Below are 57,671 nucleotides of genomic sequence, written 5' to 3' on the forward strand. Positions count from 1 at the left end.
GCAGCAGTTCGCTCTCCGCGCTGACCTTCAGCTACCGCATCGTCATCGCCGACCTGGTGGCGTACCGCGAAGGCATAGCCCAGGCCGAGGGCGTCGACGCCGACGTCGCCGACCAGATCCGCGCGAGCGCCGCCCTCTCCGAGGCGACCGAGCACATGGGGCAGCAGCAGGTCACTGTGCTGCAGGCGCTGGCCGGAGGGGGGTTCACACCCGCCTCGCAGCGGACGTTCGAGGCCACCCGGCTCGGATACACCGAGTCGACGGGCACGATGTTCGACATCGGCCCCCAGGAGTGGCGCACCTGGCTGGAGAAGGGCGTCTACGGCCCCAAGGCTCTGACCGCGCAGCGACTCGAGGACCGGGTGGGACGCAGCGAGGTGAACGCCGATCTGCCGATCTCGCCGGCCAGTTGGCAGGAAGCGACCGCGGACCGTTTGTCGCTGCTGCGCAAGGTGGAGCGGCGGATCGACGGTTCCGTCATCAGGACGGTGAAGGACCAGCGCACCGAACTGATCTGGTGGGCCGTCGCCCAGGCGGTGCTCGTGCTGCTGACGCTGGTCGGCACCGTCTTCGTCGCCTCCCGGCTGGGCCGTGTGATGATCCGCCGCCTGCGCCACCTGCGGGACGCCGCGAACGACATGGCCTACAGGCGGCTGCCCCAGGTCACCGCGGAACTGTCCCAGCCGGGTGCGCTGAGCGGCGCCACTCCCGCCCAGGTCGCCGAGCGGGCCGGGAAGGCGGTGGCCACCACCGGCGAGGACGAGATCGGGGAGGTCGGTGAGGCCTTCAACTCCGTGCACCACGAGGCCGTACGGCTGGCCGCCGAACGGTCCGACGCGCAGGACCAGTTCGCCGAGACGCTGGTGACCGTGGCGCGCCGCGGCGCGCAGCTGACCAGCGTCATGGTCTCCGAGCTGGACGTGATGCAGCGTGACGAGGCCACTCCGGAGCGGATGAAGCTCCTGTTCGCGCTCGACCACCTGGCGAACCGCATGGAGCGCAACACCAACAACCTGCTGGTGCTGGGCGGTTCAGGGCACGGGCGGGCGCGCAGCACCGACGTGCCGCTCTCCACCGTGATCATGGTGGCCGCGCAGCAGATCGAGCAGTTCGGCAGGGTGGAGACGGGCGTCGTCCAGCCCGGCATCGACATCGCCGCCCGCGCCGTGCACGACGTGGCGCACATCCTGGCCGAGCTGCTCGACAACGCGACCCGCTATTCGCCGCCGGAGAAGAGCGTCGGAGTCGCCGCCTGGCGGCTGTGGGACCGGGCCGTGGTGCAGGTCGTCGACGACGGTGTGGGCATCAAGCCCAAGCGGCGCGCCGAGCTCAACTCCGCCCTGTCGGAACCCCGTAACAGGATCGGCGGCGTGCGGTCCATGGGTCTGCACGTGGTGGCGCAACTGGCCGCGCGGCACGGAATCGGGGTCGAGCTGCGTGCTTCGGAGAGCCCCGGCACCATCGTCGAGATCATGCTCCCCGCCGGCGTGCTGGGCGCCGCTCCCCGTCCCGAAGCCCCGCAGTTGCCGCAGGGCGCGGCGGCCGGCCGCAAGGGCGGAGAGGGTTCGGAGTCCGCGGCGTCCGGGCTCTCCGACGGGGACGACGAGATGCCTTCGCTGGAGTCCCCGGCTCCCCGGGCCGACGGACTGCTGCCCGGACGGGGCCGCGGCCGGCCAGAGCCCCTGACGTCCGGCGCCGCGGCGAGCGACGCGCGGCGGAGCGACCACGAGCGCAGCGCCGCAGGCGGCGACGAGAGCCGGGAGACGGCGCGTCAGCACGGCGGTTCCAACGGGTCGTCCCGGCTGGGAAGGATGCAACGACTGGGCGGCCGCGGGGAGTTCGGCGTGCCGTCCACCGCGTCCCGTTCCACGCCGGGCGACCCGGCGCCGAGCCCGCAGGGCACGGCGGAGCACAGCGGGCGTCGCGAGCCGCAACCGGCGCAGACCGCCGGCATCTCCGCCGCGGGACTGCCCGTACGGCGGCGCAAGCAGGCAGAAGAGCAGCAGCCGGTCCGTGCCCGGAGCGAGGAAGGCGACGGCGCGGGCGCCTCGACCGCCGGAGCCGCGTCCAAGTCCCGCACCTCGCCGCCCCGCCGCCGGGACTCGCGCCAGATCTCCGACGTCCTGACCGCCTATTCGCAAGGCATCAACAGGAGCATGAGCCGCCGGGAGCGCTCTGCCCCCTCGGACCCGAGCGGTCCGGGAAACCGGAATGCCGACGACACCCAACGGAATACGTGATGAGCCGATCCATCGATCTGAACTGGCTGCTGGGCGACTTCGCCCGGCGGCTTCCGGAAGTCACCCACGCCGTCGCCGTTTCCGTCGACGGGCTGACCCTCGCCTTCACCGGGATCCCCCGTGACGACGCCGACCGGCTGGCCGCGATCGCCTCCGGCATCGTCAGCCTGCTCTCCGGGGCGGCCGAGCTGACGGGCACGGACCCCGTGGAGCACAGCCTGACCGCGATGGAGGGCGGCTACATGTTCTCCATGGCGGTCTCCGGCGGCGCGTCGCTGCTGGTGTTCACCACGCGGGAGGCGGACATCGGGGAGGTCAGCTTCATGATGTCGGAGCTGATCAACCAGGTCGGTGAAGCGCTGTCGCCGGAGGCCCGCGACGACGAACGCCAGACCGCGCCCAGCTGAACCCGCCGGCCGGTGCGCCGCCTTCCCCCACCCGTATCCATCCATCGGAGCCCTCAATGACGAAAGACGCACGATCGGTGCGCGGCAAGAGAATACGGACAGCCTGCGCGGTGGCCCTCACGCTCGCGGTGACCGCGACCGCGGGGTGCACCGGAGAGAGCGGTGCCGACGACGAGACCGTGACGATCGGCCTCATCTCCTCCCTCTCCGGCGTCTACAAGCCCGTGGGCACGGAGACACGCGACGGGTTCAAGCTGTACCTCGACACGCACGACGGCAAGCTGGGCGGCCGCAAGATCGACCTCAAGATCGCCGACGAGGGCGACGGCCCGCCCACGGCGCTCCCCGCCGCCAAGAAGCTGATCAAGAAGGACCGGGTGGACGTCCTCACCGGTGTCACCGGCGGCGGCTCCGTCAAGGCCATGCTGCCGCTCGTGACGCGGAACAAGATCCCGCTGGTGGGGTCGAACGCCCGTCCCCCCGTCAAGGACGGCGAGTACGTCTGGCACACCAGCTTCATGTCGGACGAGCCGGGCGCGGCCATCGCACAGCACGTCAAGGACGAGGTGGACGGCCCGGTCTACGCGATCGGCCCGGACTACCAGGGCGGCCACGACGAGATGCGCGGCTTCACCACCGCCTTCGAGAAGGTCGGCGGCGAACTCGCCAACCCCGACGGCAAGACGACGTGGACGCCCTTCCCGAAGACCACCAACTTCGCACCGTACTTCGCCAAGATCGCGAGGACGGGCGCCAAAGCGGTCTACTGCTTCTACGCCGGCAAGGCCGCGATCGACTTCGTGAAGCAGTACGCCGAGTCCGACATCGCGGATCTGCCCCTGTACTCCGCCGGGTTCATCACCGAGGGCTCCGTGCTGCCCGCCCAGGGCAAGACGGCCAAGGGCATCTACTCTGTGCTCAACTACTCCGCGGACCTGGACAACGAGGCCAACCGGAAGTTCGTCTCCGACTGGACGGCCAAGCACGACGCGCCGCCCACGAGCTACGCGGAGGCCTCGTACGACGCCGCGGCGACGCTGGACAAGGCGATCGGGGAAGCCGCCAAGAAGGGCGAGGTGAACTCCGAGACGATCAACAAGGCCATCGCCGGGCTCGGCAAGATCGACAGCCCGCGCGGCACGTGGGAGTACAGCGAGAAGACGCACACTCCCGTGCAGCAGTGGTACCTGCGCCAGGTGCGCCCCGACGGCAAGCAGTTGGCGAACGTGGTGGTCAAGGACTTGTCGACGCTCGGTAGTTGACGTGGACGTACTGGACGCGCAGCTCGTTCCGGCGGTCGACGGCGTGGCCTACGGGCTGCTGCTGTTCGTCGTGGCCGCCGGTCTGAGCCTTGCCTTCGGCACGGCCGGGGTGCTCAACCTCTGCCACGGTGCGCTGTACGCCGTCGGCGCCTACACGGGCGCCGAGTTGAGCGACGGCACCTGGGAGGGCATGCTCCTCGGCCTGGCCGCCGGTACGGCCCTCGCGGGGGCGGCCGGCGTGCTGCTGGCGGCGTGCACCGCCCCGCTGGTGCGGCGCGGTCATCTCGCGCAGGCGCTGCTGACGTTCGGTCTCGCCTTGATCGGCGGCGACCTGCTCGTCGAGTACTTCGGTTCCGACGCGATCCCCGTACGGATACCCGGGGCCCTCGACCAGTCGGTGGACCTGCTCGGGCACCGCTACCCGGCCTACCGGCTCGGTTTCATCGCCATGGCGCTGCTGCTCGCGGGCTCCGGCACGTGGGTGCTGACGCGCACCCGCGCGGGGGCCGCCGTGCGCGCCGCGGCCGCCGACTCGCAGATGCTCGCGACCACCGGCCGCAGCCCCCGGGCCGTGCACACCGGGGTGCTCGCCGCCGCCGGGGCGCTGGCCGGGGCGGCCGGGGTGCTGGGCGCGCCGATCATCGGGCCCGGGCCGGACACCGGTGACACGGTGCTGATGCTCTCCCTGGTGGTCGTGGTGCTGGGCGGGCTGAGGTCCCTGTGGGCGATCCTGTTCGCCTCGGTCGCCGTGGGCGAGGTGCAGACGCTCGGTGTCTCCCTGGCCGCGGACTGGGCGCCGTATCTGCTGTTCGCCGCCATGGCCCTGGTGCTGTCCGTACGGGCGCACCGCGGTGCGGTTCCCGAGCCCGCCGGCGAGGACGGCGGCGGCGCCCCGGCGGCCGCCCCGGTCTCACGGCTGCTGCGCGCGCTCGCCCGCGCCCGCCGCCCACGGCCCGGCTCCGCGCGGCGGACGGGCATCGCGGGAGAGCCCGGAAACCCGGAGGTGCGGCGCGGCGGCACCGGCGGAGGAACCGGCCCGAGCCGTACGGCGAGTGCCGCGGTGGCAGCCGGCCGGCTGCTCCCCGGCCCGGTCCGCAGGGCGGGGCCGGCACTCGCGCTCCTCGCGGCTCTCGTCCCGCTGCCGGTGCTGCTGTCCCCGTACGCCCTCTCACTGGTCGGCTACGCGCTGGCGCTGGGGCTGCTCGCGGTCAGCGTCACCGTCCTGACCGGTTACGCGGGCCTCCCCACGCTGGGGCAGGCGGCCCCGTTCGCCGTCGGCGCGTACACCACGGCGCTGCTCGCCGGGGCGGGCTGGACGGTGGGGCCCGTCCAGGTACTCGCCTCCGCGGCGTTCGCGGCGCTGTTCGCGCTGGTCACCTCTCCCGCGGTGGTACGCGCCCGCGGCACGACCGTGCTGATGATCACGCTCGCCATCGGGGAGCTGACCGTCGTCGCCGCCGGTGAACTCAAGTCCGTCACCGGCGGAACGGAGGGGCTCATCGACTTCCCGCCCACCCAGGCGCTGTGGGGCGGCGAGCCGCTTGTCGACGAGAGCCCCGCCTACAACTACAGCCTCGCCGTGGCCGCCTGCGCCATCGCGCTCACGCTGTACTTCCTGCGCTCACCCGCCGGGAAGCTGCTGATCGGCACCCGCGAGGCCGAGGACCGCATGCGTGCCTCCGGCCATCCCGTGACCCGGTACCTCCTGCTCGCCTACGTCGGGGCCGGTGCTCTGGCAGGCGTCGGCGGCTCGCTGCTGACCACCGTGCAGGCGTACGTCTCGCCCGCGGACGTCGGCTTCGAGATCGCGGCGTTCGCGCTGCTGGCGGCGGTCATCGGCGGCACCCGTTCAGTGCTGGGCGCCATGTTCGGCGCCGGGCTCATCGTCTTCATCCGGGACTGGCTCTCCGCGTCGTGGCCCGGCCACGGGCCGCTCCTGCTGGGCGTCCTCTTCGTCCTCACCGTCTACCTGCTTCCGCACGGCCTCGCCGGACTCCGCACGGCCCGCCCGCCGATCCCGGACCGCCGGACCCCCGCACCCGAGGGCACCCCATGACACGCGACCACCCCCGGCCCCGCAGCGCGGCCGGCACGGCGAACCGCTCCGCCCCGCGCCCGGCGGTGGTCCCGTGCTGACGCTCTCCCACCTCACCCGCCGGTACGGCAGCCTCACCGCCGTCGACGACGTGAGCCTGCGGCTGCCCGCGGGAGCCCGGCACGCCGTCATCGGGCCCAACGGCGCCGGCAAGACCACGCTGCTGAACCTCGTCGCCGGCACGGCACGCCCCGACAGCGGGCGAATCCTGCTGACGCCCCCCGGCTGCCCCGGCGAGGGGAACCCGGCGGAGGGCTCCGGCACCGCGAAAGCCGCGCAGGCCGCCGACATCACGCGTACGACGGCCGCCCGCCGCAGCCGGCTGGGCATCGCCCGCAGCTACCAACAGCCGTCCGTCATCGCGGGGTTGAGCGTGCTGGACAATGTGGTCCTGGCCGCCTGGCGGCATCACCGCGAGGGCAGAGCCGCGTGGCGGCGGCCGTCCGCCGGACGGCGCCTGCGGGAGACCGCACTGGCCGGCCTGGAGACCGTCGGCCTGGCCGGGCTCGCGGACCGGCAGGCAGGCGAACTCTCGCACGGGCAGCGCCGCATGCTCGATCTGGCCGCCGCACTCGCCGGAAAGCCGCGCCTGCTCCTGCTGGACGAGCCGGCGGCCGGACTCACCGACCGCGACATCGGCCGCCTCGTCACCCTGCTCCGGGACATCCCCACGGACGTCGCGCTGCTGCTGGTCGAGCACCACATCGAGGTGGTGACCGCGCTGGCGGACACCGTGACCGTCCTCGCCGCGGGCCGCGTACTGGTGAGCGGCGGCACTCGAGACGCACTCGCCCGGCCCGAGGTCCGCGAGATCTACCTGGACGCCGTCCCTGCCTCGGCGGAAACGCCGGCGGGCTGCTCCGCGCCCCCGACCGGTCCGAGAGGATGACCCCGATGCTCGAACTCACCGGTCTCACAGCCGGCTACGACGGCGGGACGGTCCTGCACGAGCTGGATCTGAGCGTGCCGGCCGGAAGCGTGCACGCCGTCGTGGGCCACAACGGCGCCGGCAAGACGACCCTCGTGAACACCGTGGCCGGCTTGCTGCGTCCCGACGCCGGCACCGTGCGGGTCAACGGGCGGGACGTCGGCGGCCGGCCGGCCCATCAGGTGGCGCGCGCGGGCATCGGGCTGGTGCCGCAGGGGCGGCGGGTGTTCGCCGGCCTCACCGTGGGCGAGCACCTGCGGCTCTCGTACCGTCCGCCGCGCCCGGCGAAGGGCGACGGCGGCCGTGCGGCACGCCGGGAGAGGACGTGGACGCCGGAGAGGGTGCTGGAGCTGCTGCCCCGGCTGGGCGAGCGCCGCGGGCACCGGGGCTCCGAACTGTCGGGCGGCGAGCAGCAGATGCTCGCGCTCGCCCGCGCCCTGCTCGGCACCCCCAGGGTGCTGCTGCTGGACGAGCCGACGGAGGGCCTGGCTCCCGTGGTGGCACGCCGGATACGCGAACTGATCGGCACCCTGGCGCAGGAGGGGATCTCCGTGCTGCTGGTCTCGCCGAGCCCCGCGCTGGCCGTCCAGTGCGCCGACACGGTCACCGTCCTGACATCCGGACGCGTCACCGCACGCTTCGAAGGGGGTCCGCTGCGGTCCGACCCCGGCGCGCTGCACGCCGCGCTGGAGCTGTCGCCGCTCCCGTCGGCGGCAGTCGACGGGCCGCCCGCGTCAAAGGCGAGCACGGGCACGGTCGGTACGGGCGAGGACGGCGCGGAGGCGGACGGCGCGCTGAAGGCGAGCGTGCCCGACGCCGGACCGGGCGCGCCATAGCAACCGGCCGGAGAAGGTCGACGAGCACGGCCCGGGCATCGGAGCGCCGTACACCGCGTCAACACACGTCCGCCCTGCACGAGTCGGAGCCAGGGGCCCGCTGTCGTGCCGGTCAGTCGCGGCGCAGCGCCTGGCCGCCGAAGCCCCCGGACGCCGGGCCCCGGTTCTGCCCGTCCCACCAGGCGTGGAAGTCCGGCTCCCGCATGGCCTGCCAGTCCGGCGTGCGTACGACCTGCTCCTCGCCCATCCGCCGCGCGAGGCCGACCATCTGCGTACCGACAGTGCTACGGCCTTCGTCGTACGCCGTCAGGATCTCCTGCCAGCTTCCCCCGGAACGCCACGCGCTCTCCAGCGCGGCGGCGTCCTGCAGCGCCTTCACACTGCCCGCGCCGATGTGCGGCCGGGCGACCGTCGCCGCGTCTCCCGCGAGCATCAGCCGCCCGCGGACGTAACTCGGCACCTCGAGGTCGTAGATGGGCTGGATGAACGTGCGGTCCTCCGGGCTGCGCAGCACGCAGTCCGCCCAGTACGGCGGGAAGTGCTCGGCCACGAGACCGCGCAGGTAGGAGGTCAGTCCGGCGGCCACCTTGCCGGGCGGCAGCGAGGTCGGGGTACGCAGCTCCGCGTCGAGGCCCGAACCGGCGGGCGGGCGTGTGTAGAGCACCCAGTTCATGCGGTGCCCCTCTTTGCGGTCCGGGATCAGGTACATCATGCAGTGACCGCCCGGGAAGACGACGGTGCGCGCCTCCTCGTGACCGCCCTCGGGCAGGTCCGCGGGCGCCTCGGACGTGCCGCGCCAGCCCAGGTAGCCTGCGTATGCGGGGGCGAGCCGGGGGAACATCGCCCGCCGGACGACGGAGCGGTAGCCGTCGGCGCCGATCACCAGGTCGAAGTCCTCCGCGGTGCCGTCCGCGAGGCGCACCGAGGCCCCGCCGGCTTCGGTCGACACCTCCGCGACGTCGGTCTCCGGGCGGAAGTCCGTCCCGTCCGGGACGCGCTGCCTCAACTCGCTCCAGAGGGAACCCCAGTTGTAGGCGCGGAAGGGGAAGGGCTGCCGGGCCATGGTCCGGCCCAGGTCCGACCCGCCGTCGCGTACGGTCCACAGCCGCCGGGACAGGGGCACCCAGGGCATGCTCCGCGTCATGTAACCGGCGGCTTCGAGCTCGGCGAAGCGGTCGTCGTGCACGCCGATCCCGACGCCGCGGTCGCGCAACTCGCCGCCCGCGCGCTCGAATACGGTCACCTTCCGGGCGCCGCCCCGGTACGCGGCCAGCGCCATGGCGCATCCGGCGATGCTGCCGCCGACGACGGCGACCCTGCCTCCACCCATTGCGATGTGCCCCCTCACCAACTCGCAGACAGGTGAAGGAGGTTCGCACACAGCGGGGCGCGCGGCGAAGGCGGGGGTACGGCCTCTCCTCCCTTACGGGACGCCGTGGCCGGCTACTTGACTGGACCCTGGAGTGAAGTCCGTTACCGGGCAGTCGCGTTGGGCCGAAGTCAGGACGTCACCTGCGGGGCCAGGACGGTCACTCCTCGTCGTGCCGGAAGGCGTCGTTGATCAGGCTGTCGATGTCGGAGCCGTCGCCCATGTCGATGCAGCCGGGGATCAGACGCGAGACGATCTCCCCGAGGGTCGACTCCTTCACTGTGTCGCCGAAGTCCGCGTCGGGGTCCCCCCAGGCGCGTCCGGCGATCCCCAAATCCACGCAGTTGAGCATGCGGGCGAACTGCGCGAACGACAGGTCGGTCCGGAGCCGCTGCCCCCGTGCCGCCAGTACCTCCTTGTACAGCCGCGCCCACTCCGACTCCGCGAGGCGGTAAGCGCTCTGGAGCGCCTCCTTGATCACGGGGTCCGCGTCCGCGTACACCGCGGCGTAGAGGTACAGCCGGTGCAGGTCCGAATTGAACGCCGCCTGCTGCACCAGGAGCGCCGTCCTGCGGATGGCGGCCGCGAAGTTCCTGGCGGTCTTGAGGTGTTCGACGACTCTCTCGTCCCTGGCGATGTGCAGGGACCAGTGGGCCCGGTACAGCGCGAAGCTGAGCAGGTCGGCGAGGAAGTCCCTGTGTCTGCTCCACCTCACGGTGAACGTCCGGGGCGTCACCTCTTTCTCGGGCTTGCAGCGCCTGTTGACGGCCTCGGCCACTCTCTCGTACGAGACCATGTTGCCGACCCTGCAGACGCTCGAACCAGGAGCGTCGCCCACCTGCACCAGCGGCTCGGAGAACATGCGCTCCAGCTGGTGCAGCCCTCCGACGATGCACAGGCGGGTCGTCTCGCTCTCGACCTTCCTGCGCCGGGCCTCCTCGTTCTTCCCGATCACCCGGTGAACGATCGGCCACAAGGCACCGAACTCCTTGTCACAGTCAGACATGGCGTCACTTTCACCGCCTGCGGCGCCACCGGCAAGGTCGGCTGCGCTACGTAACAAAACGTCAGATCTACTTGCTCGTCTGCGAGTTGTGCGCTACCGGACAACACATGGAGATACTGATGAGTCTCTCAGACCGCGGTACGTGACACCAGTGCGGTCCGCACGCCACGAGGGCCTACTGGACCTTCGACGAGCTCCTCCGCAAGGCGGTACTGCTCTTCCTGTCCGAAGGGCGGCCGATCAGCATCGTGCCCGTATCCCGACGATCTGTTTTCACGGTCCCACTCGGCAAAGGACTCAAGGGCCGGCCGATATCTCGAAGGCCGGATATGTCGCCGGCTCGACGCGCCCACGCCTGGCCGGAAATAGGGAGGGGTGGCGGGATTCCCATGAGGACCGCGGTCACAGGACCCGAGAACGCCTGCTATCCGGGCGCCTGGGGCTTTCGGATTTTCTTCCCGCGACGGAATACGGCAGCGCCGCCGCGTGGTCCTGACGTCACTCTACGGTGATCCTCGGGTTCGTTATCCGGTCGCAACTCTTCCACCAGCGACAACATCCGCGCGTAATGCAAGGATGCAGCGCAACTCGCCCTTTCGGGTGCGGCCTGCCGAACGTTCCCCCAGGAGGCTCGAAGTTGTCTGCGCGTACCCCGTTCCGTCCGGTCGCAGTTGCTGTCCCCTTCGCCCTGGCGTGCGGCCTGCTGGCCGGCTGCACCAGCACGAAGTCGTCCGGCGCGGGAGGCTCGGAGATCCAGCTGGTCGCGCAGGGCAAGCTGACGGTGTGTACGCATCTGCCGTACGAGCCCTTCCAGTTCAAGAAGTCCGGCAAGGTCGTCGGCTTCGACGTCGACATGATGGACCTGGTGGCCGACGAGCTCGAGGTCGACCAGAAGATCGTGGACACGCCCTGGGAGGGCATCCAGTCCGGCGAGGACCTCAACGCCAACAAGTGCGACGCGGCCGCCGCCGGCATGACCATCAACGACGTGCGCAAGAAGAACCTGGACTTCTCCGCCCCGTACTTCGACGCCACTCAGGCCCTGATCGCCAAGAAGGGCGCCAAGTACTCGTCGCTGAAGGACCTCAAGGGCAAGAAGCTCGGCGTCCAGGCCTCCACCACCGGTGAGGAGTACGCCAAGGAGAAGGCTCCGAAGGGCGTCGAACTCGTCCAGTTCGAGGATGTCGGCCTGCTGCTCACCGCCGTCAAGTCGGGACAGGTGACCGCGGGCATCAACGACAACGGCGTGCTCTACGACTACGTCAAGACGAACCCGGACACGGACGTCACCGCCGAGTTCGACACCGGCGAGCAGTACGGCTTCGGCGTTCGCAAGGGGAACTCCGCCCTGCGCAAGCAGATCAACGAGGTGCTGAAGAAGGCCGAGTCCGACGGCACCTACGACAAGATCTACAAGAAGTGGTTCGGCGAGGCGCCCGAGAAGTAGGTCCCGGTCCGGTCGCAGGCCGGAAGTGCCGGCGAGCAGGCAGCAGTTGAGGAGCGCACACCACATGTCCATGTCCCGCCGGCAGCGGAAGCGGGCCTTTCGGGCCGTCCAGTACGGCGTGCTGGCTCTCGTCGTAGTCGGCATGGTCTTCGGCGCCGACTGGGGTGAGATACGCAGGGCCTTCTTCGACCTCGACGTCGCGCAGGCCCAGTTCCCCGGCATCATCACCACCGCCCTGGTCAACACCGTCGTCTACACCCTCCTCGGGTTCGGCTTCGGCCTTGCGCTGGGCCTGATCCTGGCGCTGATGCGGCTGTCCTCGGTGCCGCCCTACCGGTGGCTGGCGACCTGTTACATCGAGTTCTTCCGCGGCGTGCCGGCGCTGCTGGTGTTCATCGCGCTCGGCTTCGGCGTCCCGATCGCCTTCCAGGTCGTCATCAACCAGTACGTCACCGTGATGCTCGCCCTCGGCCTCGTCGGCGCCGCCTACATGGCGGAGACGATCAGGGCAGGCATCCAGGCCGTGCCCAAGGGCCAGGTCGAGGCGGCCCGTTCGCTGGGGATGTCGCAGGGCCGGGCCATGCGCTCGATAGTCATCCCGCAGGCGTTCCGTATCGTCCTGCCGCCGCTGACCAACGAGTTGATCCTGCTGACGAAGGACTCCTCGCTGGTCTACCTGCTCGGCCTGTCCCTCGGCCAGTACGAGCTGGCCAAGTTCGGCCGTGACGCGCTGAACGAGAACCGCAGCCTGACCCCGATCCTCGTCGCCGGGCTGTGCTACCTGATCATCACCCTCCCGCTCGGCCACCTGGTCCGGCGGCTCGAGGCCCGTACCGCGAAAGCCAGGTGACCGAAGGTGACCGCGCACAACGGAGAAGCGGCCGTCCGCAAGGTGAAGGCGGCCGGCCAGGACGAACCGGCCGGCGACGAGGCCGCGATACGGGTCGAGGGGCTGCACAAGTCCTTCGGCAAGCTCGAAGTGCTCAAGGGCGTCGACTTCACGGTGCGCCGCGGCGAGGTCGTGTGCGTCATCGGGCCGTCCGGCTCGGGCAAGTCGACGCTGCTCCGGTGCGTGAACCTCCTGGAGGAGCCGACGGCGGGGAGCGTCTCCCTGTCCGGCACCGAACTGACCGACCCCGACGTGGACATCGACCGGGTCCGGCGCCGCATCGGCATCGTCTTCCAGAGCTTCAACCTCTTCCCGCACCTGTCCGTGCTGGCCAACCTGACCATCGCCCAACGGCGCGTTCTCGGACGCAGCAAGGACGAGGCGGAGCGGATCGCACGGGCCAACCTGCGGCGGGTCGGCGTAGCCGAGAAGGAGTCGGTCTATCCGGCCCAGCTCTCCGGCGGCCAGCAGCAGCGTGTGGCCATCGCCCGCGCCCTGTCCATGGACCCGGAGCTGATGCTCTTCGACGAGCCGACGTCCGCACTCGACCCCGAACTCGTCGGGGACGTCCTCGCCGTGATGCGACGCCTCGCGGACGAAGGCATGACGATGATGGTCGTCACCCACGAGATGAGCTTCGCCCGCGAAGTCGCGGACCGCGTGGTCTTCATGGACGGCGGCGTCATCGTCGAGGAGGGGCCCCCGAACCGGGTGATCGGCGACCCGCAGCACCAGCGCACCCGCACCTTCCTCCGCCGGGTGCTCGACCCGGCCGCCGCCGAGGTCGCCGAGGACGGCGCACCGCTGGCCTGACTGTGCCGCGCACCGCGGGCGGAGCAACAGGAGGTGCGAGTCGAACGGCACATTGCGTTCGGGCCTTGTCTAGGGGTACGACGGCAACATGGTGCCCGGGCCGGCACAGCCATCGGATCGTGCCGGCGCCGCAGCAGGCATCGTTCACTGACGAGCGGGTATGCGGCGTCGGACTCGACCCAGGCCTTACGCGGAGGCCCGCACGCTCTCCGCACCGGCCGGTACGGTGGTGTCTCCACGTCGTCGACCAGCGCACGCACAAAGGAGAATCGGTCTATGCCACAGGGCGAAGCGGCGGTCAGGAACCCGGAAAAGGGCTACGTAGCGCTGCTCGGCTGGAGCATCAATGCGGTGGAAGCTCTCGACCGGTTCGACCGGCGATACATCGTCGTGGCGCCGGAGTGGGCCGAGGAGTACTGCATCGAGCACGACATCCCTTACGTGCCGTGGAACTTCGAACGGCTCAACGACCGCTCCATGGAGATCGCCGAGACCCTGAAGCAGAAGGGGGTCGACGTCGCGATACCGCTGTTCGAAGAGACGGTGGAATGGGCGGGCGCGATCAACTCCGTCCTGCTGGACAACCCGCGTCTGTACGGTCAGGCAATGCTGCTGCGCGACAAGGCCCTGATGAAACGCCGCGCGCAGCTCGGCGGCATCCGGGTCGGGATATTCGAGGAAGCCCACGACCGGGACGACGTGATCCGCTTCCTGAAGCGCGTCAACCAGACACTCCTCAAGCTGGACGGCGACCCGAACGATCCGATTCACCTCAAGGCGTTCGACAAGGCGGGATGCCTCGGACACCGCGTCATCCGCACCCCGGACGAGGTCGACTCGATTCCGGAAGAGGAGTTCCCGTTCCTCATGGAGTCGCACCTCGACGGCTGGGAGTTCGCGGTCGAGGCGTGGATACACAACGGGAAGATCAAATTCCTCAACATCTCCGAATACGTCACGCTGGGATATTCGGTCTTCGTGCCGGCGACCCCGGAACTCGAGCGTTACCGTCCGCAGATCACGGCGCAGATCGAGAAGCTCATCAAGACCTTCGAGATCGACTTCGGCTTCGTGCATCCCGAGTACTTCGTCACCAGTGACGGCGAGATGTACTTCGGCGAGGTCGCCTACCGGCCGCCGGGCTTCAAGGTGTTCGAGCTGCTGGAGCGGGCGTACGGATTCAACGCCTACCAGGGGCTCGTGCTGGCCTTCGACCCCAAGACGACCGAGGAGGAGATCGACGCCTTCTTTCCGCGCGAGGTCGTCGACGCGTCCGGGGTCGCCGGCTGCTTCGGGGTCTACCCCCGCCGCCGCGTCGTCCGCGAACTGCAGATCCCCCAGGAGACCGAGGACGACGACTACTACGAGTCGCACGACCTCTCGTCGCCGCTCGAGGAGACCGTCACCAAGAGGACCGCGTTCGGCACCCACTGGGGTCTGGTGTACTTCTTCGGCGACGACGCGTACCGGATGCGCGACCTGCTGAAGAAGCAGGAAGAGCTCGACTTCTACGTCTGATCGGGCTCTGTGGACGCAGGAGACCTGACCAAGGGAAACCCAGTGAAACCGACCGTCGATGCCAGCGGTGAGGCCACGACGCTGGACAAGCGCGTGACCTCACTCGACGACGCTGTCCAGGCCATGGCCGAGACCCGCGACTTCGGCAAGCACACGAAGCTGCGGCGGGTCCTGGAAGCATTGCGGCGGGTGCTCATGCAGCCCGGCGGCGCCGCGGCTGTCCAGGCCAGAGCGCAGTCCCTGGAGGAAGCGGGGCTGTTCCAGGGGACGGACTGGGCCTCACCGGAGATCCTCATCCCGTCGCTGGTCGGCCCGAGCCTGCACAGCGGAGACGTGGACACCGTCGTCATGGAGGCGACCAGCGAGCTGCGGATGCTCGCCGTCGCCCGCGGCGACTTCGCACACCCGACGTTGCCCGCCGAGGACGCCCGCCAGTTCCTGTCCCAGGTGCTGGCGGCGAACATGGAGCTGATGTTCACCCCGCCCAGCGAGGCGGAACGAACCCAGCAGGGACGTGCCGCACAGCTCGTCCGGGACATGTTCCGCCACCTCGCCGAGGAGATCGGCTACGACAGCATCCTGGACAACCTGGTCGACGAGATCTGGCGGATCCTGCGCCAGCGTCCGGTCCAGGTCGAGTCGGTGCAGTCCCTGATCACGCGGATCGCGGTCTACCGCGACGACCCGGACGTGGATCTGGGCGTGTCGTCTGGGCACGGCATCGACCGGCTCATCACGAGCCTGTTCGGAACCACCGAGGCGTGCCGGGAGGACCCGGGCATCGACGTCTTCCGCTCCCGGCTCGAGGCGATGGACACCGGCGGCCTGCAGTCCGAGGCGACGGGGTTCGCGCGGGCGATGCACGACACCGGCCTGGTGTCGCCGTACCACGCGGAACTGCTGCGGTACCTCCTGCGCGAGAGCGACTACCTCATCGGTGAGGCGCTCGGGCTGTCCGACACCGGCCGGAACTGCCTGATGCGCTACAGCCAACTGGTGCACCGGCTGATCGACGTGGCCGTGCACCCGCAGACCGCCCAGTGCATCTACGGGCTGGCGCTGCTGCTCGACCGCGGCATCCTCTACGAGCCGCCGATCGTGCCCGCGCTGTGGCGCCAGCTGGGGCTCGAACTCTCGCCGGTCGCGCAGGAGAGGCTGACGGCGGTCTTCGGCGACGTGCCGAATCCACAGGCGCGGCTGGTCGCGGGAGTGCTCTCGGTGCTGGGGCAGCCGCTCGGCGTCGGTCAGGGCGACAACCCCACCTGCCAGTCTGCCCGCGCGCTGTCGATGTGGTCGTACAACGACCCGGACTACCTGCTGCAAGTGGTGGTCTGGGCGGCCCGCGACAACGAGATCCTCATGCACTTCGAGGGTCAGCCGATCTCGTCGAAGGACAGTGAGGCCGGAGTCGCGAGCACACTGCCGACCGACCTGGACCCGGTGTCGCTGCTGGTGGTGCCACATCTGGACCGCATCTACGCCGAGATGGGGCGGCGCTGCGCCGGACGGCCGGGTGACCCGCACCGGTGGGTCAACCCCGAGTTCCACGGCTGGTGGGCGGCCCGCGGATTCCACATCAACGTCGACGTCGAGACCGGCAACCTGGTCGACCTCGACGAGTTCCTGCGGCAGTTCCACGCCAGCTACCACCCGTCCTACAACGGCGAGCAGCCGGTCATCCATCCGCAGCCGGCCGGCGTCGCCGTCACCGACAGCGCGGCCCGCTACGTCGGCTGGCACGCGATCACGATCCTGCGGGTCGCGCCCGATCCGCAGGACGTCATGCGGGTGTACTTCTACAACCCCAACAACGACAGCGGCCAGGACTGGGGCGACGGCGTCGTCGTCTCCACCGCGGGCAACGGCGAGCGGTTCGGCGAGGCATCACTGCCGTTCGACCAGTTCGCCTCCCGGCTCTACATCTTCCACACCGACCCGCTCGAGGGCGGCGAACCCGAGCGGGTGCCCGCCGGGGACATCGCGCGGATCATCGGCTACATCGAGCGCAGCTGGGGCGACGACCGGCTGCCCGCGGGAAAGCTGCAAGCCCTCAGAAGACCCACGAGCCTGTGAGTCTGCTTCGCCCCGGGTCCGCCGCTCCCAGGTGATCGTCCACGAGTGACAGCACCTGACCTCCCACCGTCGGGTCCGAGGCCGGGCGCGCTCTCTGTGCGCCGAGGTCGGACACACGCAGGGGCCTGCGGAAGACGCCGAACGCGCCTTCCGCGGGCCACCGTTGCCCGCCCTCCCGAAGGCCAAGTCGACCGGCCCCGGCCCTTGGACGTCGAAGTACAGCTGCCTACGTGCCCCGGCCTGCACAGATGCAGGACTTAAGGGTCGGTGCACAACCGGTGCACATCACGGCGCCTCCGGCTTCCTGCGCTGAACGTCGTCATCCCGTCCTGCGCCGGTCCACGAACGTGCGCAACTTGCCGCTGGCCGCTGTCCGTTCGAACGCGGCGCTGTCGGTGATCTCGACCGTGCACGTGAGGAGGTCCTCCTCCTCGACCGCGGAGCGCAGGTCAGGAACCTCCGCCAGGAAGGCGGCACGAGCGGAGTCCGCCGACGGGGCATAGCGTTCGTCGAGCCGGACGGTGAGCCGTTCCCGCGCGGCCTCCGAGGTGAGGACGATCTGGAGTTCGCCGCGGTAGCCGAGGCACGTCTCGGCCGCTTCGACGAAGCGCCGGTAGTGGTAAGAGTTCGTGCCGACGCGTGCCACATCGCCATGACGGCCGAGGAGTTCGATCCGCGGGGCGCGGTTGCCACAGGGACACACACCGTCGAGCGCCCGGCCGATGTCGCCGATCTGATAGCGCTCGAGCCGCTGCCCGGACCGGGCCCGGCTGGTGAAGACCAGTCGCCCCGGTTCACCGGCCCGTACCGGCCTGTCCTCGTCAAGGTCGAGGATCTCCAGGGTGTGCAGGTCGGTCAGCACGTGATGGACGGAGCCTTCGGCGTGCTCGCACTGGCAGGCCAACGGCCCGAGATCGGTGCTGCCGTACGCGGCCGACCGGATCACCTCGACGCCGAAGTCCACGGTGAGGACACGGCGTTGCTCGGCGGTGAAGTGCTCGCCCCCGTAGTACACCTTCCGGACTCCGCCGTAGGCGCGCAGGGTCTCGCCCTGGGCGTGGAAGAGCTGCCAGAGGTAGGAGGGCATACCGAAGAGGGTGTCGGCCCTGTATGCCACGAGGGCTTCCGCGACTGCGGCGAGGTCGGTGCCCGCGGACAGCGGGATCTGCGTGGCGTTCAGCCGCTCCAGTATGGAGAAGAAGCTGATGAAACCGCCGTACATGCTGCCGCTGTAGAAGAGGTTGGCGGCGCGGTCGCGTGCCGGGTCGAACCCGGAGTCGAGCAGGCCGTTCGCGGCGGCGCGCATCTGGGTGTCGTAGTCGGCGTTGGTGAAGACCGAGAGCGCGGGCGCGCCTGTGCTGCCGCCGCTGCGGAAGTACAGGTGGGCGTGTTCGGGGGCCAGGCTGCGCAACTGCTCCTGGACGCCTGCCTTGTCGAGCAGCGGGCCGGTGGGCGGGGCCGGCTGTACGGCAGGCGCCACGAGGTCGTCCAGGCAGGAGGTGGCGGTGAAACGCTCGTCGGCCTGCACGGCGACCCGCCTGCTGTACCGCTGCAACGCGTAGACGCCGTCGTGGGGTTCGCCGTCGTAGGCGTCGAGCATGGAACCGACGGGGGTCACTCGCGTGACTCCGGCGCTGACGGCTGAGCGGCTGAGCTCCGCGACGTCCGCGCGGGTGCCGGCGATCGCCGCGGTCTGGAGGTAGCGCCGCATGGGGCGCAGGGTGGCGGTCATGTCGCGGCGCGGCAGCGGCTTCACCCACACGCTGCGGTGGAGCGGTGAGGCGGTCATCGCGGGACGGGTGTCGGCGAGGACGCGCCAGGAGCCGTCCTCGGCGGCGACGACCCGGGTCAGGCCGAGGTGCTGTTCGAGCCGGGCGACGAGTTCGGTGTTGGTGACCTCGGCGTGCTCGGCGACGTCGAGCCGTGTGGGAGGCAACTTGTCGGAGACTTCGGCCAGTCGGGCGGCGAAGCTGTCCGCGAAGGCGAAGACCTCTTCCCGGTCGTCGGTGTCTAGGTAGACGACCTGAGGGCTGGAGCAGGCCTGCTGGTCGAGGCGGCAGACGTCCGCGGCGAGCGCGGACTGGACGACGGGGTCGCTCCAGGCATCGCGGGTCAGGTACGCGAAAGAGATCTTGTGGCCCCACTCGACCAGCCGGCAGCCGGGCGGCGTGAGCGCGGCGACGCCGGCCACGGCGTCCTCGCCGCCCCAGACGGCGACCGCGTCGGCCGCGGCGCACAGGGGCTCCAGCCATGTGCGGCGGCTGGAGGGGAAGCTCAGGGCGATGACCCGGCGGGCGAGAATGCCGGTCTCGTCGGCGGCGGCGAGTTCGGCGAGCAGACGCGGGGCGAGCGGCGTGTCGGAGCTGCTCGTCTTCAGGACGTTGAGATTGCCGGTCAGAAGTCCCTCGACCACGCTCAGCGGAGCCACGCCCGCGGCGTTGCCCGGTGCGATGTGCACGACGAGACCGACGGGCGCCCACGCCTCGTAGACGGTCTCCCGGGCATCGGGCCGGGTGAACCGCTCCGGGTGCAGTCCGCCGAGTTCGCGGCGGAGCTTGCGCTCCAGGGCCGGGCGGCTGAGGGCGTGGGCCAACTCCGCGAGCAGGGAGGCCGCTTCCTCCAGTTCCGTGCCGCCCTCGGTGAGGCAGTCCGTCAGCCGGGCGTGCACCGGGTCGCCGGGGGTGCGCAGCGCCACGGAGAGCCGGTCGCAGGCGCACAGCACGACGTCGGTGGGCAGCTGCTCCGCCATCGTGCGCTCGGTGAGGGCAGGCAGGTCGGAGAGCAGCTCGGCGGCCTTCGCGTCGTCGATGAACGCGCCCTGCCACAGGTGGAGTCCGCTGGTCGCTCCGTGGGTCGGTGCGCTGGTCATGCCATTCCCTTCAGAAGTTCGGCGGCGGCCACCGCACAGCTGCGGTTGCGGCTCACTCCGGCCCGGCCGTGGACGGTGAACCACGGGGTCGGCTGGGCGCAGCCGCATTCCTCGCCGGGGTGCAGCGAAGCGAGGTCGCCCATGAGCACGCTCTGCGCGGGGACAGAGGTGATGTACGGGGAGACGAGGTGGAGGTAGCCGCGCTCACCGTGGGGAAGCGGTTCGAGGGTGGCGGTGTCGCGTACGGCGGCACGGGACCACACGGGAACGTGCAGCCGGTGCCGTTCGCACTCGACGTAGGGCACGCAGTGCTCGACGGACCCGAAGGTGTCGCGGATCCGCTCGGAGGGGATGCCCAGGTGCTCGGTGACCTCCGCGTAGAAGTCGTCCTTGCCGATCTGGCGGTCGGCGTGGCCCTTCCATCCACCGCCGAGCACGACGAGCGAGCCGGGCGGCAGCTGCACCGGAGGGACCCCCAGGGAACGCATCCGCTCCAGGGTGAAGTGGAGGAATGCCGGGAAACCGAAGATCCGTACCGGTAGCCCCTCGTCGGCGTACCGCTGGAGCGCCTCGATACAGCCGCGTACGTCGAACTCGTGTCCCGTGCCGGTGTGGCGCAGGGCGTGAGTGGTGTCCTGGGCCGGTGCGAAGTCGCACAGGTAGTTGTCGGTGAAGGACGTGCCGAGCTTCAGCGTGGGTGCGGGCTCGTAGCTGTAGAGCAGGTAGTTGACGGGTCGGTCCGGGGTGATCCACCCGTAGTGGTCGAAGACGCGGGCCACCATGCGCTGGGCGGAGCGGATGGTCCACTCGTCGAAGAACATCTGCGATTTCTGACCGGTGGTGCCGGAGGAAGTGAGGTGGAGAAAGACCTCGTCACGGGGTATGGAGAGCAGTTCATGGCGCTTGAAGAGGTTGGCGTGCACCAGCGGCGCGCGGACGTCCGGGCCCACGCTGGGAGCCGGCGTCTCGGGCTCGGTCGTCAGCAACGACTTGTAGAACGGGGAGCGTTCGGCATGCCATGAGTTGCTCTCGGCCATCGCGGCAGCGAAGAGGGCGTCGGTCTCGGGGCCCTGCTCGTAAGGTGCCGCAAGGTCGCACAGTTGCTGGACGTGCCGCAGCGATGCCGGATCGGGGACCTCGGCGGGAAGCAGATGGCGGTTCATGAGACAACCTCGTGAAGGGGAAGGTACGTCGCGGTCCAGGCCTTCAGGTACGCGCTCAGGTACGGCTGCACCAGCGAACTGACGGCGGTGGCGCGGAAGTCGATCTGGCGGTTGGTCCGGGAGAGCACGACGTAGTCGTGGAAGCGGTCGCCGACGCGGCGCATCGCGGGATAGAGCGCGCTGGGAACGAATCCCGCGGCCAGGAAGGCGCTGAGCCCAGCGGTGTCGGAGAGCGGGAGCAGCGTCTCGACGTAGTCCGCGCCGGTACGCGTGACCGCGGTCATCAGTGGTTCCAGCGCGTGCGCCATGGCGGCGGGGTAGGGGTGCACCGCGATGAGCGAGCAGCTTCCGGTGACCGGGTCCAGATCCGCGTACGCCTCGAACTCGCCGTCCGCCGGGGTGAGGATCGCGTTCGGCGAGTGCAGCGGGAAGAAGCGTCCCGCCGGGTCGGGGAACTGTTCGAGGAAGCGGCGGTTGACGAAGTGGCGGGCGGTGACGATCTCCATGGCCGCGGTGGAGGGGGCCACCGGTCCGGAGAGCAGGCCGGTGCCCGGCGCCTCGATGGGACGGACGTTCGCGTAGCTGATGCCGGAGGTCTCCTCCGCGGCGGTGAGGAGCGGAGCCAGCGGGGCCGGCACACACGGCACGTGCTCGCGGCGGTTCAGTACGTCGTCCGCGAAGAGAGCGAAGAGGGCGAGGCTTTCGCAGCCCGCCACCTCGACGGCGTTGGCCATCAGCCCCAGCGGGCGGAACCCGTTGCGCACCACGACGTGCTGGGGGCCTTCGGTCACCACCCGCACCGTCGCGTAGATCGAGTCGAGTGAACCGGTGGCCAGGGCATCGGCGCAGACCGCGGCGGTCAGACGGCCGGCCAGTCCCCCCTCGCGGTGGACGGGGTGGACGGCGAGCCCGACGATCTTGCCGATCCGGTTCCCGGGTTCGGTCTGAACGACGACAGAGCCGGCCAGTTCCCCGGCGCCGGACTTGCGCGCGACCAGCCAGTGGGAGTGCGGATCGGTGATGAGCCGTCGCATCTCGGCTGGGTCGCTGCCGAGCGGCACCGGGTATCCGTGGCCGTAGACATCGAAGTACAACTGCCGCAGTTCCGCGACGTCCTGAAGGACTGCGGGGGTGATCGTGACGGTCATCGTGCTCCTCCTTCTGCGGTGGCGGTGGCGGTGGCGGTCGTCGCGTCCGACGGAACGTGCCCGGGGTCCTGCCCGGACGGCGACTCCTCGGAGCCCGCTGCACCCGGGGGCTGCGCGACGGCTGTTGCCGTCGCCCCGGTATCGGGTGAGTACGTCCGTTCGTCGGCGGCGTTCCCGCGGGCGCCCGTCCACCACAGGGCGATGGCCACAGGCACCAGGCCGATCGCCTGGACAAGGCAGAGCGTGCGCGGCGAGATCTGGTCGCCCAGGACGCCGAACAGCAGTGAGGCGAGCGGGAACGTGGCTCCGAGCAGCGACTGCATCACCGCGAAGAACCCCGGCTTGTCGGCGGGCGGTACGAGCCGCTGGAAGAAGGCCACGAACCGCACACCGACGGCGCCCACGCACCATCCCGCGACGACCATGGCCGCCGCGTAGGCGGTCCGGTCCGCGAGGATGCCCGGCAGGGCGAACGAGGCCGCCATCAATCCCAGGCAGACGGCGCCGACCGAGGTCGGACGCCCCGGCAGCCGGCCACCGGTGAACGACCCGGCGAGGGTGCCGATGCCGAGCGACGCCTCCAGCAGCGCCACGGTCGCGCCGTCCGCACGCAGCACGGAAGCGGTGTAGAGCGGCATGACGACGAAGACAGCAGTGGTGAAGACGTTCGCCGCGGCGAAGCAGAGCAGCACCCGCCGGATGAACGGCATTTCGGCGAGGATCCGCCGCAGCGTACGACGTGGGGCGGCATGCTGCTCGCTGCCCGGTGCCGGCTTCTCGGCGAGCTGTGCCGCCGCTCCCCCGTCCCGCGTCCCCTCGGCTCCCGTCCCACGCGGAGCCGTTCCGGGGAAGCGTGTGACTCCGATCAGCCCGGCGGCCAGCAGGTACGCGCCGGCGCATCCGGCGACGATGCCCGGCAGCCCCCAGGCGTCGACCACGAGCGGGCCGAGGAGGCCGCCGGCCAGCCCCGCGAGGGATTGCGTGGACAGCTCGAAGCCGGTCGCCGCCTCGATGTCGGCATCGTCGACGAGTTCGGGTACGGACGTGGTCAGACAGGGGTCGAACAGGGCCTGGCAGCCCGAGATGAGCAGAGCCGCGCCGTAGGCGACGCCCATCGGCAGCGGAGTCGTGAACGCCCACGCCGCGGTGCAGGCGGCGACCAGACCGGCCGCGGCGGCCGCTACGGCCAGGACCGACCGGTACGGGTTGCGGGCGATGACGGCGGCCACCACGGGGGCCAGGGCGACCGCGGGGAGCGTGCTCACGGCGAGGAACGCTCCGGAGGCGAGGCCCGGTTCGGACTCGGCGGCGTACTGCACGAGCCACCAGACGATGCCGACCTGGAACATCCGGGCCGATGCCTGCGTGAGGACCTGGGCGATCCATACGGCGCCGAAGGCGGGGTTGCGCAGGACGACGGGCAGCCGCCCGCGGGGCCCCTTCGCCGCACTCATTCGTGCGGTCTCTCGTCGATGGCGCGAATCAGCTTCCCGGAGCGGGAGTTGACCGCGAGGTCGGCGTGCCGCACCCACTCCACGGCCATCGGGTGGATGTGCCCGGCGGCGACCGCTGCCGCGTACATCGGGCGGGCCGCCTGGAACGCCTTGTCCACGGCCGCGGTGAGTTCGGGCAGGTCCTCGTCCCGGAGGTCGGAGCCGAGGCGCAGCACCAGCCCGTCGCGCTCCTCCCAGCGGCGCACCACCAGTTGCAGACCGCTGATGCTGCCCGCGGGGTCGGCCGATCGCACCAGGTCGTGCACGTCCTGGGTGTGCAGCGCCACCGGGCCTACGCGGAGTCCTTCTTCTGCGCGTCCGAGAATGCGGAAGTGCCCGGCGGTGGTATCGGTCCACTCGGCGCGGTCGCCGACGGGGTAACGCAGGACCGGCATCAGGCGCCGGCGCAGGTCGGTGACGACGACGCGGCCGGGGACGCCTGTGACAGTGACGGGTTCTCCGCTCTCCTCGTCGAGGATCTCCACCACGGTGTGCGGGGTGAAGGCACGGTGCAGCCGCGGGTCGCCGCCCGGTACGGCGGCTCCCACGAGACCGGCGTCTACCGCGGCGTAACCGATGGAGGCGACACGGGCGTTGGGAAAGGCCGTCGCCAACAGGCGCTGCTGATCGCTGAAGATGCTCTCGCCGCCGAAGAGAAGGGTCGTCACGTGGGGCAGTCGGCGCCCCTCAGCCTGCAAGTACTCGGCGAGGGAGCAGAAAGTCGTCGGCGTTCCGGCGATCACCTCGACGTCGAACTGCTCGAGTGTGCTCACAGTCGAGGCCAGGGGCGCGGCGCCGCCGATCGGAAGGCGGACGTTGGCGACCGGGGCCCGGTGCAGCGCATCCAGAATGAAGCTGAAGCTGGCGTAGAGATCGCCCGTGTAGAAGAGGTCGGCGACCCGCTGACCGGGCCGCAGCCCGGCATCGACCAGCCCGGCTCCGAAAGCAGTGGTGAATTCGTTCCATTCCTCTCGGGTGTAGAAGGAGAACTTCGGCGCACCGGTGGTCCCGCCGCTCTTGAAAACCACCGCCTCGTCGAGCGGACCGGTCAGCAGCGTGTTCCCGCGAGGGGTGTTGGCCTGCCAGAACTCGGTCTGAGGTATGACCGGGAGTTCCGTCAGCTCCTCCACTCGGTCGGGAAGTCCCGAGTAGAGCCCTGCGTAGAAGGACGAATTGCGGCGGACGAAGCGCACGAGTTCCGCCATTGATTGAACGGGCATGGTCTCCTGCTTTGTGGCATGCGAAAGAGGACGGTGTCCCGGAAGAGCGGACACCGTTGAAATACGGCCTGGTGCAGTTCAGCTGCTGGTCGTGCAGTGCGGCGTTTCTACGACCGGCCCGGTAGTCTCACGGGCGGGCGGAATTCCATCCAGAAGGCCCTGTATAGAAGCCTCGCTTCTGTACCGGCCAACTCTGGCTTACTGCTTACTACTTGCGGCTTGCGCCGACACCTGACGTTAACACTCTTCCCACACCTCGATTACACCCTGCAGGGTGCTGCGACGGTGAGTTACCTCTCATGCCGGGGGAACTGCCAGGACAGCGGCAGGTACCTCCCGGCAACTCTCCGCCGGCGCTGTCGGAGCGGCCCCCGCACGGAGTCGCAGCGTTGTCCGCGTACATGCGCAACACGCGCGGTCGCGTGCCTACTACTCCTGCGGCGTCGGGGTCTGCGACAAGCCCTCGAAGCCACTGCCCGTTGCAACCGCCACGACCCACGGCAACCAGGCTGACGACGTGAAGCCGGGAGGCGAACTGGTCGAACGGCAGTGATGCCTCACCGAACCGCTCTCCGTTGCCCGCGGTGGAGACGACGACGCCGTCGCCCCAGTCCTGGCCGCTGTCGTTGTTCGGATTGAAGACATACACCCGCATGACGTCCTGCGGGTCCGGCGCGGTCCGCAGGATCGTGATCGCGTGCCAGCCGACGTAGCGGGCCGCGCTGCCGGTGACGGCGACGCCGGCCGGCTGAGGATGGATGACCGGCTGCTCGCCGTCGCAGGACGGGTGGTAGCCGGCATGGAACTGCCGCAGGAACTCGTCGAGGTCCGTCAGGTTGCCGGTCTCGACGTCGGCGTTGAGGTCGCCCGGCCCGCGGCTTAGATCGTGCGAGTACTCGGAGTTCCTGAGCGGCAGGGCACTGGCCCCAAGGATTGGGGCTTCAGGCCCAAGCCTTCGCTTGCGGTTCCCAGATTCGTTGCGTGGCGGTGCCGGTGAGGAGCGGGTCGGCGAGGTTTGCGACGAGGGCGACCAACTCCGCGAGGTTCTCGGGATGGTCTTCGGCTGAGGGACCCTGACGACGTAGCCAGGCGGTGTACGGAGCTTGACGACGCGTCGGCAGGTCGGTGATGGCGCTGCTGAGTGGGCGTAGCCGGATGGCTCGATGTTCGGCGGTCGCGGTGAGGGCATCGATGAGTTCACTGCCGTCGAGACGGTGCCGGGTGATCAACTGGTAGAGGTCTGCGTAATCGCGGTCCCGGGTGTTGAGATCTCCGAGAGCGACGGCGGTGGACAGCTTCTCTGCGATGACGGTCGCGATCGGGTAGCCGTAGAGCGGGAAGGGCGTTCCTACCAGGGTCTGCGGGTAATCGATCAACTTCGGCTCGGGAGTCACCGGATCGCCGAAGCTGACGTCGAGTTGGAGCTTGAGTCGCGCCCGGCTGAGACTCGCGGCCATGGTCAGGCGGAGTCCGTGGTATTCCTCGTCCTGACGGATGGGCACGGTGGACAGGCTTGTGGAGTCGAAGACGACCCCGTCGTCGGCCTCGGTGGCGGCGATGGCCGCGATGCGGCGGGTGATCTCGGCTTCGTCACCGGAAAACGAACGGCCGAGGATGTCGATGTCGCGTGTCATGCGACGGGCGCCGAACTGGGCGAGCAGTAGGCCGTCCTTGAGCACGAAGTGCCGGCCGCCTCGGGGTGATTGCTCAACCGGAACAGAAAGCGTTCCAGGACGTATTCGAGCATCAACTGGTCGCTTGGGCGTCCGGTGCGGCGGGCAGGTTGCGTAGGTCGTTGTAGATACGCCCGGCGGTTGTGTCGCGGGTGGGGTTGGGCATCAGGCGAGCACCGCTTCGATAGCCGGGCGGATGGTGGACAGGGCACCGAGTGTCTGAGCGGCTTCCTGAATGTCGGCGACGCCGCCCTGGCCGTGCCGGCGCAGGTAGCGGTTGAAGGCGCTGAGCGCGAGGGGCCTGCCTGCGGCCCCGCCGAGGCGCATGGCATCCACGACGGAACGGGCGGGGCTGTAAACGGGGATGGTCTCGCCGGGAGCGGCTTCCAACCGGTCGATCGCGTAGCCGAAGGCATCCGCGGCATATTGGGACGTCCGGGTCGCGGGATAGGCGATCACCGGGCGGTGTGTGCCCCGTGGTACCGCGATGTGCACCTCGTACGGGATGTCGTCGATCAGTTCGTGCAGCGCCAGTGCGGACTCCCCGCATACGACCGCGTGCGGTGCCCGCGTGCAGACTGCGAGGACGTCGACGTGGGCTGTCGGTGCCGCGTCGGCCCGGCGGTAGACACCTCTGGAGATCTCCTCGATTTCCTCGGCGGAGGCCAAGGTGGCCAGATCTCGTGAGGGGAGCCCAGTGGCGCGGGCCTGGCGCGCGGTGAAGGTCGGAGGCAAGCCCGCCAGGCGTTGCATGAGGCGGTCGGTAAGCTCGGGCATGTTTCAAATCCCACCCAGACCCACCTGGGATGGGGAGAATTCGATACACGCGACCGCGGTGCTGATACGAAAGCGTCGGTGCAGGTCAGCGAGTCGCTGACCTGCACCGACGACACAAGCCCAGAACTGCGTTTTCGCAGTTCAGAGGCCCTCCTTTAGATGTCGAAGTACAGCTCGAACTCGTGCGGGTGGGGCCGCAGCTGCATCGGGGCGATCTCGTTCTCGCGCTTGTACTCGATCCACGTCTCGATCAGGTCGGACGTGAAGACGCCGCCCGCCTGCAGGTACTCGTTGTCCGCCTCCAGAGCGTCGAGCACCGCCGGGAGGGAGGTGGGGACCTGCGCGACGTCCGCGTGCTCCTCCGGGGCGAGCTCGTAGAGGTCCTTGTCGATCGGCTCGGCCGGCTCGATCTTGTTCTTGACGCCGTCGAGGCCCGCCATCAGCAGCGCCGAGAAGGCCAGGTACGGGTTCGAGGACGGGTCCGGCGCCCGGAACTCGACGCGCTTGGCCTTCGGGTTGGACCCCGTGATCGGGATGCGCATGGCGGCCGAGCGGTTGCGCTGCGAGTAGACGAGGTTGACCGGCGCCTCGAAGCCCGGGACCAGGCGGTGGTAGGAGTTCACCGTCGGGTTGGTGAACGCCAGCAGCGACGGGGCGTGCTTGAGGATGCCGCCGATGTAGTAGCGGGCGGTGTCCGACAGGCCCGCGTAGCCCTGCTCGTCGTAGAACAGCGGGTTGCCGCCGCTCCACAGGGACTGGTGGACGTGCATGCCGGAGCCGTTGTCACCGAAGATCGGCTTGGGCATGAAGGTCGCGGTCTTGCCGTTGCGCCACGCGGTGTTCTTCACGATGTACTTGAAGAGCATCAGGTCGTCGGCGGCGGCGAGCAGCGTGTTGAACTTGTAGTTGATCTCGGCCTGTCCGGCGGTGCCCACCTCGTGGTGCTGGCGCTCGACCTCGAGTCCGGCCTTGCCCAGCTCCAGGGAGATCTCGGCGCGCAGGTCGGCGAAGTGGTCGACGGGCGGTGCGGGGAAGTAGCCGCCCTTGTAGCGGACCTTGTAGCCGCGGTTGCCGCCGATCTCGACGGCGCCGGTGTTCCAGGCGCCCGCTTCGGAGTCGATGTGGTAGTAGCCGGCGTTGGCCTTGGTCTCGAAGCGCACGTCGTCGAAGACGTAGAACTCCGCTTCGGGGCCGAAGAAGGCGGTGTCGGCGATGCCGGAGGAGGCGAGGTACGCCTCGGCCTTCTTCGCCACGTTCCGCGGGTCGCGGCTGTACTGCTCACCGGTGATCGGGTCGTGGATGAAGAAGTTGATGTTGAGGTGCTTCTCGTCCCGGAACGGGTCCAGACGGGCGGTGGAGAGGTCGGGGACCAGCGCCATGTCCGACTCGTGGATGGCCTGGAAGCCGCGGATCGACGAGCCGTCGAACATCAGGTTCTCGGCCGGGTCGAACGTGGCGGCCGGCACCGTGAAGTGCTGCATGATGCCGGGCAGGTCGCAGAAGCGGACGTCGACGAACTTGACGTCGTTCTCCTCGATGTACTGCTTGGCCTCGGCGGCGTTCTGGAACATCCAACTCCTCCTAGTCCCGCCGTGGAGGGACGGGAATTGCTCGGGACGCAGGCCAGTGCGGTGGCGCGCGCTGACGGCGAGCCTAGGCAGGGGCGATTTCTCAAGCGTGACCCGACTGTTTCACCGATGTTAACCAGTGAACTCCCGCCCCCTGCCGACCTGCAAACCAGGCCGCTCCCCCTGCGCGCTACCGTGGTCGGGTGGACAACAGGGAAGCTATCGGCTCGTGGCTCTCGGGCCCCCGCGCCGCGGCGGAGAGCATGGGCGCGGACTTCGGCCACCGAGGCGAGCGCCTGGGCCTGCCGCAGGACGGCCCGGGCTCCATCGCCTCTTTCGGACGGCGCCTGGGCGCGCTCTTCATCGACTGGGCCATCGCCGCACTGATCGGTTACGGGCTGCTCTCGAACGGTGAGCTGCGCGCCGCGAACAACTGGGCCCTGGCGGTGTTCCTCGTGATGAGCCTGCTGACCGTGGGGACGGTGGGCTGCACTCCCGGCAAGCGCCTCCTCGGGCTGCGCGTCGTCGCGCTCGACGGCCTGGCAAGGCTGCCCCTGTGGCAGGTGGCCGTGCGTACGGTGCTGCTCGGCCTCGCCGTCCCCGCGCTGGTGTGGGACCGCGACGGGCGCGGCCTGCACGACAGGCTTTCGGGAGCGGTGCAGATCAGGATCTGACCTGACGGACGCGACCTCACCGGGCGCCCCGGACGTGAAGCGAAAACACCTCGCGGCCTGCTGCGGCTCGTCGGGAACACGCAAGAGGGCCGGTGCGGGAGGCTCTGCTCCCGCACCGGCCCTCTCGCGTGTCTGCGGCGTCGCCGGCGGCTCAGCGCCCGCCCTGGCCCCGCGGCATCCGCATCCCCTTGGGCATCGGGCCCTTCGGGATCGGCATGTTGCTCATCAGGTCGCCCATCGCCCGCAGCCGGTCGTTGACCTGCGTGACCTGGCTGCCCTGCAGTACGCGCGGCAGCTTCAGCAGCGTGGTGCGCAGCTTCTTCAGCGGAACCTGGCCCTCGTCGTCCCCGACGACGAAGTCGTGCACCGGTACGTCCGCGACGACGCGGGCCATCTTCTTCTTCTCCGACGACAGCAGCGACCGCAGCCGGTTCGGGTTGCCCTCGCCCACCAGGACGATGCCGGCACGGCCCACGGCCCGGTGCACGACGTCCTGGCTGCGGTTCATCGCCACGGCCGGCGTGACGGTCCAGCCGCGGCCGATGTTCTCCAGCACGGCCGCCGCGGCGCCGGGCTGGCCCTCCATCTGGCCGAAGGCGGCCCGCTCGGCACGGCGCCCGAAGACGATCGCCATGGCGAGCAGCGCCAGGACGGCGCCCAGGATGCCTGCGTAGACGGGGTGCCCGATCAGAAAACCGATGGCGAGGAGTACACCCACGGTGACAAGCCCCACGCCGGCCAGGATCCAGCCGATCTTCCGGTCCGCACGCCGGGTCATCTTGTACGTCAGGGCGATCTGTTTGAGCCGCCCGGGGTTCTCGGAGTCTTCCTTCGCCATGCGGGGAAGTTTACGTGGCGGCCGGCCTGCTGGTGGCCGCGGCCTCCAGTACCCGCTGGGCCTCGGTACGTTCCGCAGCTCGGCGGCGGTCCTCGAGCACCGCTGTCCAGGCGTTGCGCAGGGCGGTCTCCCGGCCCCTGCCGAGCAGCAGGCTCTCGAAGCTCTCCAGCGCACGCAGCGTGGTCTGCAAGACGGTCCCCTCCGTGGTCGCGTGGCTCGCGTGAACGGTGTGTGCAGCCATCGTCACCGTTAGGTGTTACCAGCGGATGACCAGGGGGTCAAAGGCTTCGGAAGCCGGTGCGGCCAACGTCACGTCGAGGAGCAGGACGGGGCGGGACGGGGCAGGGCGGCGGGCGTCCGGATGCCGGAGCAGCGGCGGGCGGGGCGGGGACGCCGAGCCCCGCCCCGCCCGCCGACCGGTGGCTCACGCCGCCTTGGCGTCGCGGGCCTCCACTGCCTGCTTGTAGAGACGGCCGGCCCGGTACGAGGAGCGGACCAGCGGACCGGACATGACGCCGGCGAAGCCGATCTCCTCGGCCTCCTGCTGCAGCTCGACGAACTCGTGCGGCTTCACCCAGCGCTCCACGGGGTGGTGCCGTGCGGACGGCCGCAGGTACTGCGTGATGGTGATCAGCTCGCAGCCGGCCCCGTGCAGGTCGCGCAGGGCCTCGCTGACCTCCTCGCGCGTCTCGCCCATGCCCAGGATGAGGTTGGACTTGGTGACCAGGCCGTCCTCGCGGGCACGGGTGATCACCTCCAGCGAGCGCTCGTAGCGGAACGCGGGGCGGATGCGCTTGAAGATGCGCGGCACGGTCTCGACGTTGTGCGCCAGGACCTCGGGCCGGGAGGAGAAGACCTCGGCCAGCTGCTCCGGCACCGCGTTGAAGTCCGGGATCAGCAGCTCGACGCCGGTGTCGGGCATCGCCTCGTGGATCTGGCGGACGGTCTCGGCGTAGAGCCACGCGCCGCCGTCGTCCAGGTCGTCACGGGCGACGCCCGTGATCGTCGCGTACCGCAGTTCCATCTGCTGGACGGACTCGGCGACGCGGCGGGGTTCGTCGCGGTCGAGCTCCGCGGGCTTCCCGGTGTCGATCTGGCAGAAGTCGCAGCGCCGCGTGCACTGTTCACCGCCGATGAGGAAGGTGGCCTCGCGGTCCTCCCAGCATTCGAAGATGTTCGGGCAGCCGGCCTCCTGGCAGACGGTGTGCAGCCCTTCACGCTTCACCAGGTCCTGCAGCGCGTTGTACTCGGGGCCCATCTTGGCCCGGGTCTTGATCCATTCGGGCTTGCGCTCGATGGGGGTCTGGCTGTTGCGGACTTCAAGGCGGAGCATTTTGCGACCGTCGGGTGCGACAGCGGACACGTCCGGCTCCCTACGTACTTTCGATTCCTCGGCGAATATCAGGGTACGCCCACCGCTCCCGATGCCATCACCCCCCGGTGGCCTCACAGAGACAGGGCGGCGACGCGGCGGGGGCGTGCGGCCTTCAGACCGCGCGGGGCAACGGCTTCTGCGTCTCCAGCACCTCGCGCAGATGCTTCTCGGCCACGGGCAGCACCTCGGCGACGGTCACGGGCCGGCCCAGCTCGTTCGAGAGGGAGGTGACGCCCGCGTCGCGGATGCCGCACGGCACGATCCGGTCGAACCAGGTGTTGTCGGGATCGCAGTTGAGGGCGAAGCCGTGCATGGTGACGCCTCTGGCGACGCGCACCCCGATGGCGCCGAGCTTGCGGTCCTCCCCGCGCTGCCCGGCGTTGGAGGGTGCGTACTCGGGGCCGCTGAGCCGGGCGTCGAACTCCTCGTCCTCGAGTCTCGGGTCGAAGTCGAGCGAGAGCCCTCCCAGGGCGGCCCGCTTCTCGACGGGATCGCCCAGTACCCAGGCTCCGCTGCGGCCCTCGATGCGCGTGCTCTCCAGCCCGAAGTCCGCGCAGGTGCGGATCATGGCCTCTTCGAGGCGGCGGACGTGCTCGATCACGTCGACGGGCTGCGGCAGCTCCACGATCGGATAGCCGATGAGCTGGCCCGGACCGTGCCAGGTGATCTTCCCGCCGCGGTCGACGTCGATGACGGGCGTGCCGTCGATCGGCCGCTCCGAGGGCTCGGTGCGGCGCCCGGCCGTGAAGACGGGCTGGTGCTCCAGCAGCAGGCAGGTGTCGGGGATGGCGCCGGCGACACGGTCGGCGTGCACCCGGCGCTGCTCCTGCCACGCCTCCTGGTACTCGACGGCGTCGGCGCCGAATCCCAGACGGACAAAGCGCAGCTCGCTCACGGCTCCTCCAAAGTCGCGCCGTACGGACGCGCCCGGCGCGGTCCGGGGGCGGCGTCGCCGGACCGGGCGCGGGCCGGCCGGCACGGACGTGTCCGCCCGAGCCGCCCAGAGGCAACTGTACGACCGAAGGCCACGGCTACGGCAGCCGCTCACCTTCTCACACGTACGGATGAAAGCGCGGCAAAGCGGGCGAGTCGTCACAGGTGGGCGGTTAAGTTCGCGCCGTTCCGAGGGCGCTACGGCGCCCTGCTGCAAGCCGCTGGGCAGGAGACCGTAAAGCTGATGACGATGGAACGATCTGGGGACTCCGCCACCCAGTCATCCCCGCAGCGCATTCCCAATCGCCAGCTCGCCGCGCTCATCGCCGAGGCCGGCTTCTCGAACGCCGGACTGGCCCGCCGTGTGGACCAGTTGGGCCTCGAACACGGTCTGGACCTGCGCTACGACAAGACTTCGGTGACGCGGTGGCTGCGCGGTCAGCAGCCGCGGGGTACGACGCCCGCGCTGATCGCGGAGGTCTTCACCCGGCGCCTCGGCCGTCGGCTGACCGCGCAGGACCTCGGCCTGGACGCCTGCGCCCCGGTGTACGCGGGGCTGGAGTTCGCCTCGACGCCGCTGGAGGCCGTCGACATCGTCAGCGGCCTGTGGCGCAAGGACTCCGGCAGCCACGCCGAGCTCCGGAAGATCGCCTTCACGCCGGCGGGGCTGGTCGTCCCCAGCAGGGACTGGCTGATCGGCCGCGCGGACGAACGCGTGGCCCGCGGCGGGGACCCTGAGCCCGGCCACGGTCACGTCGGCGAGGGCGGCCCGGGCGCGCAGGGGGCGGCTGGCCGCGGAGGTCCCCCCGGCGGGGGTCTCGGGCTGCGGCCCGGGGCGGTACGCGCGGGCGGTACGGGGAGCAGGGGCGTCCCCGGGGTGCCTGCGCGGGTACCGCCGCAGATGCGCGGTACGGCTCCGGCGCCGGGAGCCCAGGGCCTCCATGCGGCAGGCGCGGCGCGGGTCTCCGGGCAGGCTGTGCGTACGGAGCGGCCCGACCGCACGGAGAGGGGCCCGGGCCAGCGCGTCACCGTCGGGGACGTCAACGCGCTGCGCTCCGTGGGCGAGCTCTTCCGCGCCCTGGACCACGCGTACGGCGGAGGCCACGCCCGGCAGGCGCTGGTGCGGTACCTGGAGCACGAGGTCGAGCCCATGCTGCGGGGCGTCTACGGGGAGCAGCTGGGGCGGCGGCTGTTCGGTGCCGCCGCGGACCTGACGCGGCTCGCGGGATGGACGTCCTACGACATCGCGGCACACGGGCTGGCGCAGCGCTACTTCGTGCAGGCGCTGCGGCTGTCGCAGGCAGCGGGCGACCGGGCCTACGGCAGCTACGTGCTGGTGACGATGAGCAGGCAGGCCGTCTACCTCGGGCACGGCCGGGAGGCGGTGCAGCTGGCGCGCGTCGCGCAGCAGGGCGCGGGGGCGGCGGCGCCGCCCGTCGTGCAGGCGCTGCTGCACGCGGCGGAGGCGCGCGGGCACGGCGTGCTCGGGGAGGTGCGGGCGTGCACGTCGTCCCTGTCCCGTGCCGAGAGGGCGCTGGAGGCGGCGAAGTCGGGCGAGGACGTGCCTCCGTGGGCGCGTCTCTTCGACGAGGCGCAGCTCGCCGACGAGACGGGGCACTGCCACCGCGACCTGCAGCAGTACCGGGCCGCCGCGCTCCACGCGGAGCGCTCGCTGCAACTGCGGGGCGCGGGCTTCGCCCGCAGCCGCCTGCTGTGCCGGGTGGTGCTGGCGACGGCGCGGCTCGGGCTGGGCGAGGTGGAGCAGGCGTGCGCCCTCGCGGCGGAGTCGGCGCAGCAGGCGGCCGAGATGCGTTCGGTGCGGGCGCAAGAGTACGTACGGGACTTCGAGCGGCGGCTGGAGCCGTACCGGGACGCCGCACCGGTGCGGGGCTACCGCGAGCGGGTCGCGGCCCTGGGCTGACGGCGGTGGCCCGTGCCCGCGCGCCCGTCGGCCCGCGTCACCGGCAGGGCGTGTGCGACGTGTGCGGCGGCGAGCTGTACCAGCGCGACGACGACCGCGAGGAGACCGGCCGCGGACGGTGCCACGCCCTGCTGCGTTCGCGCTGCGCGCCCGGGCGCCCGACCGTACCGGGCCGGGGGCAGGCTGCGTTCCGGCCGACGCACCCTAGGGCCTGTCTGAACAAATCCCGCCTGGCTCGCGCCGCCTGGCACGCACGTCTGCTGCGTTGTCGGACCGACCGAGCAGCCCACTACGAGGACGGACCTCCGCCTTGCACCCGCACGCACCAGACGACGCGAGCCCCGCCCTCCGGGCGAACGGCGCCATTTGTCAGACAGCCCCTAGTCGCCGGTGCGGCCGTCGACGTGCTCCCGTACGAGGTCGGCGTGGCCGTTGTGACGGGCGTACTCCTCGATCATGTAGAGGAACAGCCAGCGCAGGTCGGCGAGTTCACCGCCGGGCCGCTGGAAGGTGTCGTCAGGAGAGCGTCCTCCGGTGACGGCGCGGGCCGCCTCCATCTCACGGTGGAGGACCGCGAAGTCGCCCTCGGCGCTCTCCGGGGCGCCGTCCTCGAAGTCGCCCTCCAGGTTGTCCTGGGTGAAGAAGACCCACGGGAGGTCCTTCTCGCCGCCGAAGTGGTTGCGGAACCACCAGCGTTCGACGTCCGCGAGGTGCCGGGCCAGGCCCAGCAGGGAGAGCGTTGAGCGGCCCACGGGCCGCATCGCGAGCTGCTCCCCCGTCAGGCCGCCGCACTTGTAGAGGAAGGTGGCCCGCTGGAAGTCGAGCGAGGCGGCCAGCGCCTTGCTCTCTCCGGCCACGGAAACCCGCTCGGGGCGCTGCACTTCGGGAGTCGTCCACGTCATGGGCACACGCTATGCGCCGCCGCTGACAGGACGGGGCGCGCCCGTCAGCCGGTATGGCCCGCGCGCCCGTCAGCCGGGCTCCGGGCCGGATCCGGCCAGTCGCATCAGCCCGGCCGGTGTGGGCCGGAAGCCGCAGCGGGCGTAGAAGCGCGACAGGTGCGGCTCGAAGTCGACGTGCAGCCACTCGGCGCCCCGCCGCCCCGCCTCGTCCGCGGCACGCCGTACCAGCTCCGCCCCCAGTCCCCGCCCGCGCTCGTCGGGATGGACGGTGGGATCGAGCAGGAAGGCGTGCACGCCGCCGTCCCCGACGACCTTGACGTAGCCGTGCAGCCGGCCGTCGCGCACCGCCGCGACCCACAGCATGCTGTGCCTCAGCTGCCGCTGGAATCCGGTGTGCCGGTGGTCCGGCCAGGAGGCGCTGAACAGGGCGTTCAGCTCCTCGTCGCCGAGCGGCGGGCAGACCAGCAGCCGGTGGCGCGGGGCGGCGCCGCCGTCCGTCTCGTGTGGCTGTGTCATGGGGGCAGTCTGACCGCGCGCCGGGTCACGTTACGGCCGCAGCCGCGCGACGGTGCCCCCGCTACGGCCGCGGCTCCGGCCTCCCGGCCCCGGACTCAGGGGCGCAGGGGATCTCCATGGTCACCATGGTCGGTCCGCCCGGGGGGCTGCTCACGGCGAGGATGCCGTCGAACTGGCGGAGTCGCCGCTCGATGCCCTCCATGCCCGTGCCCTTGGTGATGTCGGCGCCGCCCCGCCCGTCGTCGGTGACGGCGATGCGCAGCATTCCGCCCGCGTCCTCGCTGTAGTGGACGTCGAGCCAGACGCGCTTCGCCCGCGCGTGCTTGGCGGCGTTGGTGAGGATCTCGCTGACGGCGAAGTACGCGGCCGACTCGACGGGTTCGGCGAACCGGCCGTCCAGTTCGACGTCGGTCTCGACGGGGACGGGCATGCGCAGCGCCAGTGCGCGCGCCGCGTCGCCGAGTCCGCGTTCGGCGAGCACGGGAGGGTGGATCCCCCGTACGAGGTCCCGCAGTTCCGTCAGGGCGTCCGCCGAGTTCTGGCGTGCCTGGGCGATGAGCTTCTTCGCCTGCGCCGGGTCCTTCTCGACGAGCGCCTCGATGGTGCCCAGGCTCATCCCCATGGAGACGAGGCGGGCCTGCGCGCCGTCGTGCAGGTCCCGTTCGATGCGGCGCAGTTCGGCTGCCGAGGAGTCGACGGCGTCGTGCCGCGTCTCGTACAGGTGCTCCACGCGCTGCTCCAGCTGCGCGCCGCGGCTGGGCGAGATCATCGCCTTGACGATGACGAAGTGCCCCCGCACGAACGAGGGGTTCACGTAGAGGGAGATCGTGATCAGGACGGCGCCGAGGCACGCGCACAGCGTGGCCGTGCCGAACCCCTCGACGGGGATGAAGGCGTACCAGTAGTCGTGCTGCACGGCCTTCCACAGCCCGGCCATGATCACGAAGCCTTCTACGCCGTAAGCGATGAGCGCCGGCGGGAAGAGCGCCCAGACGAATCCCAGCACGGCGTCCGTCAGCAGCCAGGCCAGGTCCCGCCAGGTGGCGGGGTCCCGCATCAGGCGGCTCCAGCGGTCGACGACGCTGCCCATGCCGGCGACGGGCGGCAGCGGGCGGTAGGGCCGGGGGACGTCGAAGCCCGCCCACGTTCGCGCGAGGCGGCGGCGCTGGTCGGCGTGGACGCGTACGAGATGCGTGACCGCGGGGGTGGTGAAGAGCCCGACCCCCAGCACGCTCAGGGCGATCGACACGACGCTGAGGATGAACAGGGCGAGCGAGAAGCCCAGGGACATCACGCACAGCACGAGCCCGCGCGCCGCGGCCAGCAGCGCGCCCCCGGCCCGTCCGCGCAGCTTCGCGCCGTCTCCGGGCCTTGCGCCTGTCCCGCGCTGGTCCACGGCTCGCTCCCTCTCCCCGTACGTCCCCGCACTCCGGGCCGCCCTCCGGCGGCCCGCCTCCGCCACCAGTCTGCGCCGTCCCCGTCCCGGTGACACGGGGACCCGCACCCCGTCGGGGGTGTACCTGGCGCCACCCCTGCCTTCCCGCTGGCCCCTGCTGCTCGAGGGGGCCTCGGCGGTGCCGGAAGAGGGGGTCCCGGCGGCTGGGGCGGCGCGCGCCGCGTTCCTAGCGTCGTGACCACGACCATTCGGCTCCGACGAGGGGGAAATCAGCGATGCGACACGACAGTTCGAGCCCGCCCGGGCCCGCGGGGAACCCGGTGCCCGGGCGGCCGCGGCGGCAGGGCGGACGCCGGCAGGGCCTGGCCGCCCGGCTCGGAAGCTGGAGTACGAGGCACCGCGGGACGGCCATCGCCGGGTGGCTGCTGTTCGTGGTGCTGGCCGCGGTCGCCGGCGGCATGGCCGGCGTGGCGGAGGTGAGCACCTCGGAGAGCGAGACGGGCGACTCGGCCCGCGCGACCCGCATCCTGGAGGACGCCGGGATCGAGGAGCCCGCCGGCGAGATGGTGATGGTGGCCGGCGGGACGCGGGACGGCTGGCGTCCGGTCGCCCGGGAGGTCGCCGAGGCCGTGGAGGCCACCGGCGAGGTGCGGGGGGTGCGTCCCCCGGTGCCCTCGGAGGACGGCACCGCCGCTCTCCTGAACTTCCAGATGAAGGGCGACCCGGAGACCGCCGGGGAGCGGGTGCAGCCGGTCGTGGACGCGGTGGAGAAGGTGCGTGCCGCGCACCGCGGCGAAGGCGTCGAGCTCCACCAGTACGGGCAGGCCAGCGCCGACAAGTGGCTGGGGGAGATGCTGAGCGACGACTTCGCCAAGGCCGAGTGGACAGCGGTTCCGCTCGCCCTGGGCATCCTGCTGGTGGCCTTCGGGGCGCTGGTCGCCGCGCTGCTGCCGGTGGCGCTGGCGGTCACGGCGTTCGTCGCCGCCAACGGCCTGCTGGCGCTGGCCAGTCACCAGCTGCACATCTTCGACACCACCAGCTCGGTGATGCTGCTGATGGGTCTCGCGGTGGGCATCGACTACTGCCTGTTCTACCTGCGACGGGAACGCGACGAACGCGCCGCGGGCCGGGACGCGGAGACGGCCCTGCGCGTCGCCGCCGCCACCAGCGGGCGCGCGGTCCTGGTGTCCGGGCTGACGGTGATGGTGGCCATGGCCGGCCTCTTCCTCTCCGGTCTGCTGATGTTCGAGGGCTTCGCCGTCGCCGTCATCCTCGTCGTCCTCATCGCCATGCTCGGCTCCGTGACGATCCTCCCGGCCCTGCTCTCCTTGCTCGGGGACCGGGTGGAGCGCGGGCGGCTGCCGTGGCGGCGCCGCTCCGGCGGGGCCGCACGGCACGGCCGCAAGGCGGCGTCCGTACGGGAGAGCGGAGGCGTGTCGGCAGCGGTGCTGCGTCCCGTGCTGGCGGCGCCGGGCGTCTTCGCCGTCCTGGCGACGGTGGCCATGCTGGCGCTTGCGGCGCCCGCACTCGGCATCAGGACCGAACAGCTCGCCCTCGACAAGCAGATGCCCTCCGAGTCGCCGCTGCGGATCAGTTCGGAAGCCATCAGCGACACCTTCCCCGGCGGCCCCGCCCCGGCGCGTGTGGTGGTCAAGACCCGCGACGCGGAGGCACCGGCGGTGCGGCAGGCGCTGGCGGACTTCACCCGGCAGGCCCGCGCGGACGGGTCCTTCGGCCGGGACGTGAAGACGGCCGTGCACAGCGGCCCGGACGTCGTCCAGGTGCTGGTCCCCCTGGCGGGCGACGGCAGCGACGCCGCGTCGAAGGCGGCCGTGGACAAGCTCCGCGACAGCCTCGTGCCCCGCACGCTGGAGCCGGTGGCCGAGGACTCGAAGGCCTACGTGGGCGGCGAGACGGCGAGTTCGATGGACTTCAACGACCAGCTGGGCCGCGGGATCGTGCCCGTGCTGCTCTTCATCACCGCGGTGACCTTCCTGCTGATGCTCGTCTGCTTCCGCTCGCTGCCCGTGGCCGCGGCGTCCGTCGTGCTGAACCTGCTGTCGGTGGGGGCGGCGTACGGCGTGATGACGGCCGTCTTCCAGCACGGCTGGGGTGCGGAGCTGCTGGGCACGGAGGCGGTGGGCGCGATCGAGTCGTGGATGCCGCTGTTCGTGCTGGTGGTCCTGTTCGGGCTGTCGATGGACTACCACGTCTTCGTGGTCTCCCGGATCCGCGAGGCCCATGACCGGGGCGCGGAGACGAAGGACGCGATCCGGGAGGGCGTACGCGCCACGGCGGGGGCCGTGACCGGCGCCGCGGTGATCATGGTGGCGGTCTTCGCGGTCTTCGGGACGCTGTCGATGCAGGACATGCAGCAGATGGGCGTCGGCCTCGCGGTGGCGGTGCTGCTGGACGCGACCGTCGTACGGATGGTGCTCCTGCCCGCCGTGATGACGCTCCTCGGAGAGCGCAACTGGTACCTGCCGCGCTGGCTCCGCCGGCTCCCCGATCCCGAGGGCGGCGGGCCGATCCCGTTCGCGGGGAGCGGAGCGGGCGGCTCGGCAGCGCACGGTGCCGCCGGTCCGGTCCCGCACGCCGGAGGGGGTCACGGAGAGAGTTCCGGACGTCCCCCGGTCCCCGCCGGACGCCGCTGAGCCCGGCACGGCGCGGGACGCGCGCCTCTGCCGCCGTGGTCCGCACCACGGCGGCAGAGGCGCTTCGCGCCCGGCCGGGCGGAACGCGGCCGGCCCCCAACCCGCTTACGGACCACGGTTATTGCAGGTCAGGAGACTTCCGCCGCCCCTGCCGTCCCGTCGCCGGACGCGCGTCCCGGGCCCGGCGAGCTTCTCCCGTGGCGCCCCGCGGTACCCCGTACCCTGCCCCCATGCCGCACATCACCGTCGACTATTCCGATGTCCTCGCCGAGACCTTCGACCGCCGCGGCTTCGGCCTCGCCCTGCACCCGTTGCTGGCCCGCACCGTCAAGGGCTCCGTCGCAGGCTGCAAGACCCGCTTCCGGCGGATCGAGGAGTGCGTGATCGCGGACGGCGGGCAGGAGGCGGCCATGCTCCACGTCGAGGTGGCGCTGCTGTCCGGGCGTACCCCCGAGGCGAAGGCGGAGCTCTCCCGCGCCGTGCTCGGACTCGCCCGCGACCACGTCAAGCCCATGCCCGGCATCACCCTGCACACCTCCGTCGACGTGTGCGACCTGGCCCGCGGCAGCTACGCCAGCCACACCGGGGAGGGACCCGCATGAAGTTCGGCCTGCTCGGCACCGGCCCCTGGGCGGCACGCACCCACGGCCCGGCCCTCGCGACCCACAAGGACGTGCGGCTCACCGGCGTGTGGGGCCGCCGCCCCGAGGCGGCCCGCGCGCTCGCGGACGAACTGGAGACCCGCCCGTACGACGACGTGGACGCGCTGTTCGGCGACTGCGACGCGGTAGCGGTGGCGCTCCCCCCGGACGTGCAGGCCCCGCTGGCGGTCCGGGCGGCGGAAGCGGGCTGCCACCTGCTGCTGGACAAGCCCGTCGCCACAGTGCCCGAGGCAGCCCGGCAGGTGACCGGCGCCGTGCGGGCGTCGGGCGTCGCGTCCGTGGTGTTCTTCACCCTCCGCTTCGATGAGCCGACGGCCGCGTGGATCGAGGAACAGGCGCGTGCCGATGGCTGGTTGACGGGCCGGGCGGACTGGCTCTCCCCCGTCTTCGGCGGCGGCGACTCCCCGTACACCGCCTCACCATGGCGGCGCGAGAGGGGCGCGCTGTGGGACGTCGGGCCGCATGCGCTGTCCGTGCTGCTTCCCGTGCTGGGAGATGTCGACGACCTGGACGCGGTGCGCGCCGTACGCGGCACAGGCGACACCGTCCACGCCGTTCTGCGCCACGAGCGGGGCGCGTCGAGCACGTGCACCGTCAGCCACTCCATGCCGCCGGCCGCGTCCGGCGTCTCGGCCGAGCTGAGGGGGCCGGCAGGAACGGCACGGCTGCCCGAACGGAACGGATCGCCGGTCGACGCCTTCGCCCGAGCCGTCGACGCCCTGGAGGAGTCCGCCCGCACGGGCCGTCCGCACCCCTGCGACGTGCGGTTCGCGCAGCACGTGACGGAGATCCTCGCGCGGGTGGAGTCGGTCCTGGACTGACGGGACGTCAGCCTCCCCCGCACACGCCCGGAACGGCCGGAAGGGGCGGGGCGGCCGCCCGGCAGGTCCCCGCGAAGGCAGACCCAGCCCCGTGCCGGGCCGGTAGATTCGGGGCACATCCCAGCTTCCCGGCCTCGTGGAGACCCAGTGCGCGTTGTCATCGCCGAAGACCTGTTCCTGCTGCGCGACGGCCTGGTCCGGATGCTGGAGGCCTTCGACTTCGAGATCGCCGCGGCGGTGGACAACGGGCCCGGGCTGAGCAGGGCGCTGGACGAACTCGAACCGGACGTGGCCGTCGTCGACGTCCGCCTGCCGCCCTCCTTCAGCGACGAGGGCCTGCAGTGCGCACTCGAAGCACGGCGCAAGCGTCCCGGCCTTCCCGTGCTCGTCCTCTCCCAGCACGTCGAGCAGCTGTACGCGCGCGAGCTGCTGGCCGACGGTGCCGGCGGCGTCGGCTACCTGCTGAAGGACCGGGTCTTCGACGCGGAGCAGTTCGTCGACGGAGTGCGGCGGGTCGCCGCGGGCGGTACGGCGATGGACCCGCAGGTGATCCAGCAGCTGCTCTCCCGCCGCTCGCAGGACGTCCCTATGGCGAAACTCACAGCCCGCGAGAGGGAGGTCATGGAGCTGATGGCCCAGGGACGCTCCAACGCGGCCATCGCCGGCCAACTCTTCGTCACGGAGAGGGCCGTGGCCAAGCACACGTCCAACATCTTCGGAAAGCTGGATCTTCCGCCCTCGGACGACGACAACCGCCGGGTGCTCGCAGTCCTCGCATATCTGGACGGAGCCGACAGGGGGTGACGTGCCGAGGCGTGCCGCGCCTCTCGTGCCGAAAGACGGCCCTCCATTAGCGTGCCCACCACATGTGACAGCTGTGAGCAGCAACGACGTGAGAAGTGGAGCTCGACGTGGAGGACATCAACAGACGCACACTTCTGGGCACGGCCGGGGCGCTCGGAGCCGGCGCGGCGCTCGGAGGCAGCGCCAATCCGGCCGCCGCCGAGGTCGCCCGCCGCGCGGAGACCGACATGGGGCCGGCCGAGGCAGCGGTGCGGCGGTTGCTGCCCGACCACGCCGGCCAGGTCGCCTTCAAGGCGCTGACGAGCGGCAAGGAACGCTTCCGGGTGTCCGGGAGCGAGGGCGCAGTCGAGATCGCGGGCAGCTCCCCCGCGGTGGCCCTGACCGGCCTGCACTGGTACCTCAAGTACACCTGCCATGCGCACATCTCCTGGGCGGGCAGCCAGCTCGGCCTCCCCGCGAAGCTGCCCGCGCCCGCCGCCCCCGTGGAGCGCAGCGCCACCGTCGCCCACCGCTTCATGCTGAACGACACCCACGACGGCTACACCGCCCCGTACGCCGACTGGGACCACTGGGAGCGCTTCATCGACGTGATGGCGCTGCACGGCTGCAACGAGGTGCTGGTCACGACCGGTTCGGAGGCCGTCTACCACCGTCTGCTGAAGGACTTCGGCTACTCCGACGCCGAGGCGCGCAGCTGGATCCCCGCCCCGTCCCACCAGCCGTGGTGGCTGCTGCAGAACCTCTCCGAGTACGGCGGCCCCGTCTCCTCCGGGCTGCTGGAGCGCCGCACGGACCTGGGCCGCCGCATCGTCGCGAGGCTGCGCGAACTGGGCATGCACGCCGTGCTGCCCGGCTACTTCGGCACCGTGCCCGGCGACTTCTCGGACCGCAATCCGGGCGGCAGGACCGTACCCCAGGGCGACTGGAACGGGCTGACGCGGCCCGCCTGGCTCGACCCGCGCACCGCCGTCTTCCGCAAGGTCGCCGCCGCGTACTACGCACACCAGAAGGACGTCTTCGGCGAGATCGGCCACGTCAAGATGGACCTGCTCCACGAGGGCGGCAAGGCCGGCGACGTGCCCGTGCCCGACGCCGCACGCGCCGTGGAGACGGCGCTGCAGACCGCGCTGCCCGGGGCGACCTGGGTGATCCTCGGCTGGCAGCACAACCCGCGGCGCGAACTCCTCGACGCGCTGCGGCACAAGAACCGGGCGCTGGTCGTCGACGGGCTGTCGGACCTGGAGCGCATCACCGACCGGGAGAAGGACTTCGGGGGCGTCCCGTACGCGTTCGGCACCATCCACAACTTCGGCGGTCGCACCACCGTCGGCGCGAAGACGCACATGTGGGCGGACCGTTTCGCCGCATGGCGCGACAGGGCCGGCAGCAAGTGCGTGGGCACCGCGTACATGCCGGAGTCCACGCACCGCGACCCGGCCGCGTTCGAGCTGTTCAGCGAGCTGGCGTGGCGTCAGGACCCCGTCGACCGGGAGCAGTGGTTCGCGGACTACGCGAAGCTGCGCTACGGCGGTGACGACGCGCGGGCGCGGAGCGCCTTCGCCACGCTGTCCGTCACGGCGTACGAGATCAGCAGCAAGGACGGGCGCCCCCACGACAGCATCTTCTCCGCCCGGCCCAGCCTCTCCGCCCGGTCCGGGGCGCACTACGCGACGAAGAGCCCGGCCTTCGACCTCGCGGAGTTCGACCCGGCGCTCAGCGCGCTGCTGGAGGTCGCGGAACCGCTGCGCGGCAGCGACGCCTACCGCTACGACGTCGCGGACACGGCCCGCCAGGCCCTCGCCAACCGTTCGTGGCTGCTGATCGGGCAGCTGAAGTCGGCGTACGAGCGCGAGGACCTCGCGGCCTTCCGGAAGCTCAGCACGCAGTGGCTGTCCCTGATGGGGCTGAGCGAGGAGGTCGCGGGCACGCACCGCTCGTTCCTGCTGGGCACGTGGCTCGCGGACGCGCGGCGCATGGCGGGCAGCGCGAAGGACGAGCAGGACCAGCTGGAGCGCACCGCCCGCACCCTGCTCGGGCCGTGGGCGGACCGGCCCGCCGCCGACAAGGGAAGACTCGCCAACTACGCCAACCGCGACTGGCAGGGCCTCATCGGCGACTACCACCTCCCCCAGTGGCGCGCCTACCTGGAGGCGCTGGAGGACGCGCTGGCCCAGGGCACGACGCCGAAGACCTTCGACTGGTACGAGCTCGAGGCGGCCTGGACCCGCGAGCACAAGGACTACCCGCAGCGCCCCTCCGGCGACGCCTACCGCACCGCCCAGCGCGTGCACAGCACTCTCGCCAAGGCGCCGTTCCAGGGCAGCGTCGAGGTGAAGTCCGACCCGGCGACCCTGGAGCCGGGCGGCAGCGGCGACTTCGACGCCGTCTTCCGCAACGAGAACGGCCTGCGCCCCACAGGGACCGTCGACTTCTCCCTCACCGGCCTCAAGGAGGCCGAGCCGCAGGGCTCCACCTCGGTCCTCCAGGTCAGGCAGGGCGAGCGGGCCACCGTGAAGTGGCGGGTCCACGCCCCCCGGGAGGAGCTGAAGGACCCGCTGAAGCCCATGGACTACGAGCTGGCCGTGGAGTTCGGCCCCGAGGGCGAGCGCCGGGTGCGGATGCCGCACCAGGGCAAGCTGTACGTCGCCGGGCCCCTGGACGAGGGCCTCTCCACGGTCAGCACCAACGACGCCGTCTTCGGCCAGCTCGGCCGCCGCTTCGCGGTCAACGGCGCCGGCGACGACATGTGGAAGGGCACCTCGCACTTCGGTGCCGTCTACCGGCAGGACGCGATGCGGGACGGGACCACCGCCACCGTCCGGGTCACCGCGCAGGAGGTCACGGGGCCGTGGGCCCGCGCGGGCCTCATCGCCCGCAACGACCTGCCGGGCACGGGCTCCCCGGGGTTCGTGAACCTCGCCGCCACCCCCTCCAACGGCGTCGTGCTCTCGTACGACTCCGACGGCGACGGCGAGCTCGACACCTTCAAGCAGATCACCGGCGTGAAGGCGCCGGTACTGCTGCGGCTGACGCGTGACGGGAGCACCTTCGAGGGCGCCCTGTCCACGGACGACGGCGACACGTGGCGCACCGTGGGGTCGGTGACGGTCTCCTCGGCCGGGTCCCGCCAGGACGTGGGTCTGTTCATGTCGGCGACGAACGGCGGCAACGGGGCGCGCGGCACCGTCGAGTTCGCGGACTTCGACGTCCGCTGAGGCGCCGCCGGGCCCGGGCACGCCGCCCGGGCCCGGCTGCCGCGGCGTGCCCCAAGCCGGCCGCCCGCCTCACCCGCGGGTCACGGCAGCTCCACTGTCGCCACCCAGTACTCGGCGAACAGACCGTCGCGGGCGCGGAGAATGTCGTTCCCGATGAAGCGTGCCGTGCCCTGCCGCGACTTTCCGCTCCCGATCCAGCGCCCCGCGACCATGTCGCCGTCGACGAGCGGGCCCACCGCCAGCGTGAAGGAGACCCCGTCGAACATCCCGTGGGTCTCGCGGACGGCGGCGGCCAGTCCGTCGGGGCCGTGCACCTCGTGGTCCGGCCAGTGGCCCACGAAGTCCGGGGTGACGATCTCCGCGGCCACCGACGGGTCGCCGTTCCACAGGTCCTCCAGCCACCGGCCGTAGAGGGTGTGCAACGGCGTGGGGTGCTCGGTCATCTTCGCGCTCCTTCGCGTGGGGCCGCTTCGCGTACTGGGGTACTGCTTCTTCCCAGGTTCCGCCGAACGGTCCCGCCGTTCCGCCCGGCCGGGCCGGGCGGAACGGTTCTGCCCCGGTCGGGGCCGCCTCCTCGCCCCGCCCCGCGGAGCGCCCCGGCAGGTGACCAAGCTCCCCTTCGTTCGTTCTCGCTCACGTGGCCCTTTCGGAAACGACCTCCCAGCAGACCCCCCGTACACAGCTCCCTCCTCTCGACGTGCAGCAGGCCGAAGCCGCGCTCGTGGAGCACTACCCGCGCCTCGTGCGGCTCGCCTATCTGGTGCTGCCGCCGTCGCTCGCCCGGCAGCGACGGGTACTGGCGGCGCACTCGCTCGTGCAGCGGGCCCTGCCCCGCAGCCGGGAAGCGGCCGCCTCCGGGCCGCTCCCCCCGCAGCGCGGCAGCGCCAGACGTGAGAGCGCGGGCGACGGGGCGGGCGGCCAGGGCGGCGAGGTCTACCTGTGGCTCGCCGCGCGGATGCTGAGGGGGGCGCTCGCCGGCGAACGCCGCCGCCTCGGGCCGCTGCCGATGCCACGCCTCCCACGGCGCCCCGGGCTGCTCCCCCAGGTCTTCGGCCTGAAGCTCGTGCCGCGTTCCGGCGGCGCCGGTGAACTCGCCCTCGACGAGGCGCTGTCGGACGTCTCCGGCGCGGCGCGAGCGGCCTACGCGCTGCGGGGCCTGGAGGGCCTGGCGGACGGCGAGATCCGCACGGTCCTGGAGAAGGCCGGCGTGCCGGACCCCGCGGCGGCGCTGCGGGAGGCGGACACCGTCCAGGCCCCCGCAGGCGGCGAGGACCGGCCGCTGCTCTCCTCCCCCGAGTTCGACCCGTGCCTGCTGCAGGCACGGCCCACGGACCTGGCGCGTCGCCGCCAGCACGGCCGCGCGGCGCTCGTCGCCGCCGTGGCTCTCGCCGTGTGCGGCGCCCTGCTGGGGCTTCCCGGCGGCGCCTGGGGTCCCGACGGCGCCGCCGCGCCGCCCTACGCGCGCAACCCCGCCGCCGAGAAGGCCCTCGACCCGGGCGCGCTGGTGCGCGTTCCGGCCGGCGCCTGGAAGACGGCGTCACGTGCCGACTTCTCCGTGTGGCCCACCCGCGGCGAACTCACCTCGAACCAGGCGCTGTTGCGCCGAGCGCTGGCCGTCTGGGCCCGGCCCGGGCCGCAGGTGAAGGTCTCCGTGACCCCCGGCACCTCCTCCGGCCCGCCGTCGGGACCGCCGCACCTGCTGTACGCGGGACGGCTCGACGGCACCCAGGTCGTCCTGTTCCACGACGGTCTGCGCATCGCCCGCTACGCCGAGCGGGAGGGCTCCGGGGAGGGCGGCGCCGTCCTCGACCTGGCACGCACCGACGGCGCGGACATGGCGACCGCCGCGACCCTGGTCATCGCCCGCAGCGACAGCAACGTCCGCTATCTGACGGCTCCTTGGGTCACCGGAGCCGCCGAGACGGACCTGCTGCGCCCGGACGACTCCGGGCGGTCGCTCCGCCGGGAGCACGACGGGGTGCTGGCGTCGCTGACCGCTCCGCGTGCCTCGGGGGACTGCTCGCGCTGGCCCGGACTGGTGCTGACCTCCGAGACGGCGTCGGGCGGCACGAAGAAGCGCCTCTACACCGACCTGGGCGAGCTGTCCGCCGTCCGGCTCACCTACGGGTCGCCGCGCCGCAAGGCACGCGAGGCGACAGGGGATCGCGCCCGTACCCGCCTGGCGCACACCTCCTGCGCGATGCGCGCGCTGGTGGCCGGCGGCACCAGGTCGGTCAACACCTGGCGTTTCAAGCGGCAGTTGCTGCCGGAGGGCGAGGGCGTCGCCTCGTGGACGTGCACGCGGGCCGAGACCTGGCGCGGCCAGGGCGCGCAGGTTCTGGGCGGGTTCCAGCCTCCCGCGGACAAGCCGGACGAGCCCGCCGTGCTGACCGCGAGGGCCGTGGACACCGCCTCGTGCGGCAAGCGCGAGCCGAACGTGGTCAGCTTCACGCGGTGGAAGTCGCAGGCCGGCAACTGGTACGTGCTGGCGGCCGGTTCGTCGAAGGTCACGGGCATCACGGTGAAGGGCAGGGGCGAGGGAAGCCCCAGCGGCTTCTCGACGGACCGTACGCTCACGCTGCCCGGGACGAAGCGGGCCAAGGTGAAGGTGACGGCCGGGCTCTCCGACGGCGGGGAGCTGCCCGCGCTGCGCTCGACCGGGCCCGCGAAGCGCTGAACCCGCTGCGGCCGTCCCGGCTCCCGTCGGGGCGGCCGCAGTCGACGCCCCCGCCGTCGCTCCGCGTACCTCCGCCGAGCGGGGCCGCGTGGCGCGGGCGGGGTGGGGTGGAACCGGCCCGACCGGCCGGGCGCGTGCGGCTCGCGGGTACGGGCCGCCGGCCGGCCGGACCGGAGTGGGGGGGGTGTCAGGTGCCTCCGGCCCGGCTGCGTCCCGCTCCGTGGGGCGCCTGGCCCGTGGAGCCGCGGACGACGAGCTCCGGCTGGAAGACGAACTCCGTCTGCGGTACGGGGTTCTGACGTACCTCTTCCAGCAGCGTGTGCACCGCGGCGTTCGCCATGGCGCGCACCGGCTGGCGCACGGTCGTCAGCGGCGGGTCGGTGAAGGCGATCAGTTCCGAGTCGTCGTAGCCGACCACGGACACGTCTCCCGGTACGCCGAGCCCCCGTGCCCGTGCCGCTCTGACCGCGCCCAGCGCCATCAGGTCGCTTCCGCACACGAGGCCGGTGCAGCCCTCGTCGATGAGGTCGTCGGCCGCCGCGTGCCCGCCCTCCACGGTGAAGAGGGTGTGGCGCACCAGGCCCTCGGCCGACTCTCCGGCGGTGCCCTCCTCCCCGACGGAGGCGAGGAAGCCCTCGGTCTTGCGCCGCACGGGGACGAAGCGGTCCGGCCCCACGGCGAGTCCCAGCCGCCGGTGCCCCAGATCCCTCAGGTGCCGGACGGCGATACGGGAGGACGCGGCGTCGTCCGGGGAGACGAAGGGCGCCGCGATGCGCTCGTTGTAGCCGTTGACGAGGACGTACGGGACCCCGCGGTCGGCGAGACGGGCGTACCGCCCGGGGTCGGCCGACAGGTCGGCGTGCAGCCCGGACAGGAAGATGATGCCGGTGACGGCACGCTCCACGAACTGTTCGACCAGCTCGTCCTCGGTGGCGCCGCCGGGCATCTGCGTGCCGAGGATCGGCGTGTAGCCGTAGCCCGTCAGCGCCTGCTCGATGATCTGGGCGAACGCCGGGAAGATCGGGTTGGTCAGCTCGGGGATGACGAGCCCGACGAGGCCCGCGCTGCGCTGCCGCAGCCGGACGGGCCGGTCGTAGCCCAGCACGTCGAGCGCGGCGAGCACCCGCTGGCGGGTCGAATCGGCCACGCCCGCCTTGCCGTTGAGGACGCGGCTGACGGTGGCCTCGCTGACCTTCGCCTGTCCCGCGATGTCGGCGAGCCGGGTGGCGGGCAGCACCGCCGTCATGCCAGGGGTCCGGTGGTCCACCAGGCGGTGGTGTCCGGCGGCAGCGCCTCACCGCCTTCGTACGGGCCGCTCGCGAGCAGCAACTCCCCCGGCCGCGCGGGGAGTTCGACTGCGGTGCCGCCCGTGTTCGCGGTGCAGACGAAGCTCCCGCGGCGGAAGGCGAGCACTCCCTCCGGTGCGGGCAGCCACTCCACCGATTCTCCCGCGCCCAGGCCGGGCTGCTCGCGGCGGATGCGCAGCGCCGCGCGGTACATCTCCAGGGTGGAATCCTTCCGGCCGCTCTGCGCGGCCACCGAGAGCTCGCTCCACTCCTCGGGCTGCGGCAGCCAGCTGCCGCCGGAGCCGAACCCGTAGGAGCTTCCCCGCCTCTCCCACGGCAGCGGCACCCGGCAGCCGTCGCGGAGCCCGTCCTGGCCGCTGTCACGGAAGAAGGACGGGTCCTGCCGGACGTCGTCGGGCAGGTCCGCGACCTCCGGCAGCCCCAGCTCCTCGCCCTGGTAGACGTACGCGGACCCGGGCAGGGCCAGCATCAGCAGCGTGGCGGCGCGTGCGCGGGCGAGGCCGCCGAGCCGGGTGCGGTGGCGTACGACGTCGTGGTTGGAGAGCACCCACGTCGCCGGCGCCCCGGAGGGCCGCATGGCCTCCAGCGAGTCGCAGATGACGTCGCGCAGCGCCGCGGCGTCCCAGTCGGTCTGGAGGTAGTGGAAGTTGAAGGCCTGATGCAGCTCGTCGGGGCGCACGTAGAGCGCGGTCCGCTCGGAGCTGGGCGCCCATGCCTCGGCGACGCCGATCCGGTCGCCGGGGTACTCCTCGAAGACCTGGCGCCAGTCGCGGTAGATCTCGTGCACGCCGTCCTGGTCGAAGAACGGCAGCTTCCCGCTGCCCAGCAGCCTCAGCTGCCCGGGGCCGCCCGTGTCGGGCAGGCCGGGTGCCTTGACGAGCCCGTGGGCGACGTCCACGCGGAAGCCGTCGACGCCCAGATCCAGCCAGAAGCGCAGGATGGTGCGGAACTCGTCCCGTACGGCGCCGTGTTCCCAGTTGAAGTCCGGCTGTTCGGGCGCGAAGAGGTGCAGGTACCACTCGCCGGGGCTGCCGTCGGCTTCGCGTACGCGCGTCCACGCCGGGCCGCCGAAGACGGACTCCCAGTCGTTGGGCGGCAGTTCGCCGCCCTCTCCGCGTCCGGGACGGAAGTGGTAGCGGGCGCGGGCGGGCGAGCCGGGGCCCTCACGGAGCGCGCGCCGGAACCATTCGTGCCGGTCCGAGGAGTGGTTGGGCACGATGTCGACGATGACGCGCAGCCCCAGCCCGTGCGCGTCCTCGATCAGGGAGGCGGCGTCGGAGAGTTCACCGAAGAGGGGGTCGACCGAGCGGTAGTCGGTCACGTCGTAGCCGCCGTCCGCCTGCGGCGAGGCGTAGAACGGGCTGAGCCACACGGCGTCCACGCCGAGTCCGGCGAGATAGGGCAACCGGGCGCGCACGCCGGGGAGATCGCCCATGCCGTCGCCGTCGCCGTCGGCGAAGGAGCGCGGATAGACCTGGTAGATCACGGCGTCCCGCCACCAGTCCGTGCCGCCGCTCCCCGCGGCCTGCCGCGTGCCGTGCGCCGGGGAGCGCCCGACTGACGGATCGGAGGCGGGTGCGGGTGCGGCCGTAGGGGCGGGGTCGAGATGCTGGGTCATGTCATCCCTGGGAGTCGGAGGCGGTCGCGGGCGTCGGCGTCGGCGTCGGCGTCGAAGCGGTCGGTGGCCGGTGCACGGCGGCGGGCGTCAGGACTTCGTGGCTCCCGCGGTGAGGCCGGCCACCAGGTGCCGCTGCGCGAAGCCGAAGACGACGGCCGCGGGCACGGCGATGATGACCGCGGCGGCCGTCATGGAGCCCCAGTCGGAGCCGTAGCGGTTGACGAAGGTCTGCAGGCCGCCGGCCAGGGTGAGGTTCTCCTCGCCGGTCATGAAGGCGGTGGCGTAGGCGACTTCGGCCCATGCGGTCACGAAGGTGTAGAAGCCCGTGACCGCGAGTCCCGGCCTTGCCAGCGGGAGGACGAGCCGCCAGAACGTGCCGAACGGATTGAGCCCGTCGACGCGTCCGGACTCGTCGATGTCCACGGGGATGGTGTCGAAGAAGCCCTTCATCATCCAGGCGCAGAACGGCACCGCGACCGTCAGGTACGTGATGATCAGGCCGACGGGCTGGTTCAGCAGGCCCAGGCGCGCCATCGTGTTGTAGAGCGGCACGATCAGCACGGCCATCGGGAACATCTGCGTGATCAGCAGCACCCACATCAGGGGGCGCATCCCGGGGAAGCGGAACCGGCTGATGGCGTAGCCGGTGGTGGCGGCGATGAAGACCCCGACGGCGGTCGTACCGGCCACCACGATCAGCGAGTTGCCGAACCACGTCAGGAAGTAGGTGTCGGCGACGACGTGTTCGTAGTTGCCGAGCGTGAAGTTCTTCACCAGGGCGGTGGAGAAGGACTCGTTCCTGGGCTTGAACGACGTCACGAGCAGCCACAGCGGCGGGAAGAGCGCGACGAGGGACGCGGTGAGCAGCCCTGCGTGCAGCCCGAACGAGGCCAGCGGGCCCCGCTCGCCCCGGGTGCGAGGCGCGGAACGCATCGTCACCACACCTCCCCCTGGCGGCGCAGTGCCCGCCTGTAGACGACCGTGAAGAGCGAGAGCAGCACCAGGATGAGGACGCCCCATGCGGCCGAAGTGGCGAAGTCCCGCGGGCTGTTGATGAAGGAGAGCCGGAAGGCGTAGGTCACCAGGATCTCCGTGGAGTCCTCCGGACCGCCCCTGGTGAGCAGGTAGATGACCGGGAACATGTTGAACGTCCAGATGGTGCTGAGCAGGACGACCGTGCTGCTGACGGTGCGCACACCTGGCAGCGTGATGTTGCGGAACCGCTGCCAGGGGCCGGCGCCGTCCATCTCGGCGGCCTCGTACAGCTCGCCGGGGATGCCCTGCAGGGCACCGAGCATCGCCACGATCATGAAGGGGACGCCCAGCCATACGTTGACGGCGATGACGGCGAGCTTCGCCCAGGTGGGATCGCCCAGCCAGGGCACGGCGTCGATGCCGCCGCCGTCCAGCACCTGGTTGAGCAGCCCGCTCTTCTCGTTGAACAGCATCTTCCAGGCGAACACGGAGACGAAGGCCGGGATGCCCCAGGGCACGATCATGGCGATCCGGTAGAACGACCGGCCGCGCACCTGCCTGTTGAGCATCACGGCCAGCACCAGGCCGAGCCCGAAGGTGAAGCCGACGCAGCCGGCCGTCCACACCGCCGTCCAGCCCAGCCGGTCCCAGAAGACGCTGTCCCCGAGGATCTCCGTGTAGTTCTCGAGGCCGGTGAACTCGTAGGTGGCGGGGATGTGGTTGACGCCGATGGTGCGCTCGACGTTGGCCTCGTCGGCGTTCGTGAGCGACAGGTAGACGCCCCGCACCAGCGGGTATCCGATGATGACGCCGATGACGAGGACGACCGGCGCGACCATCGTCCAGGCGTACCAGTGCCGCGCCGCGGCCCTGCGCAGTGCGCCCGCGCCCTTGCCGCCGCGGCTGCCGCCGCTCTTTCCCCCGGGCCCCCGCCCGCGGCCGGCGGCGGCGCTGTCCGCGCCGTCCGCGGCCGCGGGCACCGACCGGCTGGTGGTCTCCACAGCCATGCCTTCCGCCCCGTCCCCTTCTACTTGTAGTCCTTCAGCAGCTTGCGGAAGCCGTCGCCGACCTTGCCGGCGGCGGCTTCGGGACTGCGGCTGCCGGTGAGGACCGCGTCCATCTGCCCGCGGATGGGCTCGAAGAGGGAGTTGCCCTCCGCGATCCACGGCCGCTGCACGGCCTCGTCGACGGCGGGCTTGAAGAACTCGACCATCTTGTTCTCGCGCACCGAGGGCTCGTCGTAGACGGACTCGCGGGTGGGGAGGAGGCTCAGCTCCTCAGTGGTGCGCTTCTGGACCTCGGCGGAGGACATGTACTTGGCGAACTCCTGCGCCGTCCGCAAGTTCTTGCTGCCCGCGTACACGGACAGGTTCCAGCCGCCCTGCGGTGAGCCGCGGCGCTTGCTGCCGGCGGGGACGGGCGCGACGCCGAGGTTGTCCTTGTCGTCCTTGAACTGCTTGCCCTGCTGGGCGCCGGCGATGTCCCACGGACCGTCGATGATCATGGCGACGTCGCCGTCCTGGAAGGCCTTCAGCCCGTTCTCCTGGCCGTCGCTGCTGTCGGTGACCGCGGCACCGGAGTCGACGAGGTCCTTCATGCGGGCGAAGGCCTTGCCGCCCGCCGGATCGTCCACGGTGACCTTCTTGGAGGTGGGGTCGACGAGGTCGCCGCCCTCACCGTAGAGGTACGGCAGGAACCAGTACGGGTCGTCGCCGCGCAGGTACAGGCCCGTCTTGCCGGTCTCGCTCTTGATCTTCTTGGCGGACTTCTTCAGCTCGTCGAAGGACTCGGGCACGTCGACCCCCGCCTTCTTGAGCATCTTCTTGTTGTAGAAGAGGCCCAGCGTGTCGGTGACCTGCGGCACCGCGTAGGTCTTGCCCTTGAAGCGGGTGCTGCCGGCGGCCGTCTTGAGGTAGTCGGACGGCTTGTCGACGGCGGGCGTGCCGTCCAGCGGTGCGAGGTAGCCGAGGTTGGCGAAGTCGGCGACCCACGCGACCTCGGTGCGCATCACGTCGGGGGCTCCGGAGTTGCCGCCGGCCGCGTTCTTGAACTTCTGGTTCGCGTCACCGAAGTTGACGTGCACGTACTTCACGTCGACCTTCGGGTGCTTCTTCTCGAAGTCCTCCGCGATCTTCTTGTACGTGCCCTTCTCGGCGTCGTTCGAGGTGTCCCAGTAGGTGACGGAGCCGGCTATCTCGCCGCCGCCCCCGCTCGGGTCGCTCTGATCCTCCCCGCCGCAGGCCGTCGCCGTCGCCGTGAGCGCAAGCACCGCAGCCGCCGCGATGACCCCTCTGCCTCGCCGCATGTCCATCCCCTCCACGTGTGCGTCCCCGGCCGACGGCCTGGGGGACCCCCGGCGCCATGGGCGGCGCCCGGCTGCGGAGGAACGTAACAGCGTGACGCCGCTTGCGAAAGACTTTGCGGCAACTTTCAGAAAACGCATTTGCAGATCTTGACGCCCCGCCGGTGGGCACCGTGTGATCCGGCCGGTACAGTCCAACCCTGTGACCGCACGGCTAGCTGACATCGCAGCGCAGGCGGGGGTCAGCGAAGCGACGGTCAGCCGGGTCCTCAACGGCAAGCAGGGCGTCGCCGCGGCCACCCGCGAATCCGTACTCGCCGCGCTCGACGTGCTCGGCTACGAACGGCCCGTCAAGCTGCGCCGGAGCAGCGCGGGCCTCGTCGGCCTGATCACACCGGAGCTGGAGAACCCGATCTTCCCCGCCTTCGCGCAGGTGATCGCCCAGGCGCTGACCCGGCAGGGGTACACACCGGTCCTGGCCACGCAGACACCCGGCGGCTCCACGGAGGACGAGCTGACGGAGATGCTCGTCGACCGCGGCGTCGCCGGCATCATCTTCGTCTCGGGCCTCCACGCCGACACCACCGCCGACATGCAGCGCTACGAGCGGCTGCGCGGCCAGGGCGTGCCGTTCGTCCTCGTCAACGGTTTCTCGCCGAAGGTGCGGGCGCCGTTCGTCTCACCGGACGACCGCGCCGCGATGCGGCTCGCGGTCACCCACCTCGCCGCGCTGGGCCACCGCCGCATCGGACTGGCCCTGGGACCGGAGCGGTTCGTTCCCGTGCAGCGCAAGATCGAGGGGTTCGTGCGCGCCCTGGACGAGCAGCTGGGCGTCGGCTCCGACGGGGCCGGCGAGTTCGTGCAGCACTCCCTCTACACCCTGGAGGGCGGACAGGCCGCCGCGGGGGCCCTGTTGGAGCGCGACTGCACCGCCGTGGTGTGCGCCAGCGACATGATGGCCCTGGGCGCGATCCGGGCGGCGCGCCAGCGCGGACTCCAAGTGCCTCGCGAGGTCTCCGTGATCGGCTTCGACGACTCCCCTCTCATCGCCTTCACCGACCCGCCCCTCACGACGATCCGTCAGCCCGTCACGGCCATGGGCCAGGCGGCAGTGCGGACACTGCTGGAGGAGATCGGCGGGACGCCCGCTCCGCACAGTGAGTTCGTCTTCCTTCCCGAGCTGGTCGTACGAGGTTCTACGGCCTCCGTCCCCTCGGCCGCAGGGAGGACGTAAACCGGCCCATACCCGACCGCAGGATGATCGGCACAACGGGCAGGTCTGGCAGACTGTCCCCTCATGGGGGCATCGACGACAAGGACCGCTCAAGTAGGCCGAGAGACCACCGGGACACAGGACACCGAGGACGAAGACACAGGTCACGGGAGCGGAAGACCCGGAACGACCGCGGCGGGCACCACGGCCGCGGAGACGGCGGGAGCCGGGCACGGCAGCGTCGTCGGCACCGCTCTCATGACGCGGCTTCGCGCCGCCCGCCGTCCCAGCATCTGGTTCGAGATCGTCCTCATCGCGGTGAGTTACGCGGTGTACTCCCTCATCCGCAACGCCGTCCCCGAACAGCGCGCGCAGGCCCTCGACAACGCCGACTGGATCTGGAAGGCGGAGCAGTTCCTCGGCATCGCCGTCGAGGACACGGTCAACCGGGCCGTCAACAGCGTCACCTGGCTCATCCTCACGATGAACTACTACTACGCGACGCTGCACTTCATCGTGACGATCGCGGTGCTCGTCTGGCTCTACCGGCGCCACCCCGGCCGCTACGCCGCGACGCGCCTGGTCATCTTCGCCACCACCGGCATCGCCCTGCTGGGGTACTACCTCTTCCCGCTCGCGCCGCCGCGGCTGATGCGCGGCGAGTCCTTCATCGACACCGTGCAGGTGCACCAGACCGTGGGCTCCATGGCGTCCGGCAACCTGGCGGACATGTCGAACCAGTACGCCGCCATGCCGTCGATGCACATCGGCTGGTCGGTGTGGTGCGGCATCACGATCGCCGCGCTCGCCACCCCGCTGTGGGTCCGCCTGCTGGGCGTGCTGTACCCGGTGGGCACGCTGATAGTGATCGTCTGCACGGCCAACCACTTCTGGCTGGACGCGGTGGGCGGCGTCGTCTGCCTCGGCTTCGGCTTCGCCCTCTCCTACGGCTGGTACGGAAAGCTCTCGTACCGGCTGCCGCGGCAGATCAAGGCGCCCGGGCCCGCACCCGGGACGCACCGGCCGGACGCGCTGGCCGGCCGGTCCGCCACGCCGTAGTCGCCGGTCAGTCCGTCGCGCCGTAGAAGAGCCGCTCCGCCACGGCCCGGGCCCGGCGCGTCACGCGGCGGTAGTCGTCCAGCATCTCCCCGCTGCCGCTGGCCTCGGGGTAGCCGAGGTAGCGGCCGACGGCTCCCAACTCCCGCGCGTCCGAGGGGAACGTGTCGCCGGCCCTGCCGCGCACCAGCATCACGGCGTTGCGCACCCGGGTGGCCAGCAGCCACGCCTCGTCCAGCGTCTCCGCGTCCTCGGGGTCGATGAGCTCCGCCTCGCGCGCCGCGGCGAGCGCGGCACGCGTACGCGTGGTGCGCAGACCCTCCGTTCCGGCGGCGTGCTGGAGCTGGAGGAGCTGCACCGTCCACTCGACGTCGGCGAGTCCGCCGCGACCGAGTTTGGCGTGCGTCGTGGAGTCGGCGCCCCGCGGCATCCGTTCGGACTCCATGCGGGCCTTGAGCCGCCGGATCTCGCGCAGTGACTCCTCGCTCAGACCGTCGGCGGGATAGCGGACCGGGGCGATCAACTCGGTGAAGCGGCGCCCCAGATCCTCGTCCCCCGCGACGGGCTCCGCCCGCAGCAGCGCCTGGCTCTCCCAGGCGGCCGCCCAGCGGCGGTAGTAGCCGGCGTAGGACTCCAGGGAACGCACGAGCGGCCCCGACCTGCCTTCCGGACGCAGGTCCGCGTCGACGACCAGCGGCGGGTCCGACGAGGGCAGTTGGAGCAGGCGGCGGAGCTCCGTCGCGACGGCCAGCGCAGCCTTGCCCGCCTCCTCCTCGCTCACGCCCTCGCGGGGCTCGTGGACGAAGAGGACGTCGGCGTCGGAGCCGTAGCTCAGCTCGTGCCCGCCGAACCGGCCCATGCCGATCACCGCGAAACGGGTGGGCAGTTCGTCCCCCCACCGGCTGCGCACCGCCGCGCGGAGGGCTCCGGCGAGCGTGGCCGCGTTGATGCCGGTGAGGGCCGCCCCGATCCGGTCGACGGCCGCCGCGGGGTCCTCCGCGGGCAGCTCCTCCGTGCC

45 protein-coding genes and 1 pseudogene (2 of these 46 only partly in view) are annotated in these 57,671 nt (G+C 71.3%); 22 read left to right on the forward strand and 24 right to left on the reverse strand.

Going from position 1 to position 57,671, the window contains the following annotated elements; all coding sequences use genetic code 11:
- From IEY56_RS20090 to IEY56_RS20115, 6 genes and pseudogenes are all read left to right on the forward strand, one after another.
- Nucleotides 1-2,240: the 3' portion of a sensor histidine kinase gene (locus tag IEY56_RS20090; protein WP_189038628.1), read on the forward strand. Its footprint begins 382 nt before the window's first position; only the last 2,240 of its 2,622 coding nucleotides appear in the window; the start codon falls outside the window, past its left edge; it ends in the stop codon at nucleotides 2,238-2,240.
- Nucleotides 2,240-2,647 (forward strand): roadblock/LC7 domain-containing protein, encoded by a 408-nt coding sequence (locus IEY56_RS20095; protein WP_189038629.1) that lies wholly within the window; start codon nucleotides 2,240-2,242, stop codon nucleotides 2,645-2,647. Before IEY56_RS20090 ends, IEY56_RS20095 begins: the two co-directional genes overlap by 1 nt.
- Nucleotides 2,648-2,703: 56 nt before the next feature.
- The gene (locus IEY56_RS20100) at nucleotides 2,704-3,909 is read left to right on the forward strand and encodes an ABC transporter substrate-binding protein (RefSeq protein ID WP_189038630.1); all 1,206 of its coding nucleotides are present in this window, start codon (nucleotides 2,704-2,706) and stop codon (nucleotides 3,907-3,909) included.
- A 1-nt stretch (nucleotide 3,910) separates the two neighbouring features.
- Nucleotides 3,911-5,965: an ABC transporter permease subunit gene (locus tag IEY56_RS20105; RefSeq protein WP_189038631.1), complete on the forward strand. Its 2,055-nt coding sequence runs from the start codon at nucleotides 3,911-3,913 to the stop codon at nucleotides 5,963-5,965.
- 73 nt (nucleotides 5,966-6,038) lie between these two features.
- Nucleotides 6,039-6,893, forward strand: coding sequence for an ABC transporter ATP-binding protein (locus IEY56_RS20110; RefSeq protein WP_189038632.1), 855 nt, complete (start codon nucleotides 6,039-6,041; stop codon nucleotides 6,891-6,893).
- Nucleotides 6,894-6,898: 5 nt separating this feature from the next.
- Nucleotides 6,899-7,633: pseudogene (locus IEY56_RS20115) on the forward strand (ABC transporter ATP-binding protein); the annotation flags it as partial.
- A gap of 247 nt (nucleotides 7,634-7,880) precedes the next feature.
- On the opposite strand, the gene IEY56_RS20120 reads toward IEY56_RS20115, so the two are convergent.
- A complete protein-coding gene (locus tag IEY56_RS20120; RefSeq protein WP_189038634.1) occupies nucleotides 7,881-9,098 on the reverse strand; it encodes an FAD-dependent monooxygenase in 1,218 nt (405 codons plus the stop codon).
- 199 nt (nucleotides 9,099-9,297) lie between these two features.
- A complete protein-coding gene (locus IEY56_RS20125; protein WP_189038635.1) occupies nucleotides 9,298-10,143 on the reverse strand; it encodes a hypothetical protein in 846 nt (281 codons plus the stop codon).
- Between the two features lie 637 nt (nucleotides 10,144-10,780).
- Between IEY56_RS20125 and IEY56_RS20130 the strand changes: the two genes are divergently transcribed.
- The 5 genes from IEY56_RS20130 (at nucleotide 10,781) to IEY56_RS20150 (ending at nucleotide 16,883) form a co-directional block, all read left to right on the forward strand.
- On the forward strand, nucleotides 10,781-11,590 hold the full coding sequence (locus tag IEY56_RS20130; protein WP_373292142.1) for a basic amino acid ABC transporter substrate-binding protein: 810 nt from the start codon (nucleotides 10,781-10,783) through the stop codon (nucleotides 11,588-11,590).
- A gap of 64 nt (nucleotides 11,591-11,654) precedes the next feature.
- Nucleotides 11,655-12,440: an amino acid ABC transporter permease gene (locus IEY56_RS20135; protein ID WP_189038637.1), complete on the forward strand. Its 786-nt coding sequence runs from the start codon at nucleotides 11,655-11,657 to the stop codon at nucleotides 12,438-12,440.
- Nucleotides 12,441-12,482: 42 nt separating this feature from the next.
- Nucleotides 12,483-13,292: an amino acid ABC transporter ATP-binding protein gene (locus IEY56_RS20140; RefSeq protein ID WP_308424159.1), complete on the forward strand. Its 810-nt coding sequence runs from the start codon at nucleotides 12,483-12,485 to the stop codon at nucleotides 13,290-13,292.
- 276 nt (nucleotides 13,293-13,568) lie between these two features.
- The gene (locus tag IEY56_RS20145; protein ID WP_189038638.1) at nucleotides 13,569-14,810 is read left to right on the forward strand and encodes an ATP-grasp domain-containing protein; all 1,242 of its coding nucleotides are present in this window, start codon (nucleotides 13,569-13,571) and stop codon (nucleotides 14,808-14,810) included.
- A 42-nt stretch (nucleotides 14,811-14,852) separates the two neighbouring features.
- A complete protein-coding gene (locus IEY56_RS20150) occupies nucleotides 14,853-16,883 on the forward strand; it encodes a hypothetical protein (protein WP_189038639.1) in 2,031 nt (676 codons plus the stop codon).
- 319 nt (nucleotides 16,884-17,202) lie between these two features.
- Here IEY56_RS20150 and IEY56_RS20155 read toward each other — a convergent pair whose 3' ends face one another.
- From IEY56_RS20155 to IEY56_RS20175, 5 genes are read right to left on the reverse strand one after another with little or no spacing between them, the layout of a single operon-like run.
- Nucleotides 17,203-19,752, reverse strand: coding sequence for an acyl-CoA reductase (locus IEY56_RS20155; RefSeq protein ID WP_189038640.1), 2,550 nt, complete (start codon nucleotides 19,750-19,752; stop codon nucleotides 17,203-17,205).
- Nucleotides 19,749-20,915, reverse strand: a complete 1,167-nt coding sequence (locus IEY56_RS20160) for a LuxE/PaaK family acyltransferase (RefSeq protein ID WP_189038641.1) — start codon at nucleotides 20,913-20,915, stop codon at nucleotides 19,749-19,751. Before IEY56_RS20160 ends, IEY56_RS20155 begins: the two co-directional genes overlap by 4 nt.
- Nucleotides 20,912-22,063 carry a GNAT family N-acetyltransferase gene (locus tag IEY56_RS20165; protein WP_189038642.1) on the reverse strand — a complete coding sequence of 384 codons (1,152 nt, stop codon included), beginning with the start codon at nucleotides 22,061-22,063 and terminating at the stop codon, nucleotides 20,912-20,914. Before IEY56_RS20165 ends, IEY56_RS20160 begins: the two co-directional genes overlap by 4 nt.
- On the reverse strand, nucleotides 22,060-23,517 hold the full coding sequence (locus IEY56_RS20170) for an MFS transporter (protein ID WP_189038643.1): 1,458 nt from the start codon (nucleotides 23,515-23,517) through the stop codon (nucleotides 22,060-22,062). The genes IEY56_RS20165 and IEY56_RS20170 overlap by 4 nt, the downstream gene beginning before the upstream one ends.
- Nucleotides 23,514-24,776: a phenylacetate--CoA ligase family protein gene (locus tag IEY56_RS20175; RefSeq protein ID WP_189038644.1), complete on the reverse strand. Its 1,263-nt coding sequence runs from the start codon at nucleotides 24,774-24,776 to the stop codon at nucleotides 23,514-23,516. Before IEY56_RS20175 ends, IEY56_RS20170 begins: the two co-directional genes overlap by 4 nt.
- 697 nt (nucleotides 24,777-25,473) lie before the next feature.
- Between IEY56_RS20175 and IEY56_RS20180 the strand changes: the two genes are divergently transcribed.
- Nucleotides 25,474-25,659 (forward strand): hypothetical protein, encoded by a 186-nt coding sequence (locus tag IEY56_RS20180; protein WP_189038645.1) that lies wholly within the window; start codon nucleotides 25,474-25,476, stop codon nucleotides 25,657-25,659.
- A gap of 58 nt (nucleotides 25,660-25,717) precedes the next feature.
- Here the strand turns inward: IEY56_RS20180 and IEY56_RS20185 are convergent, their stop codons facing one another.
- From IEY56_RS20185 to glnA, 3 genes are all read right to left on the reverse strand, one after another.
- The gene (locus tag IEY56_RS20185; RefSeq protein WP_229712053.1) at nucleotides 25,718-26,455 is read right to left on the reverse strand and encodes a nucleotidyl transferase AbiEii/AbiGii toxin family protein; all 738 of its coding nucleotides are present in this window, start codon (nucleotides 26,453-26,455) and stop codon (nucleotides 25,718-25,720) included.
- A 159-nt stretch (nucleotides 26,456-26,614) separates the two neighbouring features.
- A complete protein-coding gene (locus IEY56_RS20190; protein ID WP_189038646.1) occupies nucleotides 26,615-27,226 on the reverse strand; it encodes a type IV toxin-antitoxin system AbiEi family antitoxin domain-containing protein in 612 nt (203 codons plus the stop codon).
- Between the two features lie 155 nt (nucleotides 27,227-27,381).
- On the reverse strand, nucleotides 27,382-28,797 hold the full coding sequence (gene glnA / locus IEY56_RS20195) for a type I glutamate--ammonia ligase (RefSeq protein ID WP_189038647.1): 1,416 nt from the start codon (nucleotides 28,795-28,797) through the stop codon (nucleotides 27,382-27,384).
- A 200-nt stretch (nucleotides 28,798-28,997) separates the two neighbouring features.
- Here glnA and IEY56_RS20200 point away from each other — a divergent pair, with 200 nt between their 5' ends.
- Nucleotides 28,998-29,468: an RDD family protein gene (locus IEY56_RS20200; protein WP_189038648.1), complete on the forward strand. Its 471-nt coding sequence runs from the start codon at nucleotides 28,998-29,000 to the stop codon at nucleotides 29,466-29,468.
- Between the two features lie 151 nt (nucleotides 29,469-29,619).
- Here IEY56_RS20200 and IEY56_RS20205 read toward each other — a convergent pair whose 3' ends face one another.
- From IEY56_RS20205 to lipB, 4 genes are all read right to left on the reverse strand, one after another.
- Nucleotides 29,620-30,306: a DUF4191 domain-containing protein gene (locus IEY56_RS20205; protein WP_189038649.1), complete on the reverse strand. Its 687-nt coding sequence runs from the start codon at nucleotides 30,304-30,306 to the stop codon at nucleotides 29,620-29,622.
- Nucleotides 30,307-30,316: 10 nt separating this feature from the next.
- Nucleotides 30,317-30,547 carry an SCO2195 family GlnR-regulated protein gene (locus IEY56_RS20210; RefSeq protein ID WP_229712066.1) on the reverse strand — a complete coding sequence of 77 codons (231 nt, stop codon included), beginning with the start codon at nucleotides 30,545-30,547 and terminating at the stop codon, nucleotides 30,317-30,319.
- Nucleotides 30,548-30,730: 183 nt separating this feature from the next.
- The gene (lipA, locus tag IEY56_RS20215) at nucleotides 30,731-31,669 is read right to left on the reverse strand and encodes a lipoyl synthase (RefSeq protein WP_189038650.1); all 939 of its coding nucleotides are present in this window, start codon (nucleotides 31,667-31,669) and stop codon (nucleotides 30,731-30,733) included.
- A gap of 124 nt (nucleotides 31,670-31,793) precedes the next feature.
- Entirely contained in the window at nucleotides 31,794-32,576 is a 783-nt protein-coding gene (lipB, locus tag IEY56_RS20220) for a lipoyl(octanoyl) transferase LipB (protein WP_189038651.1), read from the reverse strand.
- Nucleotides 32,577-32,858: 282 nt separating this feature from the next.
- Here lipB and IEY56_RS20225 point away from each other — a divergent pair, with 282 nt between their 5' ends.
- Entirely contained in the window at nucleotides 32,859-34,535 is a 1,677-nt protein-coding gene (locus IEY56_RS20225; RefSeq protein ID WP_189038652.1) for an NsdA family TPR-like regulatory protein, read from the forward strand.
- A 380-nt stretch (nucleotides 34,536-34,915) separates the two neighbouring features.
- Here IEY56_RS20225 and IEY56_RS20230 read toward each other — a convergent pair whose 3' ends face one another.
- The 3 genes from IEY56_RS20230 to IEY56_RS20240 form a co-directional block, all read right to left on the reverse strand.
- The gene (locus IEY56_RS20230) at nucleotides 34,916-35,437 is read right to left on the reverse strand and encodes a DinB family protein (RefSeq protein WP_189038653.1); all 522 of its coding nucleotides are present in this window, start codon (nucleotides 35,435-35,437) and stop codon (nucleotides 34,916-34,918) included.
- Nucleotides 35,438-35,506: 69 nt separating this feature from the next.
- On the reverse strand, nucleotides 35,507-35,953 hold the full coding sequence (locus tag IEY56_RS20235; protein WP_189038654.1) for a GNAT family N-acetyltransferase: 447 nt from the start codon (nucleotides 35,951-35,953) through the stop codon (nucleotides 35,507-35,509).
- Between the two features lie 61 nt (nucleotides 35,954-36,014).
- Nucleotides 36,015-37,244, reverse strand: coding sequence for a sensor histidine kinase (locus IEY56_RS20240; RefSeq protein ID WP_189038701.1), 1,230 nt, complete (start codon nucleotides 37,242-37,244; stop codon nucleotides 36,015-36,017).
- A 380-nt stretch (nucleotides 37,245-37,624) separates the two neighbouring features.
- On the opposite strand from IEY56_RS20240, the gene IEY56_RS20245 reads away from it, so the two are divergent.
- From IEY56_RS20245 to IEY56_RS20265, 5 genes are all read left to right on the forward strand, one after another.
- A complete protein-coding gene (locus IEY56_RS20245; RefSeq protein WP_189038655.1) occupies nucleotides 37,625-40,003 on the forward strand; it encodes an MMPL family transporter in 2,379 nt (792 codons plus the stop codon).
- Between the two features lie 230 nt (nucleotides 40,004-40,233).
- A complete protein-coding gene (locus tag IEY56_RS20250; RefSeq protein WP_189038656.1) occupies nucleotides 40,234-40,605 on the forward strand; it encodes a 5-carboxymethyl-2-hydroxymuconate Delta-isomerase in 372 nt (123 codons plus the stop codon).
- A complete protein-coding gene (locus IEY56_RS20255; RefSeq protein ID WP_189038657.1) occupies nucleotides 40,602-41,486 on the forward strand; it encodes a Gfo/Idh/MocA family protein in 885 nt (294 codons plus the stop codon). Before IEY56_RS20250 ends, IEY56_RS20255 begins: the two co-directional genes overlap by 4 nt.
- A gap of 147 nt (nucleotides 41,487-41,633) precedes the next feature.
- The gene (locus IEY56_RS20260; RefSeq protein WP_189038658.1) at nucleotides 41,634-42,290 is read left to right on the forward strand and encodes a LuxR C-terminal-related transcriptional regulator; all 657 of its coding nucleotides are present in this window, start codon (nucleotides 41,634-41,636) and stop codon (nucleotides 42,288-42,290) included.
- Between the two features lie 107 nt (nucleotides 42,291-42,397).
- A complete protein-coding gene (locus IEY56_RS20265) occupies nucleotides 42,398-45,505 on the forward strand; it encodes an alpha-N-acetylglucosaminidase (RefSeq protein ID WP_189038659.1) in 3,108 nt (1,035 codons plus the stop codon).
- Nucleotides 45,506-45,585: 80 nt separating this feature from the next.
- On the opposite strand, the gene IEY56_RS20270 is transcribed toward IEY56_RS20265, so the two are convergent.
- Nucleotides 45,586-45,948, reverse strand: a complete 363-nt coding sequence (locus IEY56_RS20270) for an ester cyclase (RefSeq protein WP_189038660.1) — start codon at nucleotides 45,946-45,948, stop codon at nucleotides 45,586-45,588.
- 194 nt (nucleotides 45,949-46,142) lie between these two features.
- On the opposite strand from IEY56_RS20270, the gene IEY56_RS20275 reads away from it, so the two are divergent.
- On the forward strand, nucleotides 46,143-48,182 hold the full coding sequence (locus IEY56_RS20275; protein ID WP_189038661.1) for a hypothetical protein: 2,040 nt from the start codon (nucleotides 46,143-46,145) through the stop codon (nucleotides 48,180-48,182).
- A gap of 187 nt (nucleotides 48,183-48,369) precedes the next feature.
- Here the strand turns inward: IEY56_RS20275 and IEY56_RS20280 are convergent, their stop codons facing one another.
- The 5 genes from IEY56_RS20280 to IEY56_RS20300 form a co-directional block, all read right to left on the reverse strand.
- Nucleotides 48,370-49,428, reverse strand: coding sequence for a LacI family DNA-binding transcriptional regulator (locus tag IEY56_RS20280; RefSeq protein WP_189038662.1), 1,059 nt, complete (start codon nucleotides 49,426-49,428; stop codon nucleotides 48,370-48,372).
- Nucleotides 49,425-51,107: a glycoside hydrolase family 13 protein gene (locus IEY56_RS20285; RefSeq protein ID WP_189038663.1), complete on the reverse strand. Its 1,683-nt coding sequence runs from the start codon at nucleotides 51,105-51,107 to the stop codon at nucleotides 49,425-49,427. Before IEY56_RS20285 ends, IEY56_RS20280 begins: the two co-directional genes overlap by 4 nt.
- Before the next feature lie 87 nt (nucleotides 51,108-51,194).
- Nucleotides 51,195-52,040, reverse strand: a complete 846-nt coding sequence (locus tag IEY56_RS20290) for a sugar ABC transporter permease (protein WP_189038664.1) — start codon at nucleotides 52,038-52,040, stop codon at nucleotides 51,195-51,197.
- A gap of 2 nt (nucleotides 52,041-52,042) precedes the next feature.
- Nucleotides 52,043-53,089, reverse strand: a complete 1,047-nt coding sequence (locus IEY56_RS20295; protein ID WP_189038665.1) for a carbohydrate ABC transporter permease — start codon at nucleotides 53,087-53,089, stop codon at nucleotides 52,043-52,045.
- A 20-nt stretch (nucleotides 53,090-53,109) separates the two neighbouring features.
- Nucleotides 53,110-54,387 carry an extracellular solute-binding protein gene (locus tag IEY56_RS20300; protein WP_189038666.1) on the reverse strand — a complete coding sequence of 426 codons (1,278 nt, stop codon included), beginning with the start codon at nucleotides 54,385-54,387 and terminating at the stop codon, nucleotides 53,110-53,112.
- Nucleotides 54,388-54,586: 199 nt separating this feature from the next.
- Here IEY56_RS20300 and IEY56_RS20305 point away from each other — a divergent pair, with 199 nt between their 5' ends.
- Complete coding sequence (locus tag IEY56_RS20305) at nucleotides 54,587-55,618, forward strand: LacI family DNA-binding transcriptional regulator (RefSeq protein WP_189038667.1); 1,032 nt, start codon at nucleotides 54,587-54,589, stop codon at nucleotides 55,616-55,618.
- A 237-nt stretch (nucleotides 55,619-55,855) separates the two neighbouring features.
- Nucleotides 55,856-56,656 carry a phosphatase PAP2 family protein gene (locus IEY56_RS20310; RefSeq protein ID WP_229712054.1) on the forward strand — a complete coding sequence of 267 codons (801 nt, stop codon included), beginning with the start codon at nucleotides 55,856-55,858 and terminating at the stop codon, nucleotides 56,654-56,656.
- 7 nt (nucleotides 56,657-56,663) lie between these two features.
- Here the strand turns inward: IEY56_RS20310 and IEY56_RS20315 are convergent, their stop codons facing one another.
- Nucleotides 56,664-57,671 carry the end of a bifunctional [glutamine synthetase] adenylyltransferase/[glutamine synthetase]-adenylyl-L-tyrosine phosphorylase gene (locus IEY56_RS20315; RefSeq protein WP_189038669.1) on the reverse strand. Its footprint extends 1,977 nt past the window's final position, so 1,008 of the gene's 2,985 nt are visible here — the last part of the coding sequence; its start codon lies beyond the right edge, outside the window; the stop codon is at nucleotides 56,664-56,666.

This window comes from Streptomyces daqingensis (assembly GCF_014645895.1).
GTDB classification, from domain to species: Bacteria; Actinomycetota; Actinomycetes; order Streptomycetales; family Streptomycetaceae; genus Streptomyces; species Streptomyces daqingensis.

Excerpts from the sequence above, each read along its gene's own strand:
- IEY56_RS20125 (WP_189038635.1), bottom strand. The coding sequence starts at position 10,143 with ATGTCTGACTGTGACAAGGAGTTCGGTGCCTTGTGGCCGATCGTTCAC.
- IEY56_RS20155 (WP_189038640.1), bottom strand. The coding sequence starts at position 19,752 with ATGACCAGCGCACCGACCCACGGAGCGACCAGCGGACTCCACCTGTGG.
- IEY56_RS20225 (WP_189038652.1), top strand. The coding sequence starts at position 32,859 with ATGACGATGGAACGATCTGGGGACTCCGCCACCCAGTCATCCCCGCAG.
- IEY56_RS20190 (WP_189038646.1), bottom strand. The coding sequence starts at position 27,226 with ATGCCCGAGCTTACCGACCGCCTCATGCAACGCCTGGCGGGCTTGCCT.
- IEY56_RS20160 (WP_189038641.1), bottom strand. The coding sequence starts at position 20,915 with ATGAACCGCCATCTGCTTCCCGCCGAGGTCCCCGATCCGGCATCGCTG.
- IEY56_RS20165 (WP_189038642.1), bottom strand. The coding sequence starts at position 22,063 with ATGACCGTCACGATCACCCCCGCAGTCCTTCAGGACGTCGCGGAACTG.
- IEY56_RS20240 (WP_189038701.1), bottom strand. The coding sequence starts at position 37,244 with ATGTCCCTGGGCTTCTCGCTCGCCCTGTTCATCCTCAGCGTCGTGTCG.
- IEY56_RS20295 (WP_189038665.1), bottom strand. The coding sequence starts at position 53,089 with ATGGCTGTGGAGACCACCAGCCGGTCGGTGCCCGCGGCCGCGGACGGC.
- IEY56_RS20280 (WP_189038662.1), bottom strand. The coding sequence starts at position 49,428 with ATGACGGCGGTGCTGCCCGCCACCCGGCTCGCCGACATCGCGGGACAG.
- IEY56_RS20135 (WP_189038637.1), top strand. The coding sequence starts at position 11,655 with ATGTCCATGTCCCGCCGGCAGCGGAAGCGGGCCTTTCGGGCCGTCCAG.
- IEY56_RS20230 (WP_189038653.1), bottom strand. The coding sequence starts at position 35,437 with ATGACGTGGACGACTCCCGAAGTGCAGCGCCCCGAGCGGGTTTCCGTG.
- IEY56_RS20285 (WP_189038663.1), bottom strand. The coding sequence starts at position 51,107 with ATGACCCAGCATCTCGACCCCGCCCCTACGGCCGCACCCGCACCCGCC.
- IEY56_RS20170 (WP_189038643.1), bottom strand. The coding sequence starts at position 23,517 with ATGAGTGCGGCGAAGGGGCCCCGCGGGCGGCTGCCCGTCGTCCTGCGC.
- IEY56_RS20255 (WP_189038657.1), top strand. The coding sequence starts at position 40,602 with ATGAAGTTCGGCCTGCTCGGCACCGGCCCCTGGGCGGCACGCACCCAC.
- IEY56_RS20270 (WP_189038660.1), bottom strand. The coding sequence starts at position 45,948 with ATGACCGAGCACCCCACGCCGTTGCACACCCTCTACGGCCGGTGGCTG.
- IEY56_RS20175 (WP_189038644.1), bottom strand. The coding sequence starts at position 24,776 with ATGCCCGTTCAATCAATGGCGGAACTCGTGCGCTTCGTCCGCCGCAAT.
- IEY56_RS20290 (WP_189038664.1), bottom strand. The coding sequence starts at position 52,040 with ATGCGTTCCGCGCCTCGCACCCGGGGCGAGCGGGGCCCGCTGGCCTCG.
- IEY56_RS20310 (WP_229712054.1), top strand. The coding sequence starts at position 55,856 with ATGACGCGGCTTCGCGCCGCCCGCCGTCCCAGCATCTGGTTCGAGATC.
- IEY56_RS20245 (WP_189038655.1), top strand. The coding sequence starts at position 37,625 with ATGCGACACGACAGTTCGAGCCCGCCCGGGCCCGCGGGGAACCCGGTG.
- IEY56_RS20250 (WP_189038656.1), top strand. The coding sequence starts at position 40,234 with ATGCCGCACATCACCGTCGACTATTCCGATGTCCTCGCCGAGACCTTC.
- IEY56_RS20205 (WP_189038649.1), bottom strand. The coding sequence starts at position 30,306 with ATGGCGAAGGAAGACTCCGAGAACCCCGGGCGGCTCAAACAGATCGCC.
- IEY56_RS20300 (WP_189038666.1), bottom strand. The coding sequence starts at position 54,387 with ATGCGGCGAGGCAGAGGGGTCATCGCGGCGGCTGCGGTGCTTGCGCTC.
- IEY56_RS20210 (WP_229712066.1), bottom strand. The coding sequence starts at position 30,547 with ATGGCTGCACACACCGTTCACGCGAGCCACGCGACCACGGAGGGGACC.
- IEY56_RS20235 (WP_189038654.1), bottom strand. The coding sequence starts at position 35,953 with ATGACACAGCCACACGAGACGGACGGCGGCGCCGCCCCGCGCCACCGG.
- IEY56_RS20100 (WP_189038630.1), top strand. The coding sequence starts at position 2,704 with ATGACGAAAGACGCACGATCGGTGCGCGGCAAGAGAATACGGACAGCC.
- glnA (WP_189038647.1), bottom strand. The coding sequence starts at position 28,797 with ATGTTCCAGAACGCCGCCGAGGCCAAGCAGTACATCGAGGAGAACGAC.
- IEY56_RS20145 (WP_189038638.1), top strand. The coding sequence starts at position 13,569 with ATGCCACAGGGCGAAGCGGCGGTCAGGAACCCGGAAAAGGGCTACGTA.
- IEY56_RS20095 (WP_189038629.1), top strand. The coding sequence starts at position 2,240 with ATGAGCCGATCCATCGATCTGAACTGGCTGCTGGGCGACTTCGCCCGG.
- IEY56_RS20120 (WP_189038634.1), bottom strand. The coding sequence starts at position 9,098 with ATGGGTGGAGGCAGGGTCGCCGTCGTCGGCGGCAGCATCGCCGGATGC.